Here is a 57,671-nt window from a genome sequence, read left to right as displayed (position 1 = left end):
TTGAAAAATGTGACCTGAATGGGGCTATTCTTTCCCCCGGTTTTATTGATCTACAAGTTAATGGTTGCGGTGGTGTTCAATTTAATGAACGGCTGGAAAATATTTCAGAACAAACACTGGATATCATGCAAAAAACCAATGAGTATTCAGGCTGTACTAGCTATCTGCCAACCCTGATTACAAGTACAGATGAACTGATGATTGCATCTATTGAAGCCATGCGTTCTTATTTAACTAAAAATAAGTATCAGGCATTGGGACTACATCTGGAAGGTCCTTACCTTAACCCACTAAAAAAAGGGACGCATAATCCAGAGCTTATCCGTGCGCCTACCCCTGAAATGATAAATTTCCTATGTGATAACGCCGATGTCATCACTAAATTGACTCTGGCACCGGAAATGGTAGCGCAAAAATATATTCAGCAATTAGTAGAAGCCGGTATTGTCATTTCTGCTGGCCATTCAAATGCCAGTTATGAAGAAGCCCGACAGGGATTCCAGAATGGAATTACCGTTTCAACCCATCTCTATAATGCAATGCCATATATTTCTGGCCGGCAGCCTGGTCTGATTGGTGCTATCTTTGACACACCAGAAATTTACGCAGGCATTATTCCCGATGGTCTACACGTCTCATGGCCAAACATCCGTAATGCCAAGCACCTGAAAAAAGACAAATTAATTCTGGTAACAGATGCCACTCTTCCAGCTGGACTGGATATTTCCACCAATAACATGAAGCACTTCACCTTTGCTGGTAAAACCATATATTATCGAGACGGATTATGTGTCGATGAAAACGGTACTTTAAGCGGCTCTTCTATTACTATGATAGACGCCGTTAAAAACAGCGTTGAACATGTTGGTATTGCTCTCGATGAAGCACTAAGGATGGCAACCCTCTATCCTGCTCGTGCAATTGGTATTGATAAAGATCTTGGCACTATTGCAGCCGGTAAAATTGCTAATCTTACTGTTCTCAGCCATGACTTCAAAATCTGCAAAACCATTGTTAACGGAAAAGAAACTGCTCTTTAATGGACGAAATAACCGATGAGTCATAGCAGCACACAAAAGCAAATTGGTAATATTGATCTTGTAAAGCAACTCAACGGCGCTGTGGTATACCGGTTGATTGATCAGCAAGGGCCAATATCTCGTATTCAGATTGCAGAACAAAGTCAACTTGCTCCAGCTAGTGTGACTAAAATTACCCGTCAGTTACTTGAGCGTGGTCTGATTAAAGAAGTCGATCAGCAAGCCTCTACCGGAGGCCGCCGCGCAATTTCAATCGTTACAGAAAATCGTAATTTCCATACTATCGGTGTACGTCTTGGTCGCCATGATGCCACTCTTGCTCTTTATGATATGAGTGGCAAAGCGTTGGTTGAAGAACATTATCCACTACCTGAAACCACTCAGCAGAAAGTCGAAAACCTGCTTATCAGTGCAATTGAAAATTTTATTCAACAAAACCAACGCAAGATCCGCGAATTAATCGCTATTTCAATTATCCTGCCAGGACTCGTTGACCCACATAGAGGTATCGTTCGTTATATGCCTCATATTAAAGTGACTAACTGGACTCTGGTAGATAACCTGAAAAAACATTTCAATATCACCTGCTTTGTCGGTCATGACATCCGCAGTTTAGCACTGGCTGAACGTTATTTCGGCGCTACACGTGATTGCGAAGACTCTCTACTGATACGTATCCACCGAGGTACTGGTGCCGGGGTAATTATAAATAGCCAAATATTACTTAATAATCGAGGGAATTTAGGAGAAATTGGTCATATTCAAATTGATCCTCTCGGTGAACGTTGTCATTGTGGCAATTTTGGTTGCCTGGAAACCATCGCATCTAACTCAGCCATTGAAGCTCGAGTTCAACATCAACTAAAACAAGGTTTTCCAAGCCAGCTAACATTAAATAATTGCAATATCAGAGCCATCTGTCAGGCCGCCAATCAAAATGACCCATTAGCCTCTGAAGTGATAAAAAATGTCGGCCACTATCTTGGCAAAGTTATTTCTATCGCGATTAATTTATTTAACCCTCAGAAAGTTGTACTGGCAGGGGAAATTACTGAAGCTCAGCGAATACTCATACCTGCAATTCAAAGTTGTATCAATACTCAGGTCTTAAAAGAATTTCGTGAAGATCTGCCGATCGTTATTTCTGAATTAGTTCACTGTTCTGCTATTGGTGCCTTCGCTCTGACTAAACGTGCTATGCTTAATGGTATTCTGTTACAACACTTACTCGAAGGATTATAGTCATTTTTTGTTGATTTTGTCAGCAAAATGCTTACATGCCAAACAAACGAGCGACCTTAAGCAGATTTCAAGAAAAAAGCAGTTGACGCATTTAGCTGATATACGCATAATGCGCCCCGCAACGCCGATGAAGGTAATGCAAAAAAAGATGGCTACGTAGCTCAGCTGGTTAGAGCACAGCACTCATAATGCTGGGGTCACAGGTTCGATTCCCGTCGTAGCCACCATCTTTTGCGGGAGTGGCGAAATTGGTAGACGCACCAGATTTAGGTTCTGGCGCCGCAAGGTGTGCGAGTTCAAGTCTCGCCTCCCGCACCATTACATTCATCAAGTTGTCATCATTTAGATGGGGTATCGCCAAGCGGTAAGGCACCAGGTTTTGATCCTGGCATACCCAGGTTCGAATCCTGGTACCCCAGCCATAGTTTTGATGACATGTTGTGTAGTGACCAATTTCAGTTGGGGTATCGCCAAGCGGTAAGGCACCAGGTTTTGATCCTGGCATACCCAGGTTCGAATCCTGGTACCCCAGCCATTAACTGAATATCCCTCACTAAAAGGCTACGTAGCTCAGCTGGTTAGAGCACAGCACTCATAATGCTGGGGTCACAGGTTCGATTCCCGTCGTAGCCACCATCCAATTGGGGTATCGCCAAGCGGTAAGGCACCGGATTCTGATTCCGGCATTCCCAGGTTCGAATCCTGGTACCCCAGCCATATTTATTAATGTGTTGTGTAAAGTGATAGATAGAAAAAGAATATACAGTAAGAATGTTCTTTGTTGCAGAAGGCCTCCGAAAGGTGGTTTCATTTTTTGGCTTTCCAGTCCGCCCTATTCTTTCTTACTTGCCAATTAGCTTTATCTAAAGAAAAACAAACCATTCACGCCATAAATAGATTTACGACGTGCTTGTGGTTTTCACTACCAATCTATACGTTACAATCCTAACGCATACTTAAGCACCACTTTTTTCATTGCGCCAGCCCGTTGAGCTGCCATCAGCGTCAAATTACGTGCTACTTTCAACCCCGGTAATTCACTACTGAACACAGTGTAAAATAGATCCATTCCAGCCTGCATCATCAGGTTATCCGGCATTCTACGGCGCTGATAACGTATCAACACTTCCAATGAATCCCATTGTTCTGCTAATTCTCTGGCCTTTACCAAAACATCAAGCAAAGTACTCACATCACGGTAACCAAGATTTACGCCTTGCCCAGCAAGTGGATTAATTGTATGAGCAGCATCACCCAACAATACCAATCCTTCACGCACATAGCTGTTAGCATGATGACGAGTTAAAGGAAATGAGCCAACTGCGATTGGAGTCACTTTTCCTAACCGTACAGGAAATGCCTGAAAAATTTCCCGCTCAAGTTGAACCATTGACATGGCCTGTAACTGCCGTATACGCGCCGGTTTGTCATACCATACCAATGAAGCCCATTGATCAAATAGCGGAAGAAATGCTCTTGGACCTGAAGGAAAAAACTGCTGCCAGGTAATATCCTGTTGTGGCTGTTCTGTTTTTACTGTAATCAACATACAAGACTGTCTGTACTGCCAACCATAGCTGCCAATTCCAGCCATTTTGCGAACCTGAGAACGGGCACCATCAGCGCCAACAATCAAACGGGTATTAATTTTAGTCCCGTCAGCCAAAGTAACCAACCAACCCTTTTTCTGACGTTGCATAGATTGCAGTACTGACGGGCACAGTAAAGTTAGATTAGGATATTTTTCAAACTGCTGCCAAAGAGCCAACTGCAAAATACGGTTTTCAACCATATAACCCAACTCAGGCAACCCCAAGCTTTTCGCATCAAATACTAAATTGGAATCATTTTGTTCCCAAGTTTCCAATTTACGGTACGGTACACCGCGCATCTGTAATACCGTATCCCATGCACCAAACTGTTTGAGTAAATCCACAGAAGTACAACTAATCGCTGATACGCGCACATCAGGATAACTTTGTGCATCATAAAGCTGTGGTAGTTGATGATCCAACAAGGCGACCGTCCAACCCTCTTGAGCCAACCCAAGCGCTGTCGCAGCACCTATCATGCCAGCTCCTACCACCACTACATCAAAAGTCTGTTGAGAATTATTCATATCAAGTCATGCTATTAACTCATTGATTGGCACAGTGTACCGAATTTTTAATCCTTCGCTAGAGAATATCCTGTTTAACAGTCTGGTCACTGCTCCCTCAAATGAATACAATATCCGACAACTTTATGCCTAATACACAATTGCTTTTGCAGTGCAATAATACCTTTCAGCACTGTAAAAGCCCGGATGCACAAGAAAATGTCGACGATAAAAAAACTGTATATTAAAACTTGGGGCTGTCAGATGAATGAATATGACTCATCTAAGATGGCCGACCTGCTGGAAAGTACTCACGGTTATCAGTTAACCGATGTCGCCGAAGAAGCAGATATTTTACTATTGAATACCTGTTCAATCCGTGAAAAAGCGCAAGAAAAAGTTTTCCATCAATTAGGCCGTTGGAAAAACCTAAAAGATACCAACCCAGATATCATCATTGGAGTTGGTGGTTGCGTGGCCTCGCAGGAAGGTGATTTCATCCGTAAACGCGCCCAGTGCGTGGATATTATTTTCGGACCACAAACACTGCATCGTTTACCTGAAATGATCAATCAGGTGAAAGGTACTCGCAGCCCGGTTGTTGACATCAGCTTCCCGGAAATCGAGAAATTTGACCGTTTACCTGAGCCACGTGCTGAAGGCCCATCTGCATTTGTTTCCATTATGGAAGGATGCAACAAATATTGTACTTTCTGTGTTGTACCTTATACCCGTGGCGAAGAAGTCAGCCGCCCATGTGACGATATTTTGTTTGAAATCGCCCAACTGGCGGCACAAGGTGTACGTGAAGTTAACCTTCTCGGTCAGAATGTGAATGCGTATCGAGGTGCAACTTATGATGGTGACATCTGCTCTTTCGCTGAGTTGCTCCGTTTGGTAGCCGCTATAGATGGTATTGATCGTATCCGTTTTACCACCAGCCATCCTATTGAATTCACAGATGATATTATCGCTGTTTATGAAGATACACCAGAATTAGTTAGCTTCCTGCACCTACCAGTACAAAGTGGCTCTGACCGTATTCTGACACTGATGAAACGTGCGCATACTGCTCTTGAATATAAGAGCATTATTCGCAAATTACGTAAAGCACGTCCTGATATCCTGATAAGCTCTGACTTTATCATTGGCTTCCCAGGCGAAACCCAAGATGACTTTGAGAAAACTATGAAGTTGATCGCTGATGTCAATTTCGATATGAGTTATAGCTTTATCTATTCTGCTCGTCCAGGAACGCCAGCAGCTGATCTACCTGATGACGTCAGCGAAGAAGAGAAAAAACAACGCCTTTACTTGCTACAACAGCGCATTAACCAACAAGCTATGAACTACAGCCGTGCTATGTTGGGCAGTGTACAACGTATTCTGGTTGAAGGAACTTCCCGTAAAAATGTGATGGAACTTTCTGGCCGTACTGAAAACAATCGAGTTGTCAACTTCGAAGGCCAGCCTGACATGATTGGCAAGTTTGTTGATGTTGAAATTGTTGATGTTTACGCCAACTCACTGCGCGGTAAAGTTATCCGTACCGAAGATCAGATGGATCTTCGTATACACGAATCACCTGAGTCCGTAATAGCCCGTACCCGTAAAGAAGATGAAATCGGAGTCGGCATTTATCAGCCTTAAACATAGAGATAATCAGTGATTCAACAAACTCATTCACAAGTAGCAACTCAGGAAATTTTCCTCGAACCAACCGATAATCAGCGCTTAATGAGCCTGTGTGGTCCGTTTGATGACAATTTGAAACAGCTTGAACGCCGGTTGGGTATTGAAATCAGCCGACGAGATAACCGTTTTAAACTGATGGGTAAACCGCTGTGCGTTAGCGCAGCCACCAATATTCTACGCCATTTATATGTGGAAACTGCCCCTGTTCGTGGGGTAATCCCTGATATCAAACCAGAACAGATTCACTTAGCAATTACAGAGAGCCGGGTTTTAGAACAAACCACTGAAAGCATACCTGACTACGGCAAGTCCGTTAATATTCGTACCAAACGCGGTATGGTAAAACCACGAACTCCCAATCAAACACAATATATCGCTAATATTCTCAGCCATGATATTACGTTCGGAGTTGGTCCAGCTGGCACTGGTAAAACTTATCTGGCTGTTGCTGCTGCGGTCGATGCACTAGAGCGTCAGGAAATTCGTCGCATTCTGTTAACCCGTCCAGCAGTAGAAGCAGGCGAAAAACTGGGATTCCTGCCAGGTGACCTGAGCCAAAAAGTTGATCCGTACCTGCGACCGCTCTATGACGCCTTATTTGAAATGCTAGGTTTTGAAAAAGTTGAGAAGCTGATCGAACGTAATGTTATTGAAGTTGCACCATTAGCTTATATGCGTGGACGAACCTTGAATGATGCTTTTATTATTCTGGATGAGAGCCAGAATACTACTATCGAACAGATGAAGATGTTCCTGACTCGTATCGGTTTCAACTCCAAAGCGGTTGTCACTGGGGACGTCACCCAAATTGATCTACCTCGTGGACAGAAATCAGGTCTGCACCATGCAATTGAAGTATTGTCAGGAGTCAATGGGCTGAGTTTTAATTTTTTCCACAGTGATGACGTTGTCCGTCATCCAGTTGTTGCCAAAATCGTCATCGCTTATGAAGAATGGGAAGCAACTGAGCAAAAACGTAAACAGGTAACCAGTGAACAACGCAAACAGGAAACACAATGAGTTCAGTAATACTTGATTTACAAATTGCTTGTGAGAATTCACAAAATCTTCCTGAAGAAACCCTATTCCAGCGCTGGCTGGATGGGGTTTTACCTCAGTTCCAACCTGAAAGTGAAGTGACAATCCGTATTGTTGATGAGACAGAAAGTCACGATTTAAACCTGACTTACCGTGGTAAAGATAAACCAACAAATGTACTATCTTTTCCATTCGAAGCGCCACCAGAGGTTGATTTACCTCTACTTGGTGATTTAATTATCTGTCGCCAGGTGGTTGAAAAAGAAGCAGAGGAGCAACAAAAAACAGTAGAAGAACATTGGGCACATATGGTTGTACACGGATGCCTACACCTGCTAGGTTATGACCATATCGCAGATGATGAAGCAGAAGAAATGGAATCTCTGGAAACAGAAATTATGCAAAAGTTAGGTTATTCTGATCCCTATCTTGCAGAAAAAGAGTAACCACCTACACCATTTTTATGCTAAAAAATACCAACAACAACTTATTTAATGGGAAATTTTCATTAAAACTCCATGAGCGACGACCATCCTTCAAGTAACGATAACCCTGGCCCTAAGAAAGGGTTTTTTACTCTTCTTCTTAACCAACTTTTTCACGGTGAGCCAAAAAGCCGTGATGAACTGGTGGAATTAATCCGTGACTCTGAACAAAACGATCTGATTGATCCTGATACCCGCGATATGCTCGAAGGGGTGATGGATATTTCCGATCAACGTGTCCGTGATATCATGATCCCCCGTTCCCAAATCGTTACCTTAAAACGTAATCAAACCCTGGACGAATGTCTGGATGTGATTATCGATTCGGCTCACTCACGTTTCCCTGTGATCAGTGAAGACAAAGATCATATTGAAGGGATTTTAATGGCAAAAGACCTATTGCCATTTATGCGCACCGATGCCCCGCCATTCAGCATAGATAAGGTTCTGCGTCAGGCTGTCGTTGTACCTGAAAGCAAGCGGGTTGACCGTATGCTGAAAGAATTCCGTTCTCAACGTTATCATATGGCAATCGTCATTGATGAGTTTGGTGGTGTATCGGGTCTAGTCACTATTGAAGACATTCTTGAACTTATCGTCGGTGAAATTGAAGACGAATATGATGAAGAAGAAGATGTCGATATTCGCGCCCTGAGTCGTCATACCTATACAGTACGGGCATTGACTCAAATTGAAGACTTTAATGAAGCCTTTGGTACCCAATTCAGCGATGAAGAAGTCGATACTATTGGTGGTCTGGTTATGCAAGCATTTGGCCACTTACCTGCCAGAGGGGAATCTGTTGATATCAACGGCTATCTCTTTAAAGTTGCAATGGCCGACAGTCGGAGAATTATTCAGGTCCATGTTACGATACCGGACGATGCACCAATGCCTAACCTCGAAGAAGAATAGGGTCTAAATGAACAAAGTTTCATTATTACATTGCCAGCGGCTTCGTGCTTTGCTGGCACTATTTTTCGGAGCCAGTGGAACACTGGCTTTTTCGCCTTTTGACTTCTGGCCTGCCTCTATCATCTCCCTGTTTGGGTTACAATTGCTGACCTTAAACAGAACAGCCCAACAAGCAGCATTTATCGCTTTTTGCTGGGGATTCGGTCTATTTGGCAGTGGCGTAAACTGGGTGTATGTCAGCATTGCTGATTTTGGTGGAATGCCAACCGTAGTCAATATCTTGCTGGTCATATTACTTGCCATCTACCTCTCATTCTACCCTGCTTTATTCGCTGGTTTACTTAACCGCTTTTTTGCAAAAACAAATGGAGTGAGGCTGGCTATAGCTGCACCCGCATTATGGCAAGTCACCGAATTCCTGCGTGGCTGGATTTTGACCGGTTTTCCCTGGCTGCAATTCGGTTATAGCCAATTAGATGGCCCGATGAAAGCCATTGCACCAATTTTCGGTGTTGAAACAATCACTTTCCTATTAATGGCACTGAGTGGGCTATTGGTTCTAACGGTCATACAGCGAAACGTCGTTTCTGGTATTATTGCTATTGCCCTTCTGCTATTACCATGGTCAATACGTCATTACCAGTGGTATAACCTGCGACCGGAAAAAGCGGTTGATGTGGCACTGGTTCAGGGAAATATCCCACAATCCCTGAAATGGGCCCCCAATATGCTCAGTGAAACTCTGGACATTTATTTAAGTAACAGCCGCCCATACATTGGTAAAACACCTATTATCATCTGGCCCGAATCTGCAATTCCATCACTGGAAAGTTATCAACGTGGTTTTCTGGCAAAACTGGATATACTGTTACGTAATCAGCACACCAGCCTGATCACCGGTATCGTTGATGAAAGAGCAGTTGGTGACAGTTATAAGACCTATAACAGCTTGATTGTTCTGGGTGATAAAATACCTTATCAATATCCATCGACCACTCGCTACGATAAGTATCATCTGGTGCCATTCGGCGAGTTTGTTCCTCTTGAGTCGCTGCTCCGACCTCTGGCACCATTCTTCAACTTGCCAATGTCTTCATTCAGTCGCGGCAATTACATTCAACCACAGCTTTCTGTGGCAGGATATAACCTGACCGCCGCCATCTGTTATGAAATTGTACTTGGCGAGCAAGTTCGTGCTAATTTCAAACCAGATACAGAATTCTTACTCACTATTTCCAATGATGCTTGGTTTGGTGCTTCAATCGGCCCTTGGCAACATTTCCAAATGGCACGCATGCGCTCCCTCGAATTAGGGCGTCCATTACTACGTGGTACCAATAATGGCATTACAGCCGTCATCGGCCCAGATGGGAAAGTGCAAACGGCACTCCCACAATTTACTCGTAATGTTTTAGCAGCTAAGGTGACACCTGCAACCGGGATAACACCATATGCACGCTGGGGTAACTGGCCAGTATGGATAGTTACCGTATTGTTTGCCTTATTTGCCCTGATATATAACCGCCGTAAATCTTGATTCCGATATCTATGCACCAGAAGGGGGCAAAATTGCTCCCTTACACCATGCAAAACAGATTAACTTTCAATCCATTTTTCCATCCCTTTGATAGAAAAAAATAAAGGAGTAACAAGTTATGCAAGCGAATCGTCTGCGGCCAGCGGAAATTTCACCGGAGCTTTATAGCGCAGTTGCAAAAGTCGATGAATTAACTTACCAATCTACCCTCGGTAAGGCACTCATTGAACTCGTTAAAGTAAGAGCTTCCCAAATCAATGGTTGTGCCTTTTGTCTTAACATGCATTCTAAAGCTGCCCGCAAGGCAGGAAATAGCGAACAAAAACTCTATCTCCTGAGTGCCTGGAAAGAGGCACCCATTTTTACATCACGAGAACGTGCAGCTTTAGGATGGACAGATGCTTTATCCCGGATTGCCGAAATTGGGGCAAAAGATGAACATTACAGCCCATTATTGGCAGAATTTGATGAAAAAGAGATTGTCGATTTAACATTATTAATCGGTCTTATCAACCTCTGGAATCGTCTGGCAATTGGTATGAAATATACCCTGCCTAATCCTGCCATTGACCCAACCTAAAACAATTCAGCATGGTTAATTATTAGCGATGATTAACCATGCTAATCCTCAACTGCTGATATCAATCTATGTTATATAAATAATCCACTTAAATAACTTACTGGTATTAATTTTCTCCCTCTTTATTATTTTGGCACGTTAATTGCTTATATCTATGAATGAAAAGGAAAATAGCTGTTTCACTAATAAAAAACGGGAAAATGCACCAAAAAATGATAATCACGCCCCTTTATTGTGCAAAATAAACAATATTGTTCATTTATAGTGCGAGACAGCTCCCGAAATAGAAACAATTCATTTTCATTACCTAACCCTTTTGTACTATTTTTTAACACTATATATACATATAACAGAAAATGATCCTTGATTAAAAACAAATCACAGAGAAACTTTTGCAAACTATAACATCGCAAACGATAGCCACATTGAAGGAGTTGTATATGCGTATGCGTAACCTAGTATTAACCATGATGTTACTTGGCGTGGCGGGTGCCGCTCAGGCCGAAGAATTAACGGGAACACTGAAAAAGATTAAAGATGATGGTGTAATCATTGTGGGTCATCGTGAATCCTCAGTCCCTTTTGCTTATTACGATAATCATCAAAAAGTCGTCGGCTACTCACAGGATTATTCTAATCTGATTGTTGAAGCCGTTAAGAAAAAATTGGACATGCCAAATCTGCAAGTAAAATTGATACCGGTGACTTCTCAAAATCGCATTCCACTGCTACAAAATGGGACTTATGATTTCGAATGCGGTTCTACTTCCAATAACCTTGAACGCCAGAAACAAGTCACTTTCTCTAACACTATTTTTATTGTTAATACGCGTTTACTGACTAAAAAAGGTTCCGGTATAAAAGATTTCCCAGATTTGGCAGGTAAAAATGTCGTTGTCTCCGCCGGTACCACTTCTGAGATATTGCTGAATAAACTTAACGATGAGAAAAACATGAAAATGCGCATTATCAGTGCTAAAGATCATGGTGACTCATTCCGTACTCTGGAGTCTGGTCGTGCAATCGCATTTATGGTAGATGATGCTCTGCTAGCAGGTGAACGAGCCAAAGCGAAAAAGCCTGATCAATGGGAAATCGTTGGTAAACCTCAGTCTAGGGAAGCCTATGGTTGTATATCACGCAAAGATGATCTTCAATTCAAGAAGCTGATCGATGAAACCATTGTTCAGGCGCAAACTTCCGGAGTGGCCGAGAAATCATTTGAACGCTGGTTCACACAACCCATTCCACCCAAGAATCTGAACCTGAACTTCTCTTTGTCTGATGAAATGAAAGCACTATTTAAGTCACCAAATGATAAGGCTCTTGATTAAAAATATAATTAAAGAAATGACTATTTGATTGGCATCACAGGGTGCGAGGTGGCCGTTCCCTGCCTCGCTTTTTTTTCTAGGCCAATCAATTGTTTTCAGGGGATAAAGCTACACCCTTGCAGGGAGTATTATTATGTCAATCGATTGGAATTGGGGCATCTTTTTGCAAGCAGCCCCCTTCGGCAATACGACTTATCTAGGCTGGTTGATAGCAGGATTTCAGGTAACAATCGCCTTATCTATCTGCGCCTGGATTATCGCTTTCATTGCCGGTTCACTGTTCGGCATTTTACGTACTGTTCCCAATAAAATATTATCTGGGATAGGTACCTGTTATGTTGAGCTTTTTCGTAACGTACCACTGATAGTTCAATTTTTTATCTGGTATCTGGTTGTACCTGAACTACTGCCAGAAAAAATCAGCCTATGGTTTAAAACTGAACTAGACCCTAATATCCAGTTTTTCATCTCATCCACTGTCTGTTTAGGTCTTTTCACTGCCGCACGGATGTGTGAGCAGGTCCGCGCCGCCATACAATCATTACCACGAGGTCAGAAAGCAGCGGGGCTGGCAATGGGGTTAACCCTGCCACAAACCTATCGCTATGTTCTATTACCAAATGCTTACCGAATCATCATTCCACCAATGACTTCAGAAATGATGAATCTGGTAAAAAACTCGGCTATTGCCTCTACTATTGGTTTAGTAGATATGGCAGCACAGGCAGGTAAGCTACTTGATTACTCAGCACATGCTTATGAAACATTTACGGCCATTACACTGGCCTATATCACAATCAATCTGGTGATTATGCTTGCCATGCACTTGCTTGAGAAAAAAGTACGTTTACCGGGTAATATTGGAGGTCAATAAATGTACGAGTTTGACTGGAGTTCGATTGTCCCCAGTATCCCATTTCTGCTACAAGGCTTAGTCATTACAGCAAAAATCACTATTATTGCGGTTGTTGTTGGTATTCTCTGGGGAACCGCGCTGGCCGTTATGCGGCTCTCTTCGGTAAAAGTACTGAGCTGGTTTGCCACTTTATATGTCAATCTGTTCCGTTCTGTACCATTAGTTATGGTACTGTTATGGTTCTACCTGATTGTGCCTAGCCTAGTGCAGAATGTTCTGGGGATTTCTCCGAAAACAGATATTCGTTTAATTTCAGCTATGGTTGCATTCGCCTTTTTCGAAGCGGCTTACTATTCAGAAATTATCCGGGCAGGAATTCAGAGTATCTCCCGTGGGCAATCTTCGGCAGCATTAGCATTGGGTATGACGCCAATGCAAAGTATGAGACTGGTTATCCTGCCTCAGGCATTCCGTGCGATGACTCCGCTATTACTGACACAGGGGATCGTACTGTTTCAAGACACCTCATTGGTGTATGTGCTCAGTCTAGCGGACTTTTTCCGTACTGCGGCAAATATCGGTGAGCGTGATGGCACTCAGGTCGAAATGATCCTATTTGCTGGTTTGGTTTATTTTATTATTAGTATTGCCGCATCTATGCTGGTTAACTATTTGAAGAAAAGGACTGTTTGATGATCTCCCTGAAAAATGTATCCAAGTGGTATGGCCCATTTCAGGTTCTCACTAACTGCTCAACTGAAGTTAAAAAAGGTGAAGTAGTTGTAGTCTGTGGCCCTTCTGGCTCCGGCAAATCCACCCTGATAAAAACGGTTAATGGTCTGGAATCCATCCAACAAGGTGAAATTTTGGTCAATGACATTAAAGTCAATGATAAAAATACCAATTTGGCGCAATTACGCTCCAAAGTCGGCATGGTGTTCCAGCATTTTGAGCTGTTCCCACATCTATCCATCATTGAAAATTTAACTCTGGCTCAAATTAAAGTGCTTAACCGCGATAAAAAAGCAGCTGAAGAAAAAGGGTTAAAATTACTTGAACGTGTTGGGCTTGCCAATCAGGCCAATAAGTTCCCGTCACAACTTTCCGGTGGCCAGCAGCAACGCGTGGCAATCGCTCGTGCATTGTGTATGGACCCTATTGCCATGCTGTTCGACGAACCCACTTCCGCACTCGATCCTGAAATGATCAATGAAGTACTCGATGTCATGGTTAAACTAGCAGACGAAGGTATGACTATGATGGTTGTTACTCATGAAATGGGCTTCGCCCGTAAGGTAGCCAATAGGGTAATCTTTATGGATGAAGGAAAGATTGTTGAAGACAGCAAAAAAGAAGATTTCTTTGCAAATCCGAAATCAGATCGTGCCAAAGAATTTTTGGCTAAAATTCTTCACTAGTATTTATCATTCCCGGTGGTGGTGCCTGTCGCCACCGGATTTTCCCTCAGAACCCTCTGTTGCTTATGTATCAAATCAGATATGCTATGCCGATCTCATATTTTATTCATTAAATTATTGCTACAAAACGTAGCTTTTTACTCACCATAGGATCATCGGTGCCATGCAAGAACAATATCGTCCAGAAGATATAGAGCCGCAAGTTCAGCTTCACTGGCAAGAGAAGCAAACTTTCAAAGTGACAGAAGACAACAGCAAAGAAAAATATTACTGCCTGTCCATGTTACCTTACCCTTCTGGCCGACTACACATGGGCCATGTACGCAACTACACTATTGGCGATGTTATCTCCCGCTACCAACGTATGCTTGGTAAAAATGTCCTGCAACCTATTGGTTGGGATGCATTTGGCCTACCCGCAGAAGGCGCAGCAGTAAAAAACAACACTGCACCAGCCCCGTGGACCTATGCCAATATTGAATACATGAAAGGTCAATTGAAAACGTTAGGCTTCGGTTACGACTGGGATCGCGAAGTCACTACCTGCACCCCAGAATATTATCGTTGGGAACAGTGGTTCTTCACCAAATTGTATGAAAAGGGTCTGGTTTATAAAAAAACCTCCGCCGTTAACTGGTGTCCTCACGATCTGACCGTTTTAGCTAATGAACAAGTGGTCGATGGCTGCTGTTGGCGCTGTGACACTAAAGTTGAACGTAAAGAAATTCCACAATGGTTTATCAAAATCACTGCTTATGCCGAAGAGTTACTAAATGATCTGGATACTCTGGAAGAATGGCCTGAGCAGGTCAAAACCATGCAACGCAACTGGATTGGTCGTTCCGAAGGCATAGAAATCACTTTTGATGTGGCTGATAGCCAGGAAAAACTGACCGTCTATACCACTCGTCCTGATACGTTCCTAGGCGCTACCTATGTTGCAGTTGCTGCCGGTCATCCTCTGGCAAAACAAGCAGTAGAGATTAACCCTGAATTGGTTGCTTTCATTGATGAGTGCCGTAATACCAAAGTTGCAGAAGCAGATATGGCAACAATGGAGAAGAAAGGAATGGCAACAGGTATGTTTGCTATTCATCCATTGACCAAAGAGAAAGTAGCAATCTGGGTTGCAAACTTCGTCCTGATGGAATACGGCACCGGTGCTGTCATGGCAGTTCCCGGCCACGATCAACGCGATTGGGAATTTGCGACAAAATATAACCTGCCAATGAAAGCCGTTATTCTGGACAATGAAGGTAATGAACCAAATGTTCATGAAGCCCCCGTAACGGATAAGAATGTCCTCTTTAATTCCGGTGAATTTAACGGCCTGAATCACGAAGCCGGTTTTAATGCCATTGCTGATAAACTGGTGGAAATGGGCGTAGGTAAACGCAAGGTCAACTATCGTCTGCGTGACTGGGGGGTTTCCCGTCAACGTTACTGGGGCGCTCCTATTCCAATGGCAACACTGGAAGATGGCACGGTTGTTCCGGTTCCAGCAGATCAACTGCCAGTTATTCTGCCAGAAGATGTCAAAATGGATGGCATCACCAGCCCAATTAAAGCTGATCCTGAGTGGGCAAAAACCACTATCAACGGTCAGCCCGCATTGCGTGAAACAGATACCTTCGATACCTTTATGGAGTCTTCTTGGTACTACGCTCGCTACACTTGCCCGGATTATGATAAGGGCCTGCTCGATCCAGCAGCAGCTAATTACTGGTTGCCAGTGGACCAATACATCGGCGGTATCGAACACGCCATCATGCACTTGATGTACTTCCGTTTCTTCCATAAATTGATGCGTGATGCAGGCATGGTCAATTCCAATGAACCAGCTAAGCGTCTGTTATGTCAGGGAATGGTTCTAGCAGATGCCTTTTATTACATTGGCAAAAACGGTGAAAAAATCTGGGTATCCCCAGCTGATACCCATGTTGAGCGTGATGATAAAGGCCGTATCATTAAGGCAACAGACAAAGAAGGTCATGAACTGGTTTATACCGGCATGAGCAAAATGTCTAAATCCAAAAACAACGGTATTGACCCACAATTGATGGTAGAAAAATATGGCGCCGATACCGTTCGCCTATTTATGATGTTCGCAGCCCCACCAGAACTAACTCTGGAATGGCAAGAATCCAGTGTTGAAGGGGCCAATCGCTTCCTGAAACGTGTTTGGCGCCTAGTTTATGAACACAGCAGCAAAGGGACAACTCAACCGCTGGACATCACAAGCTTGAGCGTGGAACAAAAAGATCTGTTCCGTGATCTACACAAAACCATCGCTAAAGTCACGGATGATGTAGGTCGCCGCCAGGCATTCAATACTGCCATTGCTGCGATCATGGAATTGATGAACAAACTGACCCGCGCATCACAGGAAACTGATCAGGATCGTGCTCTGATGCAGGAGGCTTTGCTGGCAGTTGTCCGTATGTTGTCCCCAATAATCCCACATGCTTGTTTTATTATGTGGCAAGCTCTAGGCGGTAAAGGTGATATTGATATAGCGGATTGGCCACAGGCTGATGAACAAGCCATGGTTGACGACACAAAATTGGTAGTCATTCAAGTTAATGGTAAAGTGCGTGGCCGTGTTACTGTACCGGCAGATGCGACTAAAGAACATGTTCATGATATGGCTGCAAAAGAATATGGAGTGGCGAAATATCTTGAAGGCGTCACTATTCGTAAGGTCATCTACGTACCAGGCAAATTGCTGAATCTGGTCGTCGGCTAATAAAGGAGGCAATGTGCAGCATCGTATTTTAACGTTGTTGCTGGGGTTAGCGGTGCTGGTCACCGCTGGCTGCGGTTTTCATCTGCGTGGTACCACGCAGGTACCACAGGAACTCAAAAAGCTGCAATTAGCGAGTAGCGACCCATACGGGCCACTGACTCGTTCTGTGCGCCAGCAACTTCGTCTGAATAACGTCACCATCCTTGAAAATGGCAGCGCCGAAATCCCTGTTCTGAGGTTAATTAACTCTTCTGAAAATAAAGATACTGTCTCTGTTTTCCAAGATGGTAAGGCTGCTGAACGCCAATTAACCCTATATGTCAATGCACAGGTTGTTATGCCAGATGGTAGCGTCTATCCGCTCCAATCCAGGGTTGACCGTTCTTTTTTCGATAACCCGTTAGAAGCACTGGCGAAAGATGCTGAAAACGAGATTATCAATCAGGAAATGCGTGAACAGGCTGCCCGTCAGTTAGTACGCCAGTTACTGACCGTGCACAGTGCAGAAGAACAAAAAGCCAAGGAAAAACAGGCTGGACAGCAAACTGTACAAGCACAATGATCAAACTCTATCCCGAACAACTGATTTCGCAGCTCAATGAAGGGTTGCGAAACTGTTATCTAATATGGGGCAATGACCCCCTGTTATTACAGGAAAGTCAAGATCATATCCGCAGAGCCGCTGAACAGCACTCTTTCACGGAACACTTCACTTACACCTTGGATAATCATACCGAATGGAATGAAATATTCAGTATTTGCCAGTCATTAAGCCTATTTGCCAGCCGTCAAACACTCACTTTACTGCTGCCGGAAAATGGCCTTAACACAGTCATGGCTGCACAATTGGTAAAACTGGAGGGATTGCTTCACTCCGATATGCTACTGATATTACGCGGTTTAAAATTAACCAAAGCACAAGAGAACAGTAACTGGTTTAAAACATTAGGAAAAAACGGGGTTTACATCAGTTGTCAGACACCCGAACTGAACCGTCTGCCTCAATGGGTCGCACAACGGGCCAAAACCATGAAACTGACTCTAGAAGAACCAGCCAATCAATTACTGTGCTACTGTTATGAAGGAAACTTACTAGCCCTAACCCAGGCACTTGAGCGGCTCTCTCTATTATACCCAGATGGTAAACTGACTTTACATCGTGTTGAAAATGCCGTAAATGACGCGGCTCACTTCACACCTTATCACTGGGTAGACTCGCTATTATTAGGAAAGGCAAAACGAGCCTGGCACATTCTGAAACAGTTAAAACAGGAGGATTGTGAGTCTGTTATTCTGCTGCGTACTGTACAACGTGAACTACAACTGTTACTGACATTAAAGCGTCAAAGCCCCACAATCCCCATGAAAACTCTGTTAGATCAGCATCGGGTATGGCAAAACCGTCGAGCATTACTGACAAGTGCACTACAACGTCTCACTCAACATGATTTGCAGCGAGCAATTCATTTACTTGTACAGATAGAGCTCCGAGTTAAACAGGATTACGGCCAGTCCGTCTGGCCAGATTTAGAAACACTTTCCATGTTGTTATGTGGAAAAACACCACCTGAGAGCTTTTTTAATGCCTCATACCATTAACTCTACTTGCCCAACACAATTCGTTATTCACGCATTATTTGGTGGAACATTTGACCCAATCCATTATGGGCATCTGCATCCAATCGAAACTCTGGCGCATCAAATTGGCCTGAAACGAGTGGTTCTGTTACCAAACCATGTTCCCCCTCATCGGCCACAACCAGAAGCTACAGCACAACAGCGACTTGAAATGGTACAACTAGCAACACAGGGCAATCCACTGTTTACAATCGATACCCGCGAACTGGAACGGATCTCCCCTTCCTACACAATCGACACATTGGAGTCATTCCGTCAGGAATTTGGTAAAAGGCAATCAGTGGCATTTATCATCGGTCAGGACGCTTTGTTATCACTACACACTTGGCATCGTTGGTCAGAACTACTGAATATCTGCCATTTACTGGTCTGTGCTCGTCCTGGTTATCAAACCCAATTTTCGACAACTGAAATGCAACAATGGCTTACGCGACACCAAATCTACGACCCAACCTTACTTAACAGCAAACCTAACGGTTATATCTATCTGGCAAACACACCACTATTGCATATCTCAGCAACAGATATCCGGCAACGCCACCAGCAAGGGCTAAGTTGTGATGATTTGCTCCCTCCTTTGGTACAAAAGTATATAAATTCACAGGGGTTATATCGCCAATAGCGAAATCTGGCCCGATTAGTCATTTAGTTGGCTTACCCTCGAGTGGCCCGGCATGCTATTATTCGGCGCTATTTGATCAATTTGATAAAAAATAAGGATGAACCTTTTGCAAGGTAGAGAACTCCAACAATTTGTTATTGATAAACTTGAAGACTCCAAAGCACAAGATATTGTTTCTCTGAATGTTCACGGGAAATCCAGTATTACCGATTGCATGATTATCTGCACCGGGACTTCCAACCGCCACCTGATGTCTGTCGCAGATAATCTGGTTGGTGACTGTCGTGCGAGTGGCCTGACCCCACTTGGCGTTGAAGGACAGGGCGTATCCGACTGGATTGTCGTAGACCTCGGTGAAGTTATCGTACACGTCATGCAGGAAGAGAGTCGCCGCATGTATGAACTTGAAAAACTCTGGAGCTGAGTTTGAAGCTGCAATTAGTTGCTGTAGGTACGAAAATGCCGGACTGGATACAGGCCGGCTTCATGGATTATTTACGTCGTTTCCCTAAAGATATGCCATTTGATCTGGTAGAAATTCCTGCCGGGAAACGGGGTAAAAATGCTGATATTAAACGCATTCTGGAGAAAGAAGGTGAACAGATGCTGGCAGCTGTCGGCAAAAGTAACCGGATTGTCACCCTAGACATTCCAGGCTCTCGTTGGGAAACACCTCAACTGGCTCAACAACTTGAACATTGGAAACAGGATGGAAGAGATGTCAGTTTGCTGATAGGCGGGCCAGAAGGTCTTGCACCAGCATGTAAAGCTGCGGCAGAACAAAGCTGGTCATTATCACCTTTGACCTTACCCCATCCTTTGGTCCGGGTTTTAGTTGCAGAAAGCCTGTACCGGGCATGGAGCATTACCACCAATCATCCCTATCACCGGGAATAATTTGGTTACCAACGGATAAAAGTGAATTCTGGCAATGGGATGAAGAATAAACGTACCCCTTTTCGTGATTATACGGCTGAATCAGCCCTGTTTGCCCGCCGCGCATTGGTGGCGTTTATCATCATCCTGGTACTGACGGGTATCCTGATTGCCAATCTTTACCATTTACAGATCACTCGCCACGAAGACTACCAAACCCGTTCAAACGAAAACCGTATCAAACTGGTTCCAATCGCGCCAAGCCGCGGTATTATTTATGACCGTAAAGGCACACCATTGGCGCTCAACAGAACAATCTACCAGTTGGAAGTCATACCTGAAAAGGTCGAGAACCTCCAGCAAACACTGAATGATCTACGGGATGTTATCGATCTGACTGACGAAGACATTGCCAACTTTGAAAAAGAACGTAAGCGCTCGCGCCGTTTTACCTCCATTCCACTGAAAACTTCACTGGATCACATCCAAGTAGCACGTTTTGCCGTTAATCAGTACCGTTTCCCTGGTCTCGAAATAAAAGGCTATCAACGCCGCTTCTACCCTTACGGTTCAGCCCTAACTCACATCATTGGCTATGTCGCTAAAATTAATGATAAAGACGTAGAACGGCTGGATAAAGAAGGCATTTTGCCTAATTACGCGGCTACACATGATATCGGCAAACTCGGCATTGAGCGTTATTATGAGTCTGTTTTACATGGAAAAACCGGTTATGAAGAAGTCGAAGTCAATAATCGCGGCCGGGTGATACGTCAATTACATGAACAGCCGCCACAGGCCGGGCAGGATATTTATCTGACTATCGATCTTGAGTTACAGATCTATATTGAGAAACTACTCACCACCAGCCGCGCAGCCGTCGTTGTTAGTGATCCACGCAATGGGGAAATTTTAGCGCTGGTATCTAACCCAAGCTATGATCCAAACCTATTCGTAAATGGAATATCCAACAAAAACTATCAGGAATTATTAAATAATCCTGACCGACCACTTATTAATCGTGCGACTCAAGGGATTTATCCACCTGCTTCAACTGTAAAACCTTTTATTACCGTTGCAGCACTGAGCACAGGCGTTATCAATAAGAATACCACCATTTTTGATCCGGGCTGGTGGCAATTACCAGGTTCAGAAAAACGCTACCGTGACTGGAAACGCTGGGGGCATGGCAGTCTCAATGCATATAGATCCATCGTGGAATCTGCAGATACTTTCTTCTATCAGGTTGCCTATGACATGGGAATTGACCGATTATCTGAATGGATGATTAAGTTTGGTTATGGTGAATACACCGGTATTGACCTATCTGAAGAACGCACAGGTATCATGCCTACCCGTGAATGGAAACAAAGAAAATATAAAAAACCTTGGTATCAGGGAGATACTATTCCTGTTGGTATCGGCCAAGGATACTGGACAGCAACACCAATTCAAATGGTGAAAGTGCTAACAACCTTAATTAATGACGGTAACGTAAAAACACCGCATTTGCTGCTGGGTAAAAAACTGAAAGGTGAGATGATCCCTTATCAACAAACAGAAAATATTCAGATAGGTGATATTCACTCAGGACACTGGGAGCTAGCCAAAAGCGGTATGTATGGTGTTGCCAACCTGCCAAACGGTACCGGCCACAAAAGTTTTACTAAAACTCCTTATAAAGCAGCTGCCAAATCAGGAACAGCACAGGTCTATAGCTATGAAACTTACAATGCTAGTAAAATTGCTGAGCATTTACGGGATCACAAACTAATGATTGCCTTCGCTCCTTATGAAAACCCGACAGTAGCCCTTTCTATTATTCTAGAAAATGGGGGTGCTGGCCCGACAGTGGGAACCCTTGTTCGCCAAATCCTCGACCATGTACTGTTAGGGGATAACAACACAATATTACCGGATGCGGTCCCAACACCATCCAGAACAGAAAATAATTGAATGATGCCATGACAGAAAACCAGAAAAAGGTTCCTCTCTGGACCAGATTACACATCGATCCACCACTGTTGTTATGCATTCTCGCACTGCTAATATACAGCGCTTTTGTTATGTGGAGTGCCAGCGGTCAAGATATGGGGATGATGGAGCGCAGAATAGGCCAAATTGGTGCCGGATTGGTTGTCATGATAATTATGGCGCAAATCCCACCAAGGGTTTATGAGGGATGGGCACCTTATCTATATATTGTTTGTGTCATTTTGCTAATTTTTGTTGATGCGTTCGGACAGATCAGTAAAGGAGCGCAACGCTGGCTCGATCTAGGTATTATCCGTTTTCAACCTTCTGAGATTGCCAAGATTGCTGTGCCACTGATGATAGCCCGTTTTATGAACCGCGATTTGTGTCCACCATCGCTAAAAAATACAACTATCGCTCTGATACTGATTTTCCTGCCAACTTTACTAGTCGCTGCCCAACCAGACCTCGGCACTTCAATTCTGGTCGCATCTTCCGGCCTGTTTGTCCTATTTCTTGCAGGAATGAGCTGGCGGCTGATTGGTATTGCAGCCCTGTTATTAGCCTGTTTTATCCCAATTCTATGGTTCTTTCTGATGCATGGATATCAGCGCGATCGGGTAATGATGTTACTTGATCCAGAAACTGACCCTCTAGGAAAAGGCTACCATATCATTCAATCAAAAATCGCCATTGGCTCCGGTGGCCTATCAGGTAAAGGTTGGTTACTCGGGACACAATCTCAATTGGAATTTCTTCCAGAACGTCATACAGACTTCATATTTGCCGTACTCTCGGAAGAACTTGGTTTAATCGGTGTTCTACTGTTACTAACATTATATTTGTTATTAATCATGCGCGGGCTGGTCATCGCTACCAGAGCACAGAATACTTTTGGCCGGGTCATGGTTGGTGGCCTGATGTTAATTCTGTTTGTTTATATATTCGTCAATATCGGCATGGTAAGCGGCATTCTACCTGTGGTAGGGGTTCCACTGCCATTTGTTAGTTATGGTGGCTCAGCATTGATCGTCTTAATGGCTGGTTTCGGGATTATAATGTCGATTCACACACACCGAAAATTATTGTCTAAAAGTTTATAGAGAAGAGGTTTCAATGCGTCAACACTGGCTTATACTCGGCATACTTGCAGCTTTGTTATCCGGCTGTACCACTCCTAACGAGCAAAAATCTCCCCCGTTACCAGCGGTACCAACGCAAGACGTTCTGGGGGCTGAACCTCGCTATGAGCCTTATCATCCTGGCGCCAATAATGATTATCAGATGAACGGACATATTTATCATATTGTGCAAGACCCATCCCAGTTCAGTGAAACGGGTTATGCCAGTTGGTATGGAGCAGAACACAATGGCAAAATGACAGCAATTGGTGAACGTTTTAACCCCTATGCACTGACAGCCGCCCACCCAACACTGCCAATTCCAAGTTATGTTCGCGTGACCAATTTAAGTAATGGCCGTATGATGATTGTCAGAGTTAACGACCGCGGTCCTTATAAACCTGGACGAATTATCGATCTATCGAAAGCTTCTGCTGAACGCCTGAACCTGACTCAAAGTACCAAAGTCAAAATTGATTTTATTCAGGTTGCTCAGGATGGTTCTGTATCTGGTCCCGGTACTGTTGGCAGCCAGATAGTTAAACAGAGTTATGCTCTGCCTGGCAGACCAACTCTGACAACAAGCCCACTAGGAACGCCCAGAATAGAAAACGCTCCTGATCAAACTGGCAGCCGACAGTTGACTGATCAGCCAGTGGAACAGACACAACTATTGGCTATACAACCAAAAGCTACTGAACAACTACCTGCAATAAAGCTACAACCACCTAAGCCTGTTACAGACAGCACCTTGGCAACAGCAGCACAAACAAGCGCCTCAGCAAGTGGCTTTATGGTCCAAGTCGGTGCCGTTAGCAGTGAGCAACGGGCAAAAGAATGGCAACAAACGTTAGAACAACGCTTTAATGTTCAAGGACGTGTAATTCAATATAGCAATGTTTATCGTGTACAATTAGGGCCATTCAACAATCGCCAGCAAGCTACCGATTTGCAACAGAAACTGGCTGACCAGATACAGCAATCTTCTTTTATCGTCAGTCCTTAACTATCCTCTTGCTGATACCTAGGTTTTGCGCAGATATCAGCAAGCGAGGTAAAAAAACGTAAACTTGGGGCCTGTCAAAATTTGCCAATGTTAGTATTTTTTTTCATTTGCTATGATGTGGCCCGATATCAACCTTTTCTCACGGATGTTGTCCAATCGACCATGAAATACACAACCACTTCTCGTTTTATAAAAAGCGTCACCTTGGGTATTGCGCTGGCAATGAACGTTTCTGCCTTTGCCAATGGGAACGATGTAAACCTGAAAACGATGATCCCAGGTGTGCCCCAGATTGATGCTGAAGCTTATATTCTTATCGACTACAACTCAGGCAAAGTTCTGGCTGAAATGAATGCAGATTCACATCGTGACCCTGCCAGCCTGACAAAAATGATGACCAGTTATGTTATTGGTCAGGCAATCAAATCAGGCAAAATTGGGCCAAATGATATGGTCACCGTTGGTACTGATGCATGGGCAACAGGTAATCCGGTATTTAAAGGCTCTTCCCTGATGTTCCTCAAACCTGGAGATCAAGTCTCAGTTTCCATGCTATCCCGTGGTATAAATTTGCAATCCGGTAATGATGCTTGTGTTGCAATGGCAGATTATGTTGCTGGTAGCCAAGAGTCGTTTGTTAATCTGATGAATGGCTACGTAAAATCACTTGGCTTACAGAATACGAATTTCAAAACTGTTCATGGTCTGGATGCGGAAGGCCAGTATAGCTCTGCCCGTGATATGGCATTGATTGGTCAAGCGCTAATCCGCGATGTTCCCGAAGAATATGCTATCTATAAAGAAAAAGAATTTACCTACAACAACATCCGTCAGACAAACCGCAACGGTTTGTTGTGGGATAAAAGCCTAAATGTAGATGGTATCAAAACCGGTCACACCAATGCAGCAGGTTATAACTTAGTCGCTTCTGCAACTGAAGGTGATATGCGTCTGATTTCTGCGGTACTAGGCGGTCACACTTATAAAGGACGTGAGACAGAAAGTAAAAAACTGCTAACCTGGGGTTTTCGTTTCTTTGAAACCGTTGCTCCACTGAAAGCTGACAAAGAATTTGCCTCTGAACCTGTCTGGTTTGGAGACAGCGATAGGGTTCAGCTAGGCGTTGATAAAGATGTTTATCTGACTATTCCCAGAGGACGTTTGAAAGATCTGAAAGCCAGCTATGTCATGAATGATACTGAATTACATGCCCCACTAGCGAAAAATCAAGTTGTCGGTACGATCAACTTTCAACTTGATGGCAAGACCGTTGAACAACGTCCTTTGGTTGTCATGAATGAAGTGAAAGAAGGCGGTATTTTCAGCCGTTTTATCGACTATATCAAACTGCTGTTTCATCATTGGTTTGGCTAATCGTTAAACCTAAAGCAGAAACCCACCGAAGCGAGTCAGGCAACAGCCTGACCGCAATAAACATCCCTGTGATTTAAGGCGGGGAAAACATTAATTTTACAGAAAAGACTGACCATACGTATTGCAAAAAGCAAACCAGGAGCGCCCATGAAAACGAAATTAAATGAACTGCTTGAGTTCCCTTGCTCATTCACCTACAAAGTGATGGGTTTAGCTGAACCTGAGTTAGTTAATCAGGTCGTTGAAGTGGTTCAGCGCCACGCGCCGGGCGATTACTCTCCACAAGTTAAGCCAAGCAGCAAAGGTAACTACCACTCAGTATCCATTACTATCAATGCTACTCACATTGAACAAATAGAAACCTTGTATGAAGAGTTAGGTAACCTTGAACTGGTACGAGTAGTGTTGTAACACAAACCCAAACAATCCCCTGTAATTTCTCAGGGGATTGTTTTATTTATCAGAAGCACCACAGTTTAGAGTGTACTAAACTGGTGAGAATCTCTTCTGAAGGTTATACTGGCTAAATCTTATAGCGACCAAATGAAGTCTCAATTGCAATATAAAACAATTTTCTTACGCCAATTAGGAATACAACCTTACGAGCCGATTTCTGATGCAATGCATTTGTTTACTGAGCAGCGAGATATTAACACACCCGATGAAATCTGGCTGGTACAGCACCCAAAAGTATTTACTCAGGGGCAAGCAGGTAAAGCTGAGCATTTGCTATCTCCCGGTGATATTCCGATTATCCAATCCGATCGTGGTGGACAAATCACCTATCATGGTCCTGGTCAGCAAGTTATGTATGTTATGATTGACATCAAACGTGCCAAAATAGGTGTACGACAACTGGTTACAGCGATAGAGGACACTGTCGTTAAAACACTTGCTCACTTTAGTGTGAAAGCCTATGCCCGACCGGATGCTCCTGGTGTTTATGTCGACGAAGCCAAAATTTGCTCCCTCGGATTACGAATACGCAAAGGCTGCTCTTTCCACGGGCTAGCACTTAATATTGCAATGGATTTAGAACCATTTCTACGAATTAATCCTTGTGGCTATGCTGGCATGAAAATGACTCAACTCAGCGAATTAGTCCCTGGAATTACTATTGAGCAAGTGCAACCGATTTTGGTAGAGACATTCTGTCAGCAGTTGGGATTTAAACTGAATAGCTAAAGATGATATAATTTTTTAATATTTTCAAAAATTTTTTAATTGATTTATCACGCAGTGGGCTGAAGATAAATCTCAACCTGATGAATTTAACACTGGAACCAGCACGATTATGAGTAAACCAATTCAGATGGAACGCGGAATTAAGTACCGCGACGCAGACAAAATGGCGCTGATCCCTGTCAAAACAGTGATTACCGAACGTACAGAAATCTTGCGTAAACCTGAGTGGATGAAAATCAAACTTCCTGCGGATTCCAGCCGCATTCAGGGTATCAAATCTGCTATGCGCAAGAATGGCCTGCATTCCGTTTGTGAAGAAGCTTCCTGCCCCAACCTAGCTGAATGTTTCAATCACGGTACAGCAACTTTTATGATTCTTGGCGCAATTTGCACCCGTCGTTGCCCTTTCTGTGATGTTGCCCATGGCCGCCCAATGGCTCCTGATGCCAACGAACCAGTAAAACTGGCACAAACCATTAAAGATATGGCACTACGCTATGTCGTTATCACCTCCGTTGACCGTGATGATCTGCGTGACGGCGGTGCTCAACACTTTGCTGACTGTATTTCTGCTATCCGTGAAAAGAATCCATCCATTAAAATCGAAACCTTGGTCCCTGATTTCCGAGGACGCATGGATCGTGCCCTTGAAATACTAACAGCGACACCGCCGGACGTTTTTAATCATAACCTGGAAAACGTACCACGGATTTACCGCCAGGTACGCCCTGGCGCAAATTATGAGTGGTCACTGAAATTACTCGAAAAGTTCAAAGAAGCCCACCCTGATATCCCAACTAAATCTGGTCTGATGGTGGGTCTCGGTGAAACAAATGAAGAAATTCTTGATGTTATGCGTGATCTGCGCCGCCACGGTGTCACTATGCTGACTCTGGGCCAATATCTACAACCCAGCCGCCACCATTTACCAGTACAACGCTACGTCAGTCCACAAGAATTTGATGAAATGAAAGAAGAAGCACTGGCGATGGGATTCACCCATGCGGCTTGTGGACCATTTGTTCGTTCTTCTTATCACGCTGATTTGCAAGCCAGAGGTGAAGAAGTTAAATAACCATAAGCCTAATTATGCTTAATATTATTCTGGCCGTATTTATCGGCGGAGGTTTAGGTAGTGTATTACGTTGGTTTATCAGCCTCCGCCTTAATAATATTCCGATTAACATCTCAATTGGCACCCTGACCGTCAATTGTATTGGTGCATTCATTATCGGGCTGGGATTGGCATATTTTAATAGAGCCACATATCTTAATCCGGCCTGGAAATTAATGCTAACTACCGGCTTTTGTGGTGGCTTAACAACGTTCTCTACTTTTTCTGTCGAAATTGTTTATCTATTACTAGATGGAAAACTAGGATGGGCGCTGGGAACCGTTTTGCTTAATCTTTTTGGATCACTACTAATGACAATTTTAGCTTTCGTATTGATGGGTGAGTTTTAAATTTCATTACACATATCGCAAGAATCAAAAAAAACCCGTTGAAACAACGGGTTTTCGAAATACGGAGTTAAAATCAGATAGCGACAACGTTTACAGCAGATGGACCTTTAGCGCCGTCAGTGATTTCAAACTCTACCTTTTGGCCTTCTGCCAGAGTTTTAAATCCGTTACTCTGAATAGCAGAGAAATGCACGAATACGTCTTTGCTACCATCTTCTGGAGTGATAAACCCGAATCCTTTAGATTCATTAAACCACTTAACGTTACCTTTAATTTTTGACATCAAACATACCTTTAACGTGAAATAAGACACAAAACCTGTGTCGCATACAGTACAGCAAATAAATTGGTTCACTGTCTACAACCAAGATCACGAAAAGCATAATAAAATACGATAGATGTCATCTTTATTTAGTTTTGCTGCTAAATAATGCACATATATAAATATTCTATAACCATCCCTGGTCTTTTATCAGGCAATTCATCAAACAAGCAAACTGTTATGCTTTTTCATGCTCTAATAACCAGCTTTTAATATTTAAGCCGCCGGTATATCCAACTAATTTGCCATCATGCCCAATAACACGGTGACAAGGCACAATTAATGAGATTGGATTACGAGAATTAGCCATTCCCACTGCACGACAATAGTTCGCTGAACCTAATGCCAACGATAATTGCTTATAACTCCACACTTCTCCAAACGGGATTTTACATAACTGCAACCATACACGTTGTTGGAATTCCGTTCCCTCAGGGTTGAGTGGAACAGAAAACTCAGTACGTTTACCCGCAAAATATCCCCGTAGCTCTTTCACGCACTGTTTAGTAATATCATTTTTCACTTCAGGCGCTGTTTTTTCATCAACAAAATATAGACTGGTCACTCCCTTATCATCCGCAGTGATATGAACATACGGTTTAGGAAATCCTTTAGGTGTCTCAAAATACTGATGATACATAACCACCTCCCTTGAAAAAATATAAGTCATTATTGAGATTAGAGTAAATCGTCTTTTCAATAAATTGCAATGATGAATTCAGTTGCTCCCTTACCACCGACTAGAAAGCTTAAGCTTTCCTGAAGAGGAAAAAAGCTTTCCAATCACAAGGAATAATTGACGCTGTAATTTTGACAATGGTCATTCAACATAGAATTGACACCATATATAGTGTGGTTGAAATAAAAATACACTATATATAGCATAGTTCAAATTGGTACCTTTTAGAAAATTATTACTAATGAACCAAACTTTGTCACTACATGCCCACAAACTGGAAAAGGAGTGCTTAATGTGCATTACTATTTATAGCAAACCTGACTGCGTACAATGCAGCGCAACCTACCAAGCCCTAAACCGAAGAAACATTCCTTATCAGATTGTTGACTTAACCAAAAATCCTCAGGCTTTAGCTATTGTTCATGCCCTGGGCTATCAGCAAGTTCCCGTGGTCATCGCAGGCACACAGCACTGGGTAGGATTCCGCCTTGATAAAATCAACACGTTAGCCGAGAATCTGTAGGTTTATTATGAAGATGAATCCGCTAGTCTACTTTTCAAGTTCATCAGGTAACAGCCATAGATTTGTCCAAAAATTGAAAATGCCAGCTCTTCGTATTCCGGCAGACAAATCAGTTAGCCCACTAAACGTAACCTCTCCTTACATTTTGCTGACACCAAGTTATGGTGGTGGCGATGCTAAAGGCGCTGTCCCTCCACAAGTGATTCGATTTCTAAATATTGCCGAAAACCGAGCGCTAATTCGGGGAGTTATAGCCGCCGGAAATACAAATTTTGGCGAAGCTTATGGCATTGCCGGACGGATAATTTCGGAAAAATGCCGGATACCACTCCTATATCGTTTTGAGTTAATGGGCACCGAAGAAGATATACAACGAGTACGCTGGGGTATTCAAAGCTTTTGGCAACACTACTCACCAGAGAATATACAATCATGACTTCAAAAATTAACAAACAGCGGGATTACCACGCTCTAAATGCCATGCTAAATTTGTATGACAGTGAAGGAAATATTCAGTTTGATAAAGATAAACTGGCCATTTATCATTATTTCCATCAACATGTAAATCAGAATACGATCTTTTTCCATGATCTAAAAGAGAAACTGGATTTTCTCCAACAAGAAGGATATTACGAAACAAAAGTACTGGAGCAGTACGATTTTGCTTTTATTAAAAAGCTCTTTCAGCAAGCCTATAGCAAAAAATTCCGCTTTCAAACCTTTCTGGGTGCATTCAAATATTACACCAGCTATTCTCTGAAAACCTTCGATAATAAACGCTACCTAGAACGTTATGAAGATCGAGTATGCATGGTTGCTCTGACTCTGGCTCAAGGCAACCAGACACTGGCTTGTCGCTTGGTCGACGAAATCATCAGTGGCCGCTTTCAGCCAGCGACACCAACTTTCCTTAATTGCGGTAGAAAACAACGAGGAGAGCTGGTTTCTTGTTTCCTGCTTCGCATTGAAGACAATATGGAATCTATTGGGCGTTCAATCAATTCAGCATTACAGCTTTCAAAACGTGGTGGCGGTGTCGCATGTTTACTCAGTAATCTACGAGAAGCGGGTGCACCGATAAAAATGATTGAAAATCAATCATCAGGTGTCGTTCCTGTAATGAAAATGCTAGAAGATGCATTTTCTTATGCCAATCAGCTTGGCGCACGTCAGGGTGCTGGTGCTGTTTATCTCAATGCTCATCATCCTGATATTCTCCATTTTCTGGATACAAAACGGGAAAATGCTGACGAGAAAATCCGTATAAAAACACTCTCTCTTGGCGTTGTTATTCCTGATATTACTTTTGAATTGGCTAAAAACAATGAAGATATGTATCTGTTCTCACCTTATGATATTCAGAGAGTTTATGGTGTGCCAATGTCTGAAATTAGCATTACAGAAAAATATGCTGAAATGGTGAATAATCAACACATTCGTAAATCAAAAATCAACGCCCGTGAATTTTTCCTAACATTAGCGGAGATCCAATTCGAATCCGGTTATCCCTATATTATGTATGAGGATACTGTGAATCGTGTTAACCCAATTAAGGGCCGAATTAATATGAGTAACTTATGTTCCGAAATTCTGCAAGTTAACAGCGCTAGTGAATATGCAGATGATTTAAGTTACCGCTATATCGGCAAAGACATTAGTTGTAATCTGGGATCAATGAATATCGCTCATACAATGGACTCACCTAATTTTGCTCTTTCAATTGAAACCGCTATCCGCGCTTTAACCGCCGTATCAGATATGAGTCATATTCGTTCTGTACCTTCCATCGAAAAAGGAAATCAAGATTCTCATGCGATTGGTTTAGGTCAAATGAATCTGCACGGCTATCTGGCAAGGGAAAGAATTTATTATGGCTCTGAGGAGGGAATAGATTTCACAAATATTTATTTCTATATCGTCGCTTATCACGCTTTACGTACTTCAAACCAAATCGCAATTGAACGCAATTGTTACTTTAAAGGTTTTAAAGATTCTCGTTACGCCAGCGGTGAATTTTTCAATAAATATACGGAAAGATCCTGGCAACCTCAGACCCAAAAAGTCTGCCAGTTATTTGAACAAGCAGGAATCGTTATTCCTAATCAACAAGACTGGCTTGAACTAAAAGCCTCAGTTATAACCCATGGTATTTATAATCAGAATCTTCAGGCTGTTCCTCCCACAGGTTCTATTTCATATATCAACAATTCAACATCAAGTATTCACCCGATTGTCTCCCGCATCGAGATCCGTAAAGATGGTAAATTAGGGAGAGTATATTACCCTGCCCCATTTATGACTAACGATAATCTTGAATATTACAAAGATGCCTACGAAATCGGGCCGGAAAAAATTATTGATACTTACGCCGCAGCGACTCAACATGTTGATCAGGGATTATCACTGACACTTTTCTTCAAAGATGACGCCACAACCCGCGACATTAATAAAGCGCAAATTTATGCCTGGCGTAAAGGGATCAAAACACTTTATTACATCCGATTGAGACAAATAGCTCTGGAAGGTACAGAAGTACAAGGTTGTATTTCATGCTCATTGTAAAATTAATGCTGGAAATTTATTATGATTAACAATCCTATATGTGCAATTAATTGGAATCGGCTTAAGGATGACAAAGATCTAGAAGTTTGGAATCGGCTAACAACCAATTTTTGGCTACCAGAAAAAGTGCCATTATCTAATGATATTCCCTCATGGAACACACTGACCGCAGAAGAGAAAAAGTTAACAATCCGGGTATTTACCGGATTGACTCTACTAGACACTATTCAAAATACTGTCGGCGCTCCGGCATTGATGGAAGATGCATTGACACCCCATGAAGAAGCTGTGATGTCCAATATTAGCTTCATGGAAGCGGTTCATGCACGATCCTACAGTTCTATCTTTTCAACATTATGCCTAACCGCCGATGTAGATGATGCTTATTACTGGAGTGAAAACAACCTAGCATTGCAGAATAAAGCTAAAATTATCTTAAATTATTATTGTGATAGCCATCCATTAAAGAAAAAGGTAGCCAGTGTTTTTCTGGAATCATTTTTATTCTATTCCGGATTTTATTTACCTATGTATTGGTCAAGCCGAGGAAAATTAACAAATACAGCGGATTTGATCCGACTCATTATTCGTGACGAAGCTATTCACGGTTATTATATTGGGTATAAATTCCAACAATCATTAAATAAATATCCTAATTCCGAGAAAAAAGAAATTAAAGACTTTACATTTTCATTATTATTTGATTTATACGAAAACGAAATAAAATATACAGAAGATCTTTATGATATTGTTGGCTGGACAGAAGATGTTAAAAAATTCTTACATTATAATGCAAATAAAGCATTAATGAACCTTGGGTATGAAGCCCTATTTCTCTCAGAAATGACAGACGTCAGCCCGGCAATATTGTCCGCATTATCACCTGGAGCAAATGAAAACCATGATTTCTTTTCTGGCTCAGGTTCATCATATGTTATCGGTAAAGCAGTCAATACAGAAGATGAAGACTGGGATTTTTAAATAAAATGACTTTATTTTATATAAAATATTTCAAATGCCAGATAGCCATAATACGATAATATTTGCAGAAAAAAATTATTAAACCTGTTTTTTAAACGATCAAATGCCATAAAATCCTTATATTTTCTATGGCATTTTTCATATTTTCGACTATTTCTACGAATATATTTTCCAGAAATAGCCATCCGCTCCATTTTAAACAGAAAAAACATTAGAAAAACTAATATTTTACAAATTAAATTTCATTCCAACCCAAAATAATAAACCACATTGATTAATAATCAATTCTATTAAAAATATGATTGATAATTTATACCAATTTAGATAAAAAACTCTTTAATAACATTGAAATAGAGAACAATTATGATTTTACCAATAGAAATAAATCGCCAATAACAATTGACTGATTACGATGAAATTATTGCAAATATATCTACTTTTAATAATTTATTATCAGCACTTTTTGATTAATTAACATTAACATAGGGTTGTCAGGCTATCTCAGTATGTTAGGGTATATATCTTCAAAGAATCATGCAGGATAAATAACGCATAAAATTATTATATAACCATCGAAAGGAAATTAACTATTTCATGGCAATTAAACTCGAAGTTAAAAACCTCTATAAAATATTCGGCGATCATCCAGAATGTGCACTCAAATTACTCAATTCTGGTTTGAATAAAGATCAGATATTTGAAAAGACAGGTCTAGTTGTTGGTATACAAAATGCCAATCTGGCCATTGAAGAAGGCGAAATATTTGTCATCATGGGATTATCCGGCTCCGGTAAATCCACAATGGTACGCCTTCTCAATCGTCTGATAAAACCAACTCGCGGTCAGGTATTAATTGATGGTGAAGATATTTCTGAGATTTCAGAGACAGCGTTAAGAGAAATTCGCCGTAACAAAATCAGTATGGTTTTCCAATCATTCGCATTAATGCCGCATTTAAACGTACTGGAAAACAGTGCTTTTGGCATGGAACTTGCCGGTATCTCTAAACAAGAACGTCACAAAAAAGCGTTGGATGCACTGAAACAGGTAAATCTGGAGAATTACGCGCAATCCTATCCAGATGAACTTTCTGGCGGTATGCGCCAACGTATTGGACTTGCCAGAGCATTAGCTAATGACCCTGATATTTTGCTGATGGATGAAGCGTTTTCTGCCCTTGACCCATTAATTCGTACAGAAATGCAGGACGAGCTGCTAAGCCTACAAGGTAATCAACCACGAACCATTGTTTTTATCTCCCACGATTTAGACGAAGCAATGCGTATCGGTGATCGGATCGCTATTATGCAAGGCGGTGTTGTTGTACAGGTTGGGACACCTGATGAAATCCTGAACAATCCAGCCAATGACTATGTGAGGACCTTTTTCCGTGGCGTAGATATCAGCCATGTATTCAGCGCTAAAGATGTTGCTCGCCGTCGTCCTGACTCTCTTCTTCACGTCGCACCGGGTTTTGGTCCTCGTTCTGCATTGAAAGTTCTTGATGATGAAAACAGAAGTTATGGTTACCTGATTGAACGTGGACAAAAATTCGCGGGCATAGTCTCGGTAAATTCATTGGAAAAAGCATTACAGGAAAAAAAACCTATCGAACATGCCATATTGGCGGAACCGACTGCCGTTACCGCAGATACGTCTCTTAATGAATTAATTTCTGTTGTAGCACAATCACCTTGTGCAGTTCCGGTTGTTGGGGATAACGACAAATACATTGGTGTTATTTCCAAAGGGATGCTGTTGCAAGCTTTAGACAAGGAGACATCAATTGAGTAATCAAAACGAACATCAACCCCAGCCGGCACAAGATGCATGGGATACCGATTCCTCCTCCACTAATAACGCAGATCCTTGGGGTAGTGAAGCCAATGTTGACAATTCAGCCGGTTCTGATTGGCTGGATGTACCGGCAACAACTGTACCGACTGAACACTTTAATATCATGGACCCATTCCAGAACACACTTATCCCTTTGGACTCATGGGTAACTCATGCTATTGACTGGATTGTGCTGAATTTTCGACCAGCATTTCAGGGAATACGTATCCCAATAGATTTCGTTCTCAATGGCTTTGAACAATGTCTCACATCAATGCCGGCACCGGTTGCCATCATGTTGTTTGCCTTGATTGCTTGGCAACTATCAGGCATTGGGATGGGGATTGCCTCACTTGCTTCGTTAATAGTGATTGGTGCAATTGGAGCATGGTCTGAAGCTATGGTTACTCTGGCACTGGCTCTGACATCTCTGCTGTTTTGTATCATCATCGGCTTACCACTTGGTCTCTGGCTGTCACGCAGTGAAAGAGCTGCAAAGATTATTCGGCCTATGCTTGATGCAATGCAAACTACGCCAGCATTTGTCTATCTGGTTCCCATTGTCATGCTTTTTGGCATCGGTAACGTGCCTGGAGTAATCGTCACTATTATCTTTGCTCTGCCTCCAATTGTCCGTCTAACAATTTTAGGCATCAAACAGGTTCCAACAGACCTGATAGAAGCAGCGGAATCTTTTGGTGCCAGTCCTCGCCAAATGCTGTTTAAAGTGCAGCTACCATTGGCTATGCCAACCATTATGGCTGGAGTAAACCAAACCCTGATGTTGGCATTATCAATGGTTGTTATCGCCTCAATGATTGCCGTTGGTGGCTTAGGGCAGATGGTTTTACGGGGTATTGGTCGTCTTGATATGGGACTTGCTGCCGTGGGGGGTGTTGGCATCGTGATTCTTGCGATTCTCCTTGACCGTCTCACTCAGTCTCTCGGTCGTGACAGCCGCACGAAGGGGACAAATCGCTGGTATAGCACTGGACCAACTGGATTAATTATCCGCTTGTTAAGCAAAAAAGCGTGATTTTTAATGAACATATAATTATTACAACAGAAGGTAAAACTATGTACAAAACAGTTACCTGGGCTGTAGTAGCCCTATCATCACTAATAAGTCCGCAGATATCCGCTGCCGAATTACCCGGTAAAGGTATCAGCGTACAGCCAGTACAAAGCACTATCACCGAAGAAACATTCCAGACACTGATCGTCAATAAGGCACTAGAAAAGCTTGGCTATGATATCAAACCAATCAAAGAAGTAGACTACAACGTTGCCTACTCTTCTATTGCTTCCGGTGATGCAACCTTTATGGCAGTAAGTTGGGAACCACTGCACAACAACCAATATCAAGCAGCGGGTGGTGACACCAAATTCTACCGCGTTGGTAACTACGTGGAAAACTCCGCACAGGGGTACTTAATCGACAAAACAACAGCAGAAAAATATAACATCACCAATATTGCCCAATTGAAAGATCCGAAAATAGCCAAATTATTTGATACCAACGATAATGGCAAAGCTGATCTCACCGGCTGTAATCCCGGATGGGGCTGCGAAGCCGCAATTAATCATCACCTCAAAGCGTATGGTTTAAGTAATAGTGTTGAACATAATCAAGGGAACTATGCGGCCATGATGGCGGATACAATTACCCGTTATAAAGAAGGTAGACCTATCCTATATTACACATGGACTCCTTACTGGATCAGTGATGTGCTAAAACCGGGTAAGGATGTTATCTGGTTACAAGTTCCTTTCTCGGCTATGCCTAACGGTGAAAAAATAGATACGAAGCTACCAAATGGCGCAAATTATGGCTTTCCTCCAAGTATTATGCATATTGCCGCCAATAAAAAATGGGCCGAAAATAACCCAGCAGCAGCTAAGCTATTTTCTATTATGAAAATGCCGATTGCTGACATTAACGCCCAAAACCTGAGGATGCATAATGGCGAAGCATCACAAGCAGATATCGAACGCCATGCCAATGGTTGGATTCAAGCTCATCAGAAATTATTTGATGGTTGGGTTAAAACTGCCATTAAAGCCGCCGGAAATAATTAATACTTGGATAACATAGTGAATTGGTCTATGCCAGTTCACTATTTCTCAATTCCATTTTTTCTTATACCAAACTGGTCAGCTCAATGATTGTTTTTGGAGTTCACCCCATCATTCCCTTTGTTTAGCATTGAATCTAATAAGAAAAACTCATTACAATGTGAACAATTTAGTACGTAACTACTGGCATCTTTAATGCGTTGTTTACTCTCTCCCTTAACCTGCCGTTTAAACATAAGAAAACCTAACTATGGAAGAAAATATTTCCCGTACACCGTTAAGCCCTGCTTTAATTGCTCTGATGGCAATTGCCACAGGTTTGGTTGTTGCTAGTAACTACTATGCACAACCACTACTTGATACTATCGCTTTACAATTTAACCTAACTTCCAGTGAAGCGAGTTTTATTGTCACTTCAGCTCAACTAAGCTATGCCATTGGCCTGATATTCCTGGTGCCATTAGGAGACATGCTTGAACGACGCAGTCTGATTGTTTCGATGACTATATTGGCTGCTATCGGCTTGCTAATTACCGCTATGTCGCAAAATATCTGGCAAATGTTACTGGGAACCGCCTTAACAGGCTTATTTTCAGTAGTTGCCCAAGTGCTGGTTCCTCTGGCCGCAACACTTGCTCTTCCCCATCAGCGAGGAAAAGCAGTCGGTACAATTATGGGAGGCTTGTTACTTGGAATATTACTGGCAAGAACAATCTCCGGCACCATGGCTACTCTTAGTGGCTGGCGAACTATTTTTTGGATTGCTAGCGTATTACTGGTGATCCTTTCCCTGACATTATGGCGCTATCTTCCTCGTTATAAGCAAGTAACTAACCTTAATTACTGTCAATTACTTGGCTCTATTGTAAAACTCGTTACCACAACCCCTCTTCTAAGAGTACGCGCCATATTGGGAGCGCTGACATTTGCCAATTTCAGCCTCTTATGGACATCAATGGCATTTCTGCTCTCAGCCCCTCCTTTTAATTATTCTGAAGGGGTAATTGGTTTATTTGGATTAGTCGGTGCTGCCGGAGCACTGATGGCAACCAGAACTGGACAACTAGCCGATAAAGGAAAAGGTTCTCTAACCACCAGCATCGCTCTGATATTATTACTTCTTTCATGGATACTCATTGGCTTTGCCAAAGAATCATTGATTAGCTTCCTAATTGGCATTTTGATCCTCGACATTGCTATTCAAGGTGTACACGTCACTAATCAAAGCACGATATACCGCATCATGCCAGAAGCCAGAAATCGACTTACTGCCGCTTATATGACCAGTTATTTTATTGGTGGCGCTTTTGGCTCTCTGGTTGCAGGTTACGCTTATAAACACTCAGGCTGGTATGGTATTACTGCTGCAGGAATAACTATTTGTGTAATTAACCTTCTCGTATGGTTTTTGGGCAAAAAACATGAACCTAAGACGTCGCAGGAAACAAGTTGTACTTAATAAAAACATTTACAGAACATTTAGTATGGATAATATTTTCTATTCCATTTCATTTTGTTATGTTACATAACATTTATATAACCAGATGTATATTCTATGCCTATTCCTGACAGATTAATGCCTTTATCTGATAAAAAATCATCTTTTGCTGATGGAATAATAGACAGCCTGCCAATCGTTATCGGCTACGTACCTGTAGCTTTTGCTTTTGGTCTTAACGCTGTCAAATTAGGCTTTAACCCAATAGAAGCCATTTTCTTTTCATGCATTATCTATGCTGGGGCAAGCCAATTCGTTATCACTGCTTTACTGAGTGCAGGTACATCGTTATGGGTTTCTGCCCTGACAATAATGGCAATGGATGTTCGCCATATTCTTTATGGCCCATCTTTAAGGCACCGTATCAAAGATAAATTAACGGAGAAAAAAAACCTTATCTGGGCTTTTGGCCTAACAGATGAAGTTTTTGCCGCAGCCACAGCAAAGCTGATTAAGAATCAACGTAGTTGGAGTGAAAATTGGATGGTTGCTATTGCTATCTGTTCCTGGCTTGCCTGGGTCATAGGTACCGCAGCAGGCGCATTTCTTAGCAATGGTTATCTGGAATCCTACCCCGCAGTAGAAGCAGCCATGACTTTTATGTTACCAGCGCTATTCTTGAGCTTCCTTCTTGCATCTTGCAGAAAACAAAATAGCTATTGTGTTATAGCAGCCCTAACTGGAGCACTATTAGGGATTACATTTTTCTCAATCCCTATTGCCATTCTGGCAGGAATTGTTGGTGGCTGTACTGCTGCATTATTACAACCAAGAAACAGTTGCAATAGCATTTCTGACCAAAAGGAAACACCATGATTGACAGTAGAATTCTGTTCATTGGGCTACTCGTTGGATTAGCTAATTTTTTATTCCGCTATCTACCACTGCGTTTTGGTACAGCTCGTCAATCTGTCGGCAGACAAGGCGGAAAAACAAGCATTATTCTTGATAGTATTGGTATCGCATCCATTTGCTCTTTACTGATCGTTTCCGGCATTCCTGATGTAATGAAAGATAGCCAAAAGCTACTTCCTACCCTAGTGGGCTTTCTGACTATCTGCTTAGTTTTCTACAAAACAAAGAAAATTATACTCGCAACTCTATTAGGTGCTCTACTTTTCGGACTAACATTCAAAATATTTATGAATTAGGTATCAATATCAAAAGAAATATGATGATAATAAATAACTACAATTGCTAAATTTATCTTTTAATATACCATTTGGATGTTTGATAACAAAAGTTATCTTACCAGTTGAAACTAATAAGGTATCTAAATAATGGAAAGTTCGTTTACGCCTACCGAAGAATTACTGAATATTCGTGCAGCACAGCAAGCCAAATTAAATAAAGATATCCCTTATCAAGAGATCCTGTTGACTAGGTTATCAATGCACGTCCAAAGTAAGTTGCTTGAAAACCGTAATAATATGTTGAAAGCTCAAGGAATCAATGAAACTTTGTTCATGGCCCTGATGATCCTTGATACTAAAGAAAGCCACAGTATTCAGCCGTCAGAACTCAGTGCCGCTTTAGGTTCTTCTCGTACTAACGCCACTCGTATCGCTGATGAATTAGAAAAGCAGGAGTGGATTGAAAGAAAAGAAAGTCATAACGACCGCCGCTGTCTTCACCTTCACCTGACAGAGCAAGGTACAAAATTCTTAAATAGTTTGCTTCCACCTCAACATGATTGCTTAAGAAGACTTTGGTCATGTCTTGACCAGGAGGAACAAAAACAGTTAGAGAAGTTAATGAGAAAATTACTAGTCAGACTTGATACCATGGGCGATTGTATCAAATAAACAGCTTGTCGTTTAATCGAACGCTTTTTATCCAAGTAACACTTTCCTGGTTAAATTGTTCGAAAAAACTTTCTTGTTAGCCAATATGATCTATTCTGCAAAGAGCTAACTCTTATTCTTCGATAACATTGGACTCTGTGTAATTCACCTTTCCAGTAGTGATGATATAGCGCTACTGGAAAAGTGATCCTAAAAGATGGTAGTTACCGGAAAAAAATAACAAGCACGGAGATTTACTATGAGTGCAAATCAGGAAGTGCAAGCACCACAAAATCCAACCAGTAGCAAAAAAAGACAACGCAGTCGCGCCTTAGTATTACTAACTCTTGTCTTTACTCTGCTCGGCGTAGCCTATTTCTTTTATTGGTTTATCGTCTTACGCCACCATCAAGAAACAGATAACGCCTACGTTACAGGCAACCAAGTTCAAATCATGTCGCAAGTTGCTGGCAGTGTAATTACCGTTCACTTCGATAACACGGACTTTGTGAAAAGCGGTAGTGTGTTAGTACAACTTGATCCCCGTGATGCAGAATTAGCCCTAGAGAAAGCAAAAACAGCGCTCGCCAGTAGTGTCCGCCAAACTCATCAGCAGATGATTAACAGTAAACAATATCAGGCTAATATTGCCCTGCGCCGCTCTGAATTGACCCGAGTTCAAAGTGATCTCAGCCGCCGTGAAGTGCTTGGTGCTCAGAAAGTCATTGGTAAAGAAGAATTGCAACATGCACGAGAAGCCGTTGCCAGCGCCAAAGCGACATTAGATGTCGCAGTCGAACAATACAACGCTAATCAAGCGGTTATTCTGGACACCCCTTTAGAAAAACAACCAGCAGTTGAACAAGCTGCAACGGATGTTCGCAATGCTTGGTTAGCGTTGCAACGCACTAAAATAGTCAGCCCAGTTGATGGCTATGTCTCTCGTCGCAGTGTACAAATTGGCGCACAAATCAATAAAAATACACCGCTGATGGCGATAATTCCGGCATACAATATGTGGATTGAAGCTAACTTTAAAGAAACTCAGCTCGCCAACATGCGTATTGGTCAACCCGCAGAAATCACCAGTGATTTTTACGGTAAGGACAAGATATTTAATGGCAAAATCACGGGGCTTGATATGGGTACCGGAAGCGCTTTCTCTTTATTACCTGCTCAAAATGCTAGTGGCAATTGGATTAAAGTTGTCCAACGCTTACCTGTCCGCATTGAACTGAATCCTGAACAATTAGAGAAATACCCATTACGCATTGGCCTATCTACTAAAGTAAGAGTAGATACTACTCATTCTGATGGACAAGTTCTATCAAACCGAACACGTACTAAATCGGCTTATCACACAACGGCTCTGACAATAGATATGTCTCCGGCAAATAAAATAGTCACCGACATAATTAATAACAATGCTGGAAAATAATACCGGAGGCTAAAGTGACAAGACAGCCGCTTACAGGCGCTAAACTTGCATGGATGACTATTGCATTATCCCTGGCAACTTTTATGCAAGTTTTGGACTCTACAATCGCTAACGTAGCCATCCCCACTATCTCAGGTAATCTGGGATCATCAAATTCTCAGGGAATTTGGGTAATCACCTCCTTCGGTGTTGCTAACGCGATTTCAATCCCAATTACTGGGTGGCTGGCAAAACGCATCGGTGAAGTTAAATTATTTATCTGGTCAACAGCCTTATTTGCTATATCTTCCTGGCTATGTGGTATTTCCAACAGTCTTGGAATGCTAATTTTCTTTCGGGTTATTCAAGGATTAGTTGCAGGTCCTATTATTCCTCTTTCACAAAGCCTACTTCTGCAAAATTATCCACCAGCCAAAGGAAATATGGCGCTGGCATTGTGGTCAATTACGATTATTGTCGCACCGATTTTTGGTCCTATCCTGGGCGGTTACATCAGTGATAACTATCATTGGGGATGGATTTTCTTTATCAACGTTCCTATTGGTATCGTGGTTATTTTGATTGCTATGCAAACGCTAAAAGGACGTGAAACTCAAACAGAAATCAAACCTATCGACACAATAGGACTCCTATTGCTAGTTATCGGGGTGGGTTGTTTACAGATCATGTTGGATCAGGGAAAAGACCTAGACTGGTTTAATTCTACAGAAATTATTGTATTGGCAGTTATAGCCGTAATCACATTGATATTCCTGATAGTGTGGGAATTGACCGATGACCATCCGATTATTGACTTGTCACTATTTAAAGAACGCAATTTTACTATTGGCAGTTTCTGTTTAAGTTTGGCCTATTTACTCTACTTTGGCACAATCGTTTTATTGCCTCAGCTATTACAAGAAGTGTTTGGCTATACTGCAACATGGGCCGGTCTTGCCGCTGCACCAGTAGGGTTACTACCATTGATAATATCTCCTCTAATCGGTAAGTTCAGCGACAAAGTAGATATGCGTTACATAGTGACATTCAGCTTTATTGTTTACGCTGTTTGTTACTATTGGCGTGCATATACGTTCGAACCCAGCATGGATTTCGCCGCTTCCGCATGGCCTCAGTTTATTCAGGGGCTTGCCATTGGCTGCTTTTTTATGCCACTAACAACCATCACCCTTTCTGGTTTACCTCCAGAGCGAGTGGCATCTGCATCCAGTCTATCGAATTTTATTCGAACACTAGCTGGCTCAATAGGAACATCAATAACGACAACCATGTGGACTCAGCGCGAATCAATGCATCACTCTCATTTTGCTGAACATATCAATCCTTATAGCCTCGATACTCAACAGATTTATCAACAATTATCGGCACAGGGAATGAATAACCAGCAAATTTCTGCTTATCTGGCAAAAGAAATTACCCATCAGGGACTCATAATTTCAGCAAATGAAATTTTCTGGCTCTCCGCCGGCGTATTCCTGATGTTGATCATATTTGTCTGGCTGGCTAAACCACCATTCACACAAGGAAGTAAAGAAGGTATTAGTGGAACTCACTGAATCTTAAATAACGAAACGGGAGCACTATCGCTCCCGCTTTTACGATCAGGCTTTATTCTGTCGCCACCATTCAGCCAGCATAATGCCAGTTGCAACAGAAACATTCAGACTTTCAACCAAACCTGTACCACCAACGAACAGGCTCATATCACCATATTCCCAAGTACTGTCACTCAGGCCATCACGTTCTTCACCAAGTACCAAAACCATTTTTTCGGGCAACTCAGCTTTAGCTAAATTGGTACTTCCCTTATGGCTAGATGTAGTCACAATAGTGTAACCGGCTTTGCGAAATTTATTCAGTGTAGTAGTCAAGCTGTCAGCATCAATGCCTTTAATATGCTCAGCACCGCCTTCCGCTGTACGGATAGCCGCACCAGACTCCAACAAGGCTACATCCTGCAAAACGACTCCCTGCACGCCAAAATGTGCACAACTTCGCATAATAGCACCAATATTATGAGGATTACCCACATCTTCAAGAGCCAAAACACAGTCTTTTACCGGAGCATCTTTCAAGTAAGTTTCTACATCCAAACCACTACGTTTTTTAATCAGGAAACAAACACCACCATGATGCTCAGTACCTGATACTTTTGTCAGTTCAGCTTCATCCACAACATGATAAGCTTTGCGGTTAGCAGCCATCCATTTCAGAGCATTACGGAAACGAGGTGTCACTGACTCAATAAACCAAGCTCGAACTATCGCTTCAGACCGATTTTTAAACATCGCCTGACAAGCATTTTCACCATAAATCCGGGTTTCTTCCATTCGCTGGCGACGGAGCTGTTCAGGATCAATCTGACTTTTCCCGCTAATACCGTTATGCTCTGGCATTAGCGAATCACTTTCAGGACGTGAAACTGTTTTCCAAGGCGATCTTTCACGCTCAGTAAGACGCGGAGAACGGGATGATCGCTCATTGTCCCGACGACGCTGACCTTGATCGCGTCCTTTGCCTGACGGACGTTTATTACTACTGCGGCTATCATTCTTGTCCTCACTACGGACATACATCACTTTGACTTTGCCATTTTTACCACTGTATGAATCGTTCATTCGTTTCTCCAACTACTTTATGGGCGCGAAGATTACCTGATGTGTGCATAGTAAGCTACCTCTGACAACCACAATCCATTAAAATGTGCCCTTAATTTTTTCCTACCTTTGTACCTGAAGGACCCAGATTCTTAATTTATGAATGATAATTCCGTTTTCCAACTGCGCCAACAGCGCCTTACTCGCTCCACTCGGCCCTTTCGTGCCCGCGGTTGTCGTATAGAACGTTGTTTTTACTGCCTGCTGCCACAGAAAAACTGCTTGTGCGATACAATTAAACCGGCAAATGCTACCAGCCGCTTTTGTCTTATCATGTTTGATACCGAGCCAATGAAGCCAAGTAACACGGGTAAACTGATTGCTGACATTCTTCCTGATACGCACGCTTTTCTTTGGTCAAGAACCACGCCTGATCCACAAATGCTGGCCGTAATCGACGATCCTTCTCGTCAGCCCTATCTGATATTTCCGGAAAGTTATGCTCAACCACCACGTAAAGTTTATCGGCATATTCCTACCGATAGTAAACCACCGTTATTTATTATGTTAGATGGTACATGGCCGGAAGCCAGGAAAATTTTCCGTAAAAGCCCTTATCTAGATAATATTCCATTGTTATCAGTCAACAGCGCCACAAAAACAAATTATTTATTACGAATGGCGGCCAGAAAAGAACAACACTGTACTGCGGAAGTGGCAGCTATCATTCTGAAACAAGCTGGAGACATAACTGCTTCTCAGCAACTGCTCACCCATTTTAGTTACTTCCATCAGCAATATCTGGCAAGTAAACCCCATCATCGAGAAGCGTAAATCACAGCAATTGCTGACAAAATCCGCTACAGTTGTCAACACTAATTGCTAATTAAGGAGCCTCCTGATGAGCCAGCGCGGACTTGAAGCTTTATTACGCCCTAAATCCATTGCTGTAATTGGTGCCTCAGAAAAACCAGAACGAGCGAGTTCAGTTATGATGCGTAACCTGCTCGCAGGAGGGTTTGCCGGGCCAATACTGCCGATAACCCCAAATAAAAGCTCCGTTCAAGGCGTTTTAGCCTATCCTTCAATAGATAAATTACCGATTACACCCGATTTAGCTGTTATCTGCACTCATCACAGCCGCAACTTGCAATGTCTGGAGCAATTGGGGAAACGAGGTTGTAAAACAGTTATTATTCTTTCTTCACCAAGGCCCCAATTTGCTGAACTAAAACAGTGTTGCCAACGCTATAGTATCCGACTACTTGGGCCAAACAGTTTGGGATTATTAGCCCCTTGGCAAGGGCTAAACGCCAGTTTTTCTCCGGTTCCGATACTCAAAGGGAAATTAGCCTTCATTTCTCAATCCGCAGCAGTATCAAATACTATTCTTGACTGGGCACAGCACCGAGGAGTTGGATTTTCCTACTTTATAGCACTGGGCGACAGTGTAGACATCGATATTGACCATCTGCTTGATTTTCTGGCTCGTGACAGTAAAACCAGCGCCATCCTGCTCTATCTAGAACATATTCATGATGCCCGTCGCTTTCTTTCAGCGTCCAGAAGCGCTTCTCGCAATAAACCAATCTTAGTGGTTAAAAGTGGCCGTACTAAGCAGGCACAGAAATTACTTGGTGAGCAACAAAATTTGGACGCTGCGTATGACGCAGCTATTCAGAGAGCAGGATTATTACGGGTACAAGATACGCATGAGATGTTTTCTGCTGTAGAAACATTAAGTTACATGTCACCTTTACGAGGAGAACGCCTGTTTATCATCAGTAATGGGGCAGCGCCAGCAGCAATGGCTCTGGATGAATTATTTCGTCGTAACGGTAAATTAGCGATGTTAGGAGAAGAAACAACAAAAGCATTGAAAACACAATTACCAGAAACTATCGCCTTACATAACCCGCTGGATCTAAGAGATGATTCCACAGTGGAACGCTATATCGCAGCACTAAAACCGTTGTTGGATAGTCACGACCATGATGCCCTGTTACTTATTCACTCTCCTAGTGCGATTGCTCCCGGCATTCAGACAGCCACTAAAGTGATTGAAACAATCAGACAACATCCACGGGGAAAATGGCTAACTATTTTTACCAACTGGTGTGGTGAATATTCGTCACAAGAAGCCCGCCGTCTGTTCAGTGAAGCCGGTATTCCAACTTACCGAACCCCTGAAGGTGCTGTGACAGCCTTTATGCATATGGTGGAATATCGCCGTAACCAGAAGCAATTAACAGAAACACCAGCATTACCAGCAAATATCACCGCCAATACAGCTCGCGCCCATCAGTGTATACAACAAGCCCTAGAACAAAGGAATTTTCATCTAGATACTCATGAAGTTCAACCTATTCTGGAAGCCTATGGTCTCAATACACTTCCAACATGGATTGCTCATAACAGCGATGAGGCAGTCAGCATTGCTCAACAGATTGGTTATCCTGTCGCCCTAAAATTACGTTCACCAGATATCCCACATAAATCAGAAGTTCAGGGAGTTATGCTCTATTTACGCAATGCAGATGAGGTCAGGGCTTCTGCTCAAGCCATTATCGAACGTGTCAACCAGAATTTTCCACAAGCAAGAGTTCAGGGGCTGTTAGTTCAAAGCATGGCAAATCGTGCCGGAGCGCAAGAATTGCGGATTGCAGTAGAACAAGATGAAGTATTTGGTCCACTGATTATGCTGGGAGAAGGTGGTGTTGAATGGTTACAAGAAACACAAGCAGCTGTTGCATTGCCACCTCTTAATATGGCATTAGCTCGATATTTGGTTATTCAAGCCATTAAAAGTAGAAAAATTAAGCTAAGGAGTTCTCCTCAATCCTTAGATGTGTTGGCACTTAGCCGACTTTTGGTTCAAGTGTCTAACCTATTACTTGATTGCCCACAAATCATACGATTAGATATTCATCCTTTACTAGCCTCTGGCAATGAATTCACTCTATTGGATGTTTCAATGGAATTATCTTCGATAGAAGGTGATCCAAGAACCAGATTGGCTATCCGCCCATATCCAAGCGAATTGGAAGAAACCATCATACTGAAAGGTGGTACAGAATGCCTTCTGCGTCCGATTCTGCCAGAAGATGAACCATTACTGAAAGATTTTATTGGTCAGGTTACTAAAGAAGATCTCTATTACCGCTATTTCAGTGAAATTAGCGAATTCACACACGACGATCTGGCAAACATGACTCAAATTGATTACGACCGTGAAATGGCATTTGTTGCCGTGCATCATCCTAAAAACAGCCCAGAAATTATCGGTGTTGCTCGTGCCATAGCTGACCCCGATAATGTCGAAGCAGAATTCGCTGTACTGGTACGTTCTGATTTAAAAGGGATTACTCTGGGGCATCAGCTTATGGTCAAACTTATTAATTATACGCGAGAATATGGTATAAGCCGCCTCAACGCTATTACCATGCCAGAAAATCGTACTATGATAAAACTAGCTAAGAAACTAGGATTTACTATAGATGTTCAATTTGAGGATGGCATTGTAAACTTAACCCTTGAACTTTAAATCAACTACGTGATGAATCGCACAGACTTGAATCATTAGAGAGCAGAGCGTTAAATCATGCTCACAATTAGCTAGACTAATGGTATTATCGCCAGATCATTTGATTCATCGCTTTATATAGTAGTATTTCAGCCATCTAACATAAGAGAAAAAACGCACTGTGATGTTGTCCAAACTCAAACAAGCTAAACATCAACAACACCTTGCACAACTGCCTAAGCTACCTCAGACAGTTGCTGATGTTAAAACACTTTATCAACCCGAAGTGTTCCGCAGCACCCTGCTGGAAAAAATTGCTAACGCTGAAAAACATATTTATATCATCTCCCTTTATCTGGAAAATGATAACGCAGGGCAAGATATCCTTAACGCACTTTATGCAGCTAAAAAACAACGCCCCGAACTAGATATTAAAGTTTTTGTCGATTGGCATCGGGCACAACGTGGACGAATTGGTGCTACTGCAATGGCAACTAATGCCGACTGGTATTGCTCTATGGCAGAAGCATATCCTGACGTAAAAATCCCAATATTAGGTGTACCAATAAATACCCGTGAAGCACTAGGTGTTTTACATTTAAAAGGTTTTATCTTTGACAATACTGTGGTTTATAGCGGAGCAAGCATTAATGATGTCTATCTCCACCAACATAATAAATATCGTTATGATCGCTACCATTTGCTTCACAATGCAAAACTTGCAGAAGCAATGAAACAGTTTGTTGATAATTACATTTTCTCCGCAGAAGCTGTACAAAAACTGGATTGTAAAAATCGTCCTCGTAGCCCTGAAATTAAAAATCTGATCCGTCAACTTCGTTTTTCTCTGCGACACACCACATATCAGATTAATAACCAAGCAACGAACGATGAATTATCTGTCACTCCACTTGCTGGTCTAGGGAAGAAAAACCTTCTTAATAAAACCATCAACCATCTGATCGCCAGTACAGAACAGAAACTCATTATTTGTACACCATATTTTAACCTGCCGGCAATAATTGTTCGGCTAATTATTCATCTTCTTCGTCAGGGTAAACAAGTGGAAATTATTGTTGGCGATAAAACAGCTAATGATTTTTATATTCCACCAGAAGAGCCATTTAAAATTATCGGCGCATTACCATATCTATATGAAATCAATCTACGCCGTTTTATCAGCAGACTACAGCGCTATGTTGACAGCGATCAACTGACTGTACGGTTATGGAAAGATGGTGATAATAGCTATCATCTGAAAGGTGTATGGGTGGATAATCAATGGCAATTGATTACAGGAAATAATCTTAATCCTCGTGCCTGGGGACTAGATTTAGAAAATGCAATTCTTATCCACGATCCTCATGAAGAAATGCAAGAACAGCGTACAAAAGAGCTGAACTGTATCCGCACTCATACTACAGTTATTAGCAATTATCAGGAGTTAGACAGTATCCAACTTTACCCAGTCAAAGTGCGTAAACTTATCCGTCGCTTACGCCGCATCCGAGTAGACAGGCTGATTAGTCGTATCCTATAATTGAATCGATAAAGCTAATTATCTTTATAATAAATCCCCTGTTGCAAATAACTTCAGGGGATTTTTCATCATCCCGTTTTAATTTAATGAATCTTAATTTCATTTAAATAATAGTAATATTCAAAAGTACATAAATTCAAAGTCAGATTTTTAGGATTAAATAGCGTAGTAATTAATCTTACTACTATTATCAACAAAAAAGTTTATCAAACTATTATGCCTCAAATATGCTATTTAATTTAAGAAGCCTACTTTAATTAATCAAATATTTCTCTGGTAATATACTGTTTTAAAATTTCATATACGATATAACCGATGATTATTTTTTTCATAAGGATAGAAAAATAAGCTTTTTCTTTACAAAGATAGCTGATACTTTTAACACTGAATTACCCAATTCTTATTTCTTCCATCAGTTTAAGAAACTGGTTTAAATTATTTTCAACCTGCTATCGTGATAGCAGGTATACCCAATAGATTTCGAGTTGCAGCGCGGCGGCAAGTGAACGAATCCCCAGGAGCATAGATAACTATGTGACTGGGGTGAGTGAAAGCAGCCAACAAAGCAGCAACTTGAAAGATGAAGGGTATAAACGGGCAAATAAGCCGCCTGTTTCTTAAAAAAGTGCTTATCTAATCTAATGAAAATTCGAAACGACTAAGTCCTCTTCCGCATCCGCATCAGACATTTCCCTATTAATATCGGGCTTTCAGCCGTGGTGCCCGCCTTCCACTCTTCGGTATCACTGGCTCAGACTTCAGAGCCGTTAACCAGGGCAATGTCGCATAAGGGATGACCTTGACAATGGGTAGCCACCCTTAAGGCAAGATGAACACAGAGAGACATTGTGCGTTATTTAAAGCCAGGCAGTTTATACACGGCTTTCCTTCGTTCGCCCTCTGGCCGGATAAACATGACCGGGTAAATCGCAGGGCATCGTTGCTCATCCTCGCCCCGAGCCCCGTAAACGCAAAAAACCCCCAGCTTTCGCTGAGGGTTTCTACTGTATTTCAAGCCTGGCAGTGTCCTACTCTCGCATGGGGAAGCCCCACACTACCATCGGCGCTACGGCGTTTCACTGCTGAGTTCGGCATGGGGTCAGGTGGGACCACCGCGCTATCGCCGCCAGGCATATTCTGTTTCATTCCCGCCGTTGCGACGCTCTCTGCCGCAACCACCGGAACCAATCTCTGAACAAGCTGAAATTCATCTCTCTTCTGACAGCTGTCCACTGTCTTCTGACACCAAAACACCTTCGGCGTTGTAAGGTTAAGCCGCTCGGTTCATTAGTACTGGTCAGCTCAATGCATCGCTGCACTTACACACCCAGCCTATCCACGTCTTCGTCTTAAACGTTCCTTCCGTGACTCAAGTCAAGGGAAGACTCATCTCAAGGCAAGTTTCCCGCTTAGATGCTTTCAGCGGTTATCTCTCCCGCACTTAGCTACCGGGCTATGCCATTGGCATGACAACCCGTACACCAGCGGTGCGTCCACTCCGGTCCTCTCGTACTAGGAGCAGCCCCTTTCAATCTTCCTACGCCCACGGCAGATAGGGACCGAACTGTCTCACGACGTTCTAAACCCAGCTCGCGTACCACTTTAAATGGCGAACAGCCATACCCTTGGGACCCACTTCAGCCCCAGGATGTGATGAGCCGACATCGAGGTGCCAAACACCGCCGTCGATATGAACTCTTGGGCGGTATCAGCCTGTTATCCCCGGAGTACCTTTTATCCGTTGAGCGATGGCCCTTCCATTCAGAACCACCGGATCACTAAGACCTACTTTCGTACCTGCTCGAGCCGTCACTCTCGCAGTCAAGCCAGCTTATGCCTTTGCACTAACCTCACGATGTCCGACCGTGATTAGCCAACCTTCGTGCTCCTCCGTTACTCTTTGGGAGGAGACCGCCCCAGTCAAACTACCCACCAGACACTGTCCTCAGCCCGGTTCACGGGCCCAAGTGAGAACATCGAACATTCAAGGGTGGTATTTCAAGGTCGGCTCCATGCAGACTGGCGTCCACACTTCCTAGCCTCCCACCTATCCTACACATCAAGGCTCCATGTTCAGTGTCAAGCTATAGTAAAGGTTCACGGGGTCTTTCCGTCTTGCCGCGGGAACACTGCATCTTCACAGCGAGTTCAATTTCACTGAGTCTCGGGTGGAGACAGCCTGGCCATCATTACGCCATTCGTGCAGGTCGGAACTTACCCGACAAGGAATTTCGCTACCTTAGGACCGTTATAGTTACGGCCGCCGTTTACTGGGGCTTCGATCAAGAGCGTCGCCTTGCGGCTAACCCCATCAATTAACCTTCCAGCACCGGGCAGGCGTCACACCGTATACGTCCACTTTCGTGTTTGCACAGTGCTGTGTTTTTAATAAACAGTTGCAGCCAGCTGGTCTCTGCGACTGGCTTCAGCTCCAGAGGTCAACTCCTTCACCTAATGCCAGCGTGCCTTCTCCCGAAGTTACGGCACCATTTTGCCTAGTTCCTTCACCCGAGTTCTCTCAAGCGCCTGAGTATTCTCTACCTGACCACCTGTGTCGGTTTGGGGTACGATTCAATATGACCTGATGCTTAGAGGCTTTTCCTGGAAGCCGGGCATCAACCACTTCACCGCCGTAGCGGCTCGTCATCACGCCTCAGTGTTCACAGAAGAGCGGATTTGCCTGCTCCTCCCACCTACCCGCTTAAACCGGGACAACCGTCGCCCGGATGGCCTAGCCTTCTCCGTCCCCCCTTCGCAGTCACATTCAGTACAGGAATATTAACCTGTTTCCCATCAGCTACGCTTTTCAGCCTCACCTTAGGGGTCGACTCACCCTGCCCCGATTAACGTTGGACAGGAACCCTTGGTCTTCCGGCGAGCGGGTTTTTCACCCGCTTTATCGTTACTTATGTCAGCATTCGCACTTCTGATACCTCCAGCAGGCCTCACGGCGCCACCTTCCACGGCTTACAGAACGCTCCCCTACCCAGCGACACTTACGTGTCGCTGCCGCAGCTTCGGTGCATGGTTTAGCCCCGTTACATCTTCCGCGCAGGCCGACTCGACCAGTGAGCTATTACGCTTTCTTTCAATGATGGCTGCTTCTAAGCCAACATCCTGGCTGTCTGGGCCTTCCCACATCGTTTCCCACTTAACCATGACTTTGGGACCTTAGCTGGCGGTCTGGGTTGTTTCCCTCTTCACGACGGACGTTAGCACCCGCCGTGTGTCTCCCGTGATACCATTCTTCGGTATTCGCAGTTTGCATCGGGTTGGTAAGCCGGGATGGCCCCCTAGCCGAAACAGTGCTCTACCCCCGAAGATGAACTCACGAGGCGCTACCTAAATAGCTTTCGGGGAGAACCAGCTATCTCCCGGTTTGATTGGCCTTTCACCCCCAGCCACAAGTCATCCGCTAATTTTTCAACATTAGTCGGTTCGGTCCTCCAGTTAGTGTTACCCAACCTTCAACCTGCCCATGGCTAGCTCACCGGGTTTCGGGTCTATACCCTGCAACTCATTTCGCCCAGTTAAGACTCGGTTTCCCTGCGGCTCCCCTATCCGGTTAACCTTGCTACAGAATATAAGTCGCTGACCCATTATACAAAAGGTACGCAGTCACCCCACCCCAAAACGCTCCACTGCTTGATTGTTGTGTTGGGCGTCGCTACCGCTCCGCCAACCGCGCATCAGTGATGCCGTTACGCATTTTGTGCACCACACAAAGCGAAACGCTTTGGTGGTGGGGCTCCCACTGCTTGTACGTACACGGTTTCAGGGTCTCTTTCACTCCCCTCACCGGGGTTCTTTTCGCCTTTCCCTCACGGTACTGGTTCACTATCGGTCAGTCAGGAGTATTTAGCCTTGGAGGATGGTCCCCCCATATTCAGACAGGCTTTCTCGTGTCCCGCCTTACTCGTCGAACTCACAGCCACCCCCACTTCAAGTACGGGGCTATCACCCGCTATCGCCGGCCTTTCCAGACCGTTCCTCTGAGACGGTGGCTGATGCTGGTTCTGGGCTCCTCCCCGTTCGCTCGCCGCTACTGGGGGAATCTCGGTTGATTTCTTTTCCTCGGGGTACTGAGATGTTTCAGTTCCCCCGGTTCGCCTCATTAACCTATGGATTCAGTTAATGATAGTGCACCGCAGTGCACTGGGTTTCCCCATTCGGACATCGCCGGCTTATCACGCTTCATATCAGCTCACCGACGCTTTTCGCAGATTAGCACGTCCTTCATCGCCTCTGACTGCCTAGGCATCCACCGTGTACGCTTATTCGCTTAACCTCACAACCCGAAACTGTCTCGGATTGTGCAGCTTGAGAGACTCGTCAATAATACCTCGGTGATATTATCAACAGTTTCAATTTTTCAGCTTGTTCCAGATTGTTAAAGAGCAAAATAATTCGCAGCATACTGTCACCAATATACTCTGAACTAGTTTCATATGGTGGAGCTAAGCGGGATCGAACCGCTGACCTCCTGCGTGCAAGGCAGGCGCTCTCCCAGCTGAGCTATAGCCCCATACAGAAAAATGCCATTACCGTCTATCTGACCAACTCGCTTAGCCGCCGGGTATTTCAACGCGAGTAACGCAGTGTGCGCGAGCACATGAGTCACGCAGCGTTTGGAAGACCCTAGGATAAGTAGAGTTGGTAGGCCTGAGTGGACTTGAACCACCGACCTCACCCTTATCAGGGGTGCGCTCTAACCACCTGAGCTACAAGCCTATCGCGATAACGTCATTCTCTTCTTTCATCAGACAATCTGTGTGAGCACTGCACTCAACGCATCTCAGGTAAGGAGGTGATCCAACCGCAGGTTCCCCTACGGTTACCTTGTTACGACTTCACCCCAGTCATGAATCACAAAGTGGTCAGCGCCCCCCTCGCGGTTAGGCTACCGACTTCTTTTGCCACCCACTCCCATGGTGTGACGGGCGGTGTGTACAAGGCCCGGGAACGTATTCACCGTAGCATGCTGATCTACGATTACTAGCGATTCCGACTTCATGGAGTCGAGTTGCAGACTCCAATCCGGACTACGACAGACTTTGTGTGTTCCGCTTGCTCTCGCGAGGTCGCTTCACTTTGTATCCGCCATTGTAGCACGTGTGTAGCCCTACTCGTCAGGGCCATGATGACTTGACGTCATCCCCACCTTCCTCCGGTTTATCACCGGCAGTCTCCTTTGAGTTCCCACCTCAACGTGCTGGCAACAAAGGATAAGGGTTGCGCTCGTTGCGGGACTTAACCCAACATTTCACAACACGAGCTGACGACAGCCATGCAGCACCTGTCTCAGAGCTCCCGAAGGCACAACCTCATCTCTGAGGTCTTCTCTGGATGTCAAGAGTAGGTAAGGTTCTTCGCGTTGCATCGAATTAAACCACATGCTCCACCGCTTGTGCGGGCCCCCGTCAATTCATTTGAGTTTTAACCTTGCGGCCGTACTCCCCAGGCGGTCGATTTAACGCGTTAGCTCCGGAAGCCACAGCTCTAGGCCACAACCTCCAAATCGACATCGTTTACAGCGTGGACTACCAGGGTATCTAATCCTGTTTGCTCCCCACGCTTTCGCACCTGAGCGTCAGTCTTCGTCCAGGGGGCCGCCTTCGCCACCGGTATTCCTCCACATCTCTACGCATTTCACCGCTACACATGGAATTCTACCCCCCTCTACGAGACTCTAGCCAACCAGTCTTAGATGCCATTCCCAGGTTGAGCCCGGGGATTTCACATCTAACTTAATTGACCGCCTGCGTGCGCTTTACGCCCAGTCATTCCGATTAACGCTTGCACCCTCCGTATTACCGCGGCTGCTGGCACGGAGTTAGCCGGTGCTTCTTCTGCGGGTAACGTCAAAATTTAACCCTCTTCAGGCCAAACCCTTCCTCCCCGCTGAAAGTACTTTACAACCCGAAGGCCTGCTTCATACACGCGGCATGGCTGCATCAGGCTTGCGCCCATTGTGCAATATTCCCCACTGCTGCCTCCCGTAGGAGTCTGGGCCGTGTCTCAGTCCCAGTGTGGCTGGTCATCCTCTCAGACCAGCTAGGGATCGTCGCCTAGGTAGGCCATTACCCTACCTACTAGCTAATCCCATCTGGGTTCATCCGAGGGCGTGAGGCCCTTTCAGGTCCCCCACTTTGGTCTCGCGACATCATGCGGTATTAGCCACCGTTTCCAGTGGTTATCCCCCGCCCTCGGGCAGATCCCCAGACATTACTCACCCGTCCGCCGCTCGTCAGCAAAAGTGCAAGCACTTTCCTGTTACCGCTCGACTTGCATGTGTTAGGCCTGCCGCCAGCGTTCAATCTGAGCCATGATCAAACTCTTCAATTTAAAGTTTGATGCTCAAAGAATCGTCCTGTTAGTTCGTAATGAATTAACTGTTGTTCACTCTTCAAGACTTAAAACATATTTTTTTGTGATACCGTCTTGTGAGTGCCCACACAGATTGTCTGATTAATTGTTAAAGAGCAGGCTGACATAAAAAGTGATATTCTCGGTCAGCCGGGCTGCGCATACTACGCTGTTCGCCCGCAGAGTCAAGCGCTTATTAGCTTTTTCTCTGCCTGACGACATAATCTTTATCAGTGTTGTGTCGGTCAGTGGTGGCGCATTATAGGGAATTCTTTGACGCTGGCAAGCGTTTAATTACAAAAAGAATCTATCCGAACATCAATTAAGCAAAAACAATGCTAAATTGCGATTTAATACGCAAAATGATAAAAAAAGAGGCAGTTTCCTACCCCTTCTACTATCTCTCGTTAAATATAAAATTATTGCTTTGCTACGATCTGGCTATTTTCTACATCCAGAGTCACTGGCTTGCCTGGCAATAGTTGGCCGGAAAGTATTTTTTGAGCTAATGGGTTTTCGATTTCCTGCTGGATGGCTCGCTTCAATGGCCGTGCACCATAGACAGGATCGAACCCAGCTTCTGCCAACATTTCCAATGCTTGCTGAGTAATCGCAACTTGATAACCACGTTCTTCCAGACGTTTGTATAAACGTTGCAACTGGATATCTGCAATCGCTGATAAATGCCGACGCCCTAATGGGTGGAACACAACAACTTCATCAATACGGTTAATAAATTCAGGTCTAAAATGATGGCTAACAATTCCCATCACCATATCTTTCATTTCACCATAATTCAGACCACCAAAGCGTTCCTGGATCATGTCTGACCCGAGATTAGACGTCATGATTACAACCGTGTTACGGAAATCGACAGTACGACCTTGCCCATCAGTCAATCGACCATCATCCAACACCTGCAATAAGATATTGAACACATCCGGGTGCGCTTTTTCTACTTCATCCAGCAAAATAACAGAGTAAGGTCGACGACGAACAGCTTCTGTTAGATAACCACCTTCTTCATAACCAACATACCCTGGAGGTGCTCCTACCAACCGTGATACAGCATGTTTTTCCATAAATTCAGACATGTCGATACGCACCATTGCATCATCACTGTCAAACAGGAAATTCGCTAACGCCTTGCACAACTCAGTTTTACCAACACCAGTTGGACCAAGGAACAGGAATGAACCAATCGGACGGTTTGGATCAGCTAATCCAGCACGGCTACGACGGATCGCATTAGATACTGCATCGACCGCTTCATTCTGACCAATAACACGTTTATGCAGCTCTTGCTCCATGCGCAACAATTTATCTTTTTCACTCTCAAGCATTCTGGCAACAGGAATACCTGTCCAACGAGCAAGAATTTCTGCAATTTCCGTATCGGTAACTTTGTTACGAAGCAGTTTCATATTCTTACCTTCAGCTTGTGTGGCTGTGGCAAGCTGTTTTTTCCAATCCAGGTATTTTTCCGTACTGAATTTCAGACATCTTCCGCCAAGTCACCACTACGGCGGGCCTGTTCTTAAGCTGATACGGGCATTTTCCAGTTCTGCTTTTATATGCTGAGTACCAGTAAGCTCAGCTTTCTCAGCTTTCCATTCTTCTTCCAGTTCAGAATATTCACGTTCCTTTTACGATCAGCTCTTCATTAAGCATTTCAAGCCGTTTTTTACTGGCATCATCAGAC

The 57,671-nt window shown here is 43.4% G+C and carries 46 protein-coding genes, 8 tRNA genes, 3 rRNA genes and 1 pseudogene (1 of these 58 running past the window's edge); 48 read left to right on the top strand and 10 right to left on the bottom strand.

Translation table 11 applies throughout. The features are described 5' to 3' along the window. The 8 genes from nagA to BDD30_RS22180 form a co-directional block, all read left to right on the top strand. Positions 1 to 1,040, top strand: partial view of an N-acetylglucosamine-6-phosphate deacetylase gene (gene nagA, locus BDD30_RS22215; protein ID WP_015835211.1) — the 3' portion only. It extends 121 nt beyond the left edge of the window; only the last 1,040 of its 1,161 coding nucleotides appear in the window; the start codon falls outside the window, past its left edge; it ends in the stop codon at positions 1,038 to 1,040. Between the two features lie 15 nt (positions 1,041 to 1,055). Continuing rightward, complete coding sequence (nagC, locus tag BDD30_RS22210; protein ID WP_015835212.1) at positions 1,056 to 2,282, top strand: DNA-binding transcriptional regulator NagC; 1,227 nt, start codon at positions 1,056 to 1,058, stop codon at positions 2,280 to 2,282. Positions 2,283 to 2,432: 150 nt separating this feature from the next. Then, a tRNA-Met gene (locus BDD30_RS22205) sits at positions 2,433 to 2,509 on the top strand. Positions 2,510 to 2,515: 6 nt separating this feature from the next. Continuing rightward, a tRNA-Leu gene (locus tag BDD30_RS22200) sits at positions 2,516 to 2,600 on the top strand. 29 nt (positions 2,601 to 2,629) lie between these two features. Beyond that, positions 2,630 to 2,704 (top strand) — tRNA-Gln (locus tag BDD30_RS22195). A 38-nt stretch (positions 2,705 to 2,742) separates the two neighbouring features. After that, positions 2,743 to 2,817: transfer RNA gene (locus BDD30_RS22190), tRNA-Gln, on the top strand. Positions 2,818 to 2,841: 24 nt separating this feature from the next. Continuing rightward, positions 2,842 to 2,918 (top strand) — tRNA-Met (locus BDD30_RS22185). 6 nt (positions 2,919 to 2,924) lie between these two features. After that, a tRNA-Gln gene (locus tag BDD30_RS22180) sits at positions 2,925 to 2,999 on the top strand. Positions 3,000 to 3,219: 220 nt separating this feature from the next. Here the strand turns inward: BDD30_RS22180 and ubiF are convergent. Next, entirely contained in the window at positions 3,220 to 4,401 is a 1,182-nt protein-coding gene (ubiF, locus tag BDD30_RS22175) for a 3-demethoxyubiquinol 3-hydroxylase (protein ID WP_015835265.1), read from the bottom strand. A 198-nt stretch (positions 4,402 to 4,599) separates the two neighbouring features. Between ubiF and miaB the strand changes: the two genes are divergently transcribed. The 24 genes from miaB to crcB all read left to right on the top strand — a co-directional run bounded on the left by miaB (position 4,600) and on the right by crcB (position 28,244). Beyond that, positions 4,600 to 6,030 (top strand): tRNA (N6-isopentenyl adenosine(37)-C2)-methylthiotransferase MiaB, encoded by a 1,431-nt coding sequence (gene miaB / locus BDD30_RS22170; RefSeq protein WP_015835266.1) that lies wholly within the window; start codon positions 4,600 to 4,602, stop codon positions 6,028 to 6,030. An 87-nt stretch (positions 6,031 to 6,117) separates the two neighbouring features. Next, on the top strand, positions 6,118 to 7,095 hold the full coding sequence (locus BDD30_RS22165; RefSeq protein WP_231849240.1) for a PhoH family protein: 978 nt from the start codon (positions 6,118 to 6,120) through the stop codon (positions 7,093 to 7,095). Then, positions 7,092 to 7,559: an rRNA maturation RNase YbeY gene (ybeY, locus tag BDD30_RS22160; protein ID WP_015835268.1), complete on the top strand. Its 468-nt coding sequence runs from the start codon at positions 7,092 to 7,094 to the stop codon at positions 7,557 to 7,559. The genes BDD30_RS22165 and ybeY overlap by 4 nt, the downstream gene beginning before the upstream one ends. Positions 7,560 to 7,631: 72 nt before the next feature. After that, on the top strand, positions 7,632 to 8,513 hold the full coding sequence (gene corC, locus BDD30_RS22155) for a CNNM family magnesium/cobalt transport protein CorC (RefSeq protein ID WP_015835269.1): 882 nt from the start codon (positions 7,632 to 7,634) through the stop codon (positions 8,511 to 8,513). 7 nt (positions 8,514 to 8,520) lie between these two features. Then, positions 8,521 to 10,050 carry an apolipoprotein N-acyltransferase gene (gene lnt / locus BDD30_RS22150; RefSeq protein ID WP_015835270.1) on the top strand — a complete coding sequence of 510 codons (1,530 nt, stop codon included), beginning with the start codon at positions 8,521 to 8,523 and terminating at the stop codon, positions 10,048 to 10,050. 118 nt (positions 10,051 to 10,168) lie between these two features. Continuing rightward, the gene (locus BDD30_RS22145) at positions 10,169 to 10,630 is read left to right on the top strand and encodes a carboxymuconolactone decarboxylase family protein (protein WP_015835271.1); all 462 of its coding nucleotides are present in this window, start codon (positions 10,169 to 10,171) and stop codon (positions 10,628 to 10,630) included. 440 nt (positions 10,631 to 11,070) lie between these two features. Beyond that, a complete protein-coding gene (locus tag BDD30_RS22140; protein ID WP_041382249.1) occupies positions 11,071 to 11,964 on the top strand; it encodes an amino acid ABC transporter substrate-binding protein in 894 nt (297 codons plus the stop codon). A gap of 133 nt (positions 11,965 to 12,097) precedes the next feature. After that, entirely contained in the window at positions 12,098 to 12,838 is a 741-nt protein-coding gene (locus BDD30_RS22135; protein ID WP_015835274.1) for an amino acid ABC transporter permease, read from the top strand. Continuing rightward, complete coding sequence (gene gltK, locus BDD30_RS22130) at positions 12,839 to 13,513, top strand: glutamate/aspartate ABC transporter permease GltK (RefSeq protein ID WP_015835275.1); 675 nt, start codon at positions 12,839 to 12,841, stop codon at positions 13,511 to 13,513. It begins immediately after the preceding gene. Further along, a complete protein-coding gene (locus BDD30_RS22125; protein ID WP_015835276.1) occupies positions 13,513 to 14,238 on the top strand; it encodes an amino acid ABC transporter ATP-binding protein in 726 nt (241 codons plus the stop codon). The genes gltK and BDD30_RS22125 overlap by 1 nt, the downstream gene beginning before the upstream one ends. 163 nt (positions 14,239 to 14,401) lie before the next feature. Then, positions 14,402 to 16,984, top strand: a complete 2,583-nt coding sequence (leuS, locus tag BDD30_RS22120; protein ID WP_015835277.1) for a leucine--tRNA ligase — start codon at positions 14,402 to 14,404, stop codon at positions 16,982 to 16,984. A 13-nt stretch (positions 16,985 to 16,997) separates the two neighbouring features. Beyond that, entirely contained in the window at positions 16,998 to 17,546 is a 549-nt protein-coding gene (gene lptE, locus BDD30_RS22115) for an LPS assembly lipoprotein LptE (protein ID WP_015835278.1), read from the top strand. Next, a complete protein-coding gene (gene holA / locus BDD30_RS22110) occupies positions 17,543 to 18,583 on the top strand; it encodes a DNA polymerase III subunit delta (protein ID WP_015835279.1) in 1,041 nt (346 codons plus the stop codon). The genes lptE and holA overlap by 4 nt, the downstream gene beginning before the upstream one ends. Then, positions 18,567 to 19,244, top strand: a complete 678-nt coding sequence (nadD, locus tag BDD30_RS22105) for a nicotinate-nucleotide adenylyltransferase (RefSeq protein ID WP_015835280.1) — start codon at positions 18,567 to 18,569, stop codon at positions 19,242 to 19,244. The genes holA and nadD overlap by 17 nt, the downstream gene beginning before the upstream one ends. 97 nt (positions 19,245 to 19,341) lie before the next feature. Beyond that, complete coding sequence (gene rsfS / locus BDD30_RS22100) at positions 19,342 to 19,668, top strand: ribosome silencing factor (protein WP_015835281.1); 327 nt, start codon at positions 19,342 to 19,344, stop codon at positions 19,666 to 19,668. Between the two features lie 2 nt (positions 19,669 to 19,670). Further along, the gene (gene rlmH, locus BDD30_RS22095; RefSeq protein WP_015835282.1) at positions 19,671 to 20,141 is read left to right on the top strand and encodes a 23S rRNA (pseudouridine(1915)-N(3))-methyltransferase RlmH; all 471 of its coding nucleotides are present in this window, start codon (positions 19,671 to 19,673) and stop codon (positions 20,139 to 20,141) included. A 39-nt stretch (positions 20,142 to 20,180) separates the two neighbouring features. Next, on the top strand, positions 20,181 to 22,076 hold the full coding sequence (gene mrdA, locus BDD30_RS22090; protein ID WP_015835283.1) for a peptidoglycan DD-transpeptidase MrdA: 1,896 nt from the start codon (positions 20,181 to 20,183) through the stop codon (positions 22,074 to 22,076). Between the two features lie 8 nt (positions 22,077 to 22,084). Beyond that, positions 22,085 to 23,197 (top strand): peptidoglycan glycosyltransferase MrdB, encoded by a 1,113-nt coding sequence (gene mrdB, locus BDD30_RS22085; RefSeq protein ID WP_015835284.1) that lies wholly within the window; start codon positions 22,085 to 22,087, stop codon positions 23,195 to 23,197. A gap of 13 nt (positions 23,198 to 23,210) precedes the next feature. Continuing rightward, positions 23,211 to 24,221 carry an endolytic peptidoglycan transglycosylase RlpA gene (gene rlpA / locus BDD30_RS22080; RefSeq protein WP_015835285.1) on the top strand — a complete coding sequence of 337 codons (1,011 nt, stop codon included), beginning with the start codon at positions 23,211 to 23,213 and terminating at the stop codon, positions 24,219 to 24,221. A gap of 162 nt (positions 24,222 to 24,383) precedes the next feature. Beyond that, a complete protein-coding gene (dacA, locus tag BDD30_RS22075; RefSeq protein WP_041382921.1) occupies positions 24,384 to 25,595 on the top strand; it encodes a D-alanyl-D-alanine carboxypeptidase DacA in 1,212 nt (403 codons plus the stop codon). A gap of 147 nt (positions 25,596 to 25,742) precedes the next feature. Beyond that, entirely contained in the window at positions 25,743 to 26,006 is a 264-nt protein-coding gene (gene ybeD, locus BDD30_RS22070; protein ID WP_015835287.1) for a DUF493 family protein YbeD, read from the top strand. Between the two features lie 132 nt (positions 26,007 to 26,138). Beyond that, entirely contained in the window at positions 26,139 to 26,780 is a 642-nt protein-coding gene (lipB, locus tag BDD30_RS22065) for a lipoyl(octanoyl) transferase LipB (protein WP_015835288.1), read from the top strand. A gap of 109 nt (positions 26,781 to 26,889) precedes the next feature. Then, positions 26,890 to 27,855 (top strand): lipoyl synthase, encoded by a 966-nt coding sequence (gene lipA, locus BDD30_RS22060; RefSeq protein WP_015835289.1) that lies wholly within the window; start codon positions 26,890 to 26,892, stop codon positions 27,853 to 27,855. Between the two features lie 14 nt (positions 27,856 to 27,869). After that, a complete protein-coding gene (crcB, locus tag BDD30_RS22055) occupies positions 27,870 to 28,244 on the top strand; it encodes a fluoride efflux transporter CrcB (RefSeq protein WP_015835290.1) in 375 nt (124 codons plus the stop codon). A 73-nt stretch (positions 28,245 to 28,317) separates the two neighbouring features. Here crcB and cspE read toward each other — a convergent pair whose 3' ends face one another. Both cspE and BDD30_RS22045 read right to left on the bottom strand, forming a co-directional pair. Beyond that, positions 28,318 to 28,527 carry a transcription antiterminator/RNA stability regulator CspE gene (cspE, locus tag BDD30_RS22050; protein WP_021323071.1) on the bottom strand — a complete coding sequence of 70 codons (210 nt, stop codon included), beginning with the start codon at positions 28,525 to 28,527 and terminating at the stop codon, positions 28,318 to 28,320. 217 nt (positions 28,528 to 28,744) lie between these two features. Continuing rightward, positions 28,745 to 29,206, bottom strand: a complete 462-nt coding sequence (locus BDD30_RS22045; RefSeq protein WP_041382258.1) for a methylated-DNA--[protein]-cysteine S-methyltransferase — start codon at positions 29,204 to 29,206, stop codon at positions 28,745 to 28,747. A 331-nt stretch (positions 29,207 to 29,537) separates the two neighbouring features. Here BDD30_RS22045 and nrdH point away from each other — a divergent pair, with 331 nt between their 5' ends. The 13 genes from nrdH to emrB all read left to right on the top strand — a co-directional run bounded on the left by nrdH (position 29,538) and on the right by emrB (position 43,499). Continuing rightward, positions 29,538 to 29,768 carry a glutaredoxin-like protein NrdH gene (gene nrdH, locus BDD30_RS22040; RefSeq protein WP_015835293.1) on the top strand — a complete coding sequence of 77 codons (231 nt, stop codon included), beginning with the start codon at positions 29,538 to 29,540 and terminating at the stop codon, positions 29,766 to 29,768. A gap of 13 nt (positions 29,769 to 29,781) precedes the next feature. Further along, a complete protein-coding gene (gene nrdI / locus BDD30_RS22035) occupies positions 29,782 to 30,204 on the top strand; it encodes a class Ib ribonucleoside-diphosphate reductase assembly flavoprotein NrdI (protein WP_041382923.1) in 423 nt (140 codons plus the stop codon). Continuing rightward, positions 30,201 to 32,330, top strand: coding sequence for a class 1b ribonucleoside-diphosphate reductase subunit alpha (nrdE, locus tag BDD30_RS22030; protein ID WP_015835295.1), 2,130 nt, complete (start codon positions 30,201 to 30,203; stop codon positions 32,328 to 32,330). The genes nrdI and nrdE overlap by 4 nt, the downstream gene beginning before the upstream one ends. A gap of 21 nt (positions 32,331 to 32,351) precedes the next feature. Next, positions 32,352 to 33,311, top strand: a complete 960-nt coding sequence (nrdF, locus tag BDD30_RS22025; protein ID WP_015835296.1) for a class 1b ribonucleoside-diphosphate reductase subunit beta — start codon at positions 32,352 to 32,354, stop codon at positions 33,309 to 33,311. 594 nt (positions 33,312 to 33,905) lie between these two features. After that, complete coding sequence (gene proV / locus BDD30_RS22015) at positions 33,906 to 35,105, top strand: glycine betaine/L-proline ABC transporter ATP-binding protein ProV (protein WP_015835298.1); 1,200 nt, start codon at positions 33,906 to 33,908, stop codon at positions 35,103 to 35,105. Beyond that, complete coding sequence (gene proW, locus BDD30_RS22010) at positions 35,098 to 36,183, top strand: glycine betaine/L-proline ABC transporter permease ProW (RefSeq protein WP_015835299.1); 1,086 nt, start codon at positions 35,098 to 35,100, stop codon at positions 36,181 to 36,183. The genes proV and proW overlap by 8 nt, the downstream gene beginning before the upstream one ends. Before the next feature lie 41 nt (positions 36,184 to 36,224). Next, a complete protein-coding gene (gene proX, locus BDD30_RS22005; protein WP_015835300.1) occupies positions 36,225 to 37,226 on the top strand; it encodes a glycine betaine/L-proline ABC transporter substrate-binding protein ProX in 1,002 nt (333 codons plus the stop codon). 247 nt (positions 37,227 to 37,473) lie between these two features. After that, positions 37,474 to 38,682 (top strand): MFS transporter, encoded by a 1,209-nt coding sequence (locus tag BDD30_RS22000; RefSeq protein ID WP_015835301.1) that lies wholly within the window; start codon positions 37,474 to 37,476, stop codon positions 38,680 to 38,682. A 96-nt stretch (positions 38,683 to 38,778) separates the two neighbouring features. After that, positions 38,779 to 39,537, top strand: coding sequence for an AzlC family ABC transporter permease (locus BDD30_RS21995; protein ID WP_015835302.1), 759 nt, complete (start codon positions 38,779 to 38,781; stop codon positions 39,535 to 39,537). Continuing rightward, positions 39,534 to 39,872, top strand: a complete 339-nt coding sequence (gene ygaH, locus BDD30_RS21990) for an L-valine transporter subunit YgaH (RefSeq protein WP_015835303.1) — start codon at positions 39,534 to 39,536, stop codon at positions 39,870 to 39,872. Before BDD30_RS21995 ends, ygaH begins: the two co-directional genes overlap by 4 nt. A 129-nt stretch (positions 39,873 to 40,001) precedes the next feature. After that, positions 40,002 to 40,526 carry a transcriptional repressor MprA gene (gene mprA / locus BDD30_RS21985; RefSeq protein ID WP_015835304.1) on the top strand — a complete coding sequence of 175 codons (525 nt, stop codon included), beginning with the start codon at positions 40,002 to 40,004 and terminating at the stop codon, positions 40,524 to 40,526. 238 nt (positions 40,527 to 40,764) lie between these two features. After that, a complete protein-coding gene (gene emrA, locus BDD30_RS21980) occupies positions 40,765 to 41,943 on the top strand; it encodes a multidrug efflux MFS transporter periplasmic adaptor subunit EmrA (protein WP_015835305.1) in 1,179 nt (392 codons plus the stop codon). Positions 41,944 to 41,957: 14 nt separating this feature from the next. Then, positions 41,958 to 43,499, top strand: coding sequence for a multidrug efflux MFS transporter permease subunit EmrB (gene emrB, locus BDD30_RS21975; RefSeq protein ID WP_015835306.1), 1,542 nt, complete (start codon positions 41,958 to 41,960; stop codon positions 43,497 to 43,499). Between the two features lie 45 nt (positions 43,500 to 43,544). Here the strand turns inward: emrB and BDD30_RS21970 are convergent, their stop codons facing one another. Beyond that, the gene (locus BDD30_RS21970) at positions 43,545 to 44,561 is read right to left on the bottom strand and encodes a tRNA/rRNA methyltransferase (RefSeq protein WP_015835307.1); all 1,017 of its coding nucleotides are present in this window, start codon (positions 44,559 to 44,561) and stop codon (positions 43,545 to 43,547) included. A gap of 138 nt (positions 44,562 to 44,699) precedes the next feature. Here BDD30_RS21970 and BDD30_RS21965 point away from each other — a divergent pair, with 138 nt between their 5' ends. The 3 genes from BDD30_RS21965 (at position 44,700) to pssA (ending at position 49,603) form a co-directional block, all read left to right on the top strand. Then, positions 44,700 to 45,374, top strand: coding sequence for a tRNA-uridine aminocarboxypropyltransferase (locus tag BDD30_RS21965; RefSeq protein ID WP_015835308.1), 675 nt, complete (start codon positions 44,700 to 44,702; stop codon positions 45,372 to 45,374). Positions 45,375 to 45,441: 67 nt separating this feature from the next. Further along, positions 45,442 to 48,084 carry a bifunctional acetate--CoA ligase family protein/GNAT family N-acetyltransferase gene (locus tag BDD30_RS21960; RefSeq protein WP_015835309.1) on the top strand — a complete coding sequence of 881 codons (2,643 nt, stop codon included), beginning with the start codon at positions 45,442 to 45,444 and terminating at the stop codon, positions 48,082 to 48,084. Positions 48,085 to 48,247: 163 nt separating this feature from the next. After that, positions 48,248 to 49,603: a CDP-diacylglycerol--serine O-phosphatidyltransferase gene (gene pssA / locus BDD30_RS21955; protein WP_041382262.1), complete on the top strand. Its 1,356-nt coding sequence runs from the start codon at positions 48,248 to 48,250 to the stop codon at positions 49,601 to 49,603. A 1,015-nt stretch (positions 49,604 to 50,618) separates the two neighbouring features. Here pssA and rrf read toward each other — a convergent pair. The 6 genes and pseudogenes from rrf to BDD30_RS21925 form a co-directional block, all read right to left on the bottom strand. Next, positions 50,619 to 50,734: ribosomal RNA gene (rrf, locus tag BDD30_RS21950) — 5S ribosomal RNA — on the bottom strand. A gap of 135 nt (positions 50,735 to 50,869) precedes the next feature. Then, a 23S ribosomal RNA gene (locus BDD30_RS21945) occupies positions 50,870 to 53,891 on the bottom strand. Between the two features lie 161 nt (positions 53,892 to 54,052). Continuing rightward, positions 54,053 to 54,128 (bottom strand) — tRNA-Ala (locus tag BDD30_RS21940). A gap of 129 nt (positions 54,129 to 54,257) precedes the next feature. Then, a tRNA-Ile gene (locus tag BDD30_RS21935) sits at positions 54,258 to 54,334 on the bottom strand. Between the two features lie 69 nt (positions 54,335 to 54,403). After that, positions 54,404 to 55,948: ribosomal RNA gene (locus BDD30_RS21930) — 16S ribosomal RNA — on the bottom strand. Together the 16S, 23S and 5S rRNA genes with 2 tRNA genes alongside form the textbook arrangement of a ribosomal RNA operon. Positions 55,949 to 56,388: 440 nt before the next feature. Beyond that, positions 56,389 to 57,671: pseudogene (locus BDD30_RS21925) on the bottom strand (AAA family ATPase); the annotation flags it as partial.

The sequence above is a fragment of the Photorhabdus asymbiotica genome, from assembly GCF_003634575.1.
GTDB lineage: Bacteria > Pseudomonadota > Gammaproteobacteria > Enterobacterales > Enterobacteriaceae > Photorhabdus > Photorhabdus asymbiotica.
The sequence above is the reverse complement of the archived record's forward strand: the minus strand, read 5'-3'. Positions and strand labels throughout refer to the sequence as shown.

Coding starts and splice junctions, on each gene's coding strand:
- corC (WP_015835269.1), top strand. CDS start 7,632: ATGAGCGACGACCATCCTTCAAGTAACGATAACCCTGGCCCTAAGAAA.
- nrdF (WP_015835296.1), top strand. CDS start 32,352: ATGATTAACAATCCTATATGTGCAATTAATTGGAATCGGCTTAAGGAT.
- mprA (WP_015835304.1), top strand. CDS start 40,002: ATGGAAAGTTCGTTTACGCCTACCGAAGAATTACTGAATATTCGTGCA.
- ybeY (WP_015835268.1), top strand. CDS start 7,092: ATGAGTTCAGTAATACTTGATTTACAAATTGCTTGTGAGAATTCACAA.
- ybeD (WP_015835287.1), top strand. CDS start 25,743: ATGAAAACGAAATTAAATGAACTGCTTGAGTTCCCTTGCTCATTCACC.
- proX (WP_015835300.1), top strand. CDS start 36,225: ATGTACAAAACAGTTACCTGGGCTGTAGTAGCCCTATCATCACTAATA.
- BDD30_RS22140 (WP_041382249.1), top strand. CDS start 11,071: ATGCGTATGCGTAACCTAGTATTAACCATGATGTTACTTGGCGTGGCG.
- rlpA (WP_015835285.1), top strand. CDS start 23,211: ATGCGTCAACACTGGCTTATACTCGGCATACTTGCAGCTTTGTTATCC.
- crcB (WP_015835290.1), top strand. CDS start 27,870: ATGCTTAATATTATTCTGGCCGTATTTATCGGCGGAGGTTTAGGTAGT.
- pssA (WP_041382262.1), top strand. CDS start 48,248: ATGTTGTCCAAACTCAAACAAGCTAAACATCAACAACACCTTGCACAA.
- mrdA (WP_015835283.1), top strand. CDS start 20,181: ATGAAGAATAAACGTACCCCTTTTCGTGATTATACGGCTGAATCAGCC.
- lnt (WP_015835270.1), top strand. CDS start 8,521: ATGAACAAAGTTTCATTATTACATTGCCAGCGGCTTCGTGCTTTGCTG.
- emrA (WP_015835305.1), top strand. CDS start 40,765: ATGAGTGCAAATCAGGAAGTGCAAGCACCACAAAATCCAACCAGTAGC.
- leuS (WP_015835277.1), top strand. CDS start 14,402: ATGCAAGAACAATATCGTCCAGAAGATATAGAGCCGCAAGTTCAGCTT.
- lipB (WP_015835288.1), top strand. CDS start 26,139: ATGAAGTCTCAATTGCAATATAAAACAATTTTCTTACGCCAATTAGGA.
- nadD (WP_015835280.1), top strand. CDS start 18,567: ATGCCTCATACCATTAACTCTACTTGCCCAACACAATTCGTTATTCAC.
- nrdI (WP_041382923.1), top strand. CDS start 29,782: ATGAATCCGCTAGTCTACTTTTCAAGTTCATCAGGTAACAGCCATAGA.
- nrdH (WP_015835293.1), top strand. CDS start 29,538: ATGTGCATTACTATTTATAGCAAACCTGACTGCGTACAATGCAGCGCA.
- cspE (WP_021323071.1), bottom strand. CDS start 28,527: ATGTCAAAAATTAAAGGTAACGTTAAGTGGTTTAATGAATCTAAAGGA.
- BDD30_RS21995 (WP_015835302.1), top strand. CDS start 38,779: ATGCCTATTCCTGACAGATTAATGCCTTTATCTGATAAAAAATCATCT.
- proV (WP_015835298.1), top strand. CDS start 33,906: ATGGCAATTAAACTCGAAGTTAAAAACCTCTATAAAATATTCGGCGAT.
- gltK (WP_015835275.1), top strand. CDS start 12,839: ATGTACGAGTTTGACTGGAGTTCGATTGTCCCCAGTATCCCATTTCTG.
- BDD30_RS21965 (WP_015835308.1), top strand. CDS start 44,700: ATGAATGATAATTCCGTTTTCCAACTGCGCCAACAGCGCCTTACTCGC.
- ygaH (WP_015835303.1), top strand. CDS start 39,534: ATGATTGACAGTAGAATTCTGTTCATTGGGCTACTCGTTGGATTAGCT.
- dacA (WP_041382921.1), top strand. CDS start 24,384: ATGAAATACACAACCACTTCTCGTTTTATAAAAAGCGTCACCTTGGGT.
- miaB (WP_015835266.1), top strand. CDS start 4,600: ATGTCGACGATAAAAAAACTGTATATTAAAACTTGGGGCTGTCAGATG.
- BDD30_RS22135 (WP_015835274.1), top strand. CDS start 12,098: ATGTCAATCGATTGGAATTGGGGCATCTTTTTGCAAGCAGCCCCCTTC.
- BDD30_RS22165 (WP_231849240.1), top strand. CDS start 6,118: ATGAGCCTGTGTGGTCCGTTTGATGACAATTTGAAACAGCTTGAACGC.
- mrdB (WP_015835284.1), top strand. CDS start 22,085: ATGACAGAAAACCAGAAAAAGGTTCCTCTCTGGACCAGATTACACATC.
- lipA (WP_015835289.1), top strand. CDS start 26,890: ATGAGTAAACCAATTCAGATGGAACGCGGAATTAAGTACCGCGACGCA.
- nagC (WP_015835212.1), top strand. CDS start 1,056: ATGAGTCATAGCAGCACACAAAAGCAAATTGGTAATATTGATCTTGTA.
- BDD30_RS22125 (WP_015835276.1), top strand. CDS start 13,513: ATGATCTCCCTGAAAAATGTATCCAAGTGGTATGGCCCATTTCAGGTT.
- BDD30_RS22045 (WP_041382258.1), bottom strand. CDS start 29,206: ATGTATCATCAGTATTTTGAGACACCTAAAGGATTTCCTAAACCGTAT.
- holA (WP_015835279.1), top strand. CDS start 17,543: ATGATCAAACTCTATCCCGAACAACTGATTTCGCAGCTCAATGAAGGG.
- BDD30_RS21960 (WP_015835309.1), top strand. CDS start 45,442: ATGAGCCAGCGCGGACTTGAAGCTTTATTACGCCCTAAATCCATTGCT.
- BDD30_RS22000 (WP_015835301.1), top strand. CDS start 37,474: ATGGAAGAAAATATTTCCCGTACACCGTTAAGCCCTGCTTTAATTGCT.
- BDD30_RS22145 (WP_015835271.1), top strand. CDS start 10,169: ATGCAAGCGAATCGTCTGCGGCCAGCGGAAATTTCACCGGAGCTTTAT.
- nrdE (WP_015835295.1), top strand. CDS start 30,201: ATGACTTCAAAAATTAACAAACAGCGGGATTACCACGCTCTAAATGCC.
- rsfS (WP_015835281.1), top strand. CDS start 19,342: ATGAACCTTTTGCAAGGTAGAGAACTCCAACAATTTGTTATTGATAAA.
- BDD30_RS21970 (WP_015835307.1), bottom strand. CDS start 44,561: ATGAACGATTCATACAGTGGTAAAAATGGCAAAGTCAAAGTGATGTAT.
- ubiF (WP_015835265.1), bottom strand. CDS start 4,401: ATGAATAATTCTCAACAGACTTTTGATGTAGTGGTGGTAGGAGCTGGC.